52 protein-coding genes, 2 tRNA genes and 1 riboswitch (1 of these 55 only partly in view) are annotated in these 57,671 nt (G+C 49.0%); of the genes, 48 read left to right on the forward strand and 6 right to left on the reverse strand.

Annotated elements, in window-relative coordinates; translation table 11 throughout:
- On the forward strand, window positions 1-1,189 hold the 3' portion of the coding sequence (typA, locus tag DW931_RS00480) for a translational GTPase TypA (protein ID WP_107001535.1). It extends 650 nt beyond the left edge of the window; the window shows 1,189 of its 1,839 coding nt (coding positions 651-1,839); its start codon lies beyond the left edge, outside the window; it ends in the stop codon at window positions 1,187-1,189.
- Here typA and DW931_RS16350 read toward each other — a convergent pair.
- Window positions 1,186-1,320, reverse strand: a complete 135-nt coding sequence (locus tag DW931_RS16350; RefSeq protein WP_267895340.1) for a hypothetical protein — start codon at window positions 1,318-1,320, stop codon at window positions 1,186-1,188. The two genes, typA and DW931_RS16350, sit on opposite strands and share 4 nt — an antisense overlap.
- A gap of 136 nt (window positions 1,321-1,456) precedes the next feature.
- On the opposite strand from DW931_RS16350, the gene DW931_RS00485 reads away from it, so the two are divergent.
- The 15 genes from DW931_RS00485 to DW931_RS00555 all read left to right on the forward strand — a co-directional run bounded on the left by DW931_RS00485 (window position 1,457) and on the right by DW931_RS00555 (window position 16,320).
- Entirely contained in the window at window positions 1,457-2,086 is a 630-nt protein-coding gene (locus tag DW931_RS00485) for a single-stranded DNA-binding protein (protein ID WP_022359532.1), read from the forward strand.
- Window positions 2,087-2,331: 245 nt separating this feature from the next.
- A complete protein-coding gene (locus tag DW931_RS00490) occupies window positions 2,332-2,850 on the forward strand; it encodes a cob(I)yrinic acid a,c-diamide adenosyltransferase (protein ID WP_022359533.1) in 519 nt (172 codons plus the stop codon).
- 29 nt (window positions 2,851-2,879) lie between these two features.
- A riboswitch (Lysine riboswitch) is annotated at window positions 2,880-3,052 on the forward strand.
- A 148-nt stretch (window positions 3,053-3,200) separates the two neighbouring features.
- Window positions 3,201-4,094: a 4-hydroxy-tetrahydrodipicolinate synthase gene (gene dapA, locus DW931_RS00495; protein ID WP_107001534.1), complete on the forward strand. Its 894-nt coding sequence runs from the start codon at window positions 3,201-3,203 to the stop codon at window positions 4,092-4,094.
- Window positions 4,095-4,142: 48 nt separating this feature from the next.
- Window positions 4,143-4,898 (forward strand): 4-hydroxy-tetrahydrodipicolinate reductase, encoded by a 756-nt coding sequence (gene dapB / locus DW931_RS00500; protein WP_107001533.1) that lies wholly within the window; start codon window positions 4,143-4,145, stop codon window positions 4,896-4,898.
- Window positions 4,899-5,219: 321 nt separating this feature from the next.
- Entirely contained in the window at window positions 5,220-5,933 is a 714-nt protein-coding gene (locus DW931_RS00505; RefSeq protein WP_182429105.1) for a hypothetical protein, read from the forward strand.
- Between the two features lie 267 nt (window positions 5,934-6,200).
- Window positions 6,201-8,663 carry a phospholipid carrier-dependent glycosyltransferase gene (locus DW931_RS00510; protein WP_118481725.1) on the forward strand — a complete coding sequence of 821 codons (2,463 nt, stop codon included), beginning with the start codon at window positions 6,201-6,203 and terminating at the stop codon, window positions 8,661-8,663.
- Window positions 8,660-9,019: a hypothetical protein gene (locus DW931_RS00515; protein ID WP_118481726.1), complete on the forward strand. Its 360-nt coding sequence runs from the start codon at window positions 8,660-8,662 to the stop codon at window positions 9,017-9,019. The genes DW931_RS00510 and DW931_RS00515 overlap by 4 nt, the downstream gene beginning before the upstream one ends.
- A 120-nt stretch (window positions 9,020-9,139) precedes the next feature.
- Window positions 9,140-9,574: a hypothetical protein gene (locus DW931_RS00520; protein WP_117795179.1), complete on the forward strand. Its 435-nt coding sequence runs from the start codon at window positions 9,140-9,142 to the stop codon at window positions 9,572-9,574.
- 278 nt (window positions 9,575-9,852) lie between these two features.
- On the forward strand, window positions 9,853-11,283 hold the full coding sequence (gene purB, locus DW931_RS00525) for an adenylosuccinate lyase (protein ID WP_107001528.1): 1,431 nt from the start codon (window positions 9,853-9,855) through the stop codon (window positions 11,281-11,283).
- Window positions 11,276-12,193, forward strand: coding sequence for a LysR family transcriptional regulator (locus DW931_RS00530; protein ID WP_118481727.1), 918 nt, complete (start codon window positions 11,276-11,278; stop codon window positions 12,191-12,193). Before purB ends, DW931_RS00530 begins: the two co-directional genes overlap by 8 nt.
- 210 nt (window positions 12,194-12,403) lie before the next feature.
- Window positions 12,404-13,684 (forward strand): adenylosuccinate synthase, encoded by a 1,281-nt coding sequence (locus tag DW931_RS00535; protein WP_107001526.1) that lies wholly within the window; start codon window positions 12,404-12,406, stop codon window positions 13,682-13,684.
- Window positions 13,685-14,081: 397 nt separating this feature from the next.
- Window positions 14,082-15,356, forward strand: a complete 1,275-nt coding sequence (locus DW931_RS00545) for a PD-(D/E)XK nuclease family protein (protein WP_118626833.1) — start codon at window positions 14,082-14,084, stop codon at window positions 15,354-15,356.
- A gap of 124 nt (window positions 15,357-15,480) precedes the next feature.
- Window positions 15,481-15,852, forward strand: a complete 372-nt coding sequence (locus tag DW931_RS00550; RefSeq protein WP_118481729.1) for an MmcQ/YjbR family DNA-binding protein — start codon at window positions 15,481-15,483, stop codon at window positions 15,850-15,852.
- 10 nt (window positions 15,853-15,862) lie between these two features.
- A complete protein-coding gene (locus tag DW931_RS15800; protein ID WP_182429106.1) occupies window positions 15,863-16,039 on the forward strand; it encodes a hypothetical protein in 177 nt (58 codons plus the stop codon).
- A complete protein-coding gene (locus DW931_RS00555; protein WP_118481730.1) occupies window positions 16,030-16,320 on the forward strand; it encodes a type I restriction-modification enzyme R subunit C-terminal domain-containing protein in 291 nt (96 codons plus the stop codon). The genes DW931_RS15800 and DW931_RS00555 overlap by 10 nt, the downstream gene beginning before the upstream one ends.
- Before the next feature lie 104 nt (window positions 16,321-16,424).
- Here the strand turns inward: DW931_RS00555 and DW931_RS00560 are convergent, their stop codons facing one another.
- Entirely contained in the window at window positions 16,425-16,622 is a 198-nt protein-coding gene (locus tag DW931_RS00560) for a hypothetical protein (RefSeq protein WP_022359311.1), read from the reverse strand.
- Window positions 16,623-16,869: 247 nt separating this feature from the next.
- Between DW931_RS00560 and DW931_RS00565 the strand changes: the two genes are divergently transcribed.
- Window positions 16,870-18,162 (forward strand): N-acetylmuramoyl-L-alanine amidase family protein, encoded by a 1,293-nt coding sequence (locus DW931_RS00565; RefSeq protein WP_118481731.1) that lies wholly within the window; start codon window positions 16,870-16,872, stop codon window positions 18,160-18,162.
- 90 nt (window positions 18,163-18,252) lie between these two features.
- Here DW931_RS00565 and DW931_RS00570 read toward each other — a convergent pair whose 3' ends face one another.
- Complete coding sequence (locus DW931_RS00570) at window positions 18,253-20,313, reverse strand: ABC-F family ATP-binding cassette domain-containing protein (RefSeq protein ID WP_118626834.1); 2,061 nt, start codon at window positions 20,311-20,313, stop codon at window positions 18,253-18,255.
- Window positions 20,314-20,585: 272 nt separating this feature from the next.
- Between DW931_RS00570 and DW931_RS00575 the strand changes: the two genes are divergently transcribed.
- From DW931_RS00575 to DW931_RS00600, 6 genes are all read left to right on the forward strand, one after another.
- Window positions 20,586-21,281, forward strand: coding sequence for a redox-sensing transcriptional repressor Rex (locus tag DW931_RS00575; RefSeq protein WP_117795191.1), 696 nt, complete (start codon window positions 20,586-20,588; stop codon window positions 21,279-21,281).
- The gene (gene acpS, locus DW931_RS00580; protein WP_117795193.1) at window positions 21,278-21,646 is read left to right on the forward strand and encodes a holo-ACP synthase; all 369 of its coding nucleotides are present in this window, start codon (window positions 21,278-21,280) and stop codon (window positions 21,644-21,646) included. The genes DW931_RS00575 and acpS overlap by 4 nt, the downstream gene beginning before the upstream one ends.
- Window positions 21,643-23,157: an NAD(P)H-hydrate dehydratase gene (locus DW931_RS00585; RefSeq protein ID WP_118472918.1), complete on the forward strand. Its 1,515-nt coding sequence runs from the start codon at window positions 21,643-21,645 to the stop codon at window positions 23,155-23,157. Before acpS ends, DW931_RS00585 begins: the two co-directional genes overlap by 4 nt.
- A gap of 22 nt (window positions 23,158-23,179) precedes the next feature.
- Window positions 23,180-24,385 carry an alanine racemase gene (alr, locus tag DW931_RS00590; RefSeq protein ID WP_243015169.1) on the forward strand — a complete coding sequence of 402 codons (1,206 nt, stop codon included), beginning with the start codon at window positions 23,180-23,182 and terminating at the stop codon, window positions 24,383-24,385.
- Window positions 24,386-24,600: 215 nt separating this feature from the next.
- The gene (locus tag DW931_RS00595) at window positions 24,601-24,948 is read left to right on the forward strand and encodes a type II toxin-antitoxin system PemK/MazF family toxin (protein ID WP_022360133.1); all 348 of its coding nucleotides are present in this window, start codon (window positions 24,601-24,603) and stop codon (window positions 24,946-24,948) included.
- Between the two features lie 143 nt (window positions 24,949-25,091).
- Entirely contained in the window at window positions 25,092-25,820 is a 729-nt protein-coding gene (locus DW931_RS00600; RefSeq protein ID WP_022360132.1) for a YebC/PmpR family DNA-binding transcriptional regulator, read from the forward strand.
- Between the two features lie 264 nt (window positions 25,821-26,084).
- On the opposite strand, the gene DW931_RS00605 is transcribed toward DW931_RS00600, so the two are convergent.
- Window positions 26,085-27,548, reverse strand: coding sequence for a nicotinate phosphoribosyltransferase (locus tag DW931_RS00605; protein WP_106999701.1), 1,464 nt, complete (start codon window positions 27,546-27,548; stop codon window positions 26,085-26,087).
- 572 nt (window positions 27,549-28,120) lie between these two features.
- On the opposite strand from DW931_RS00605, the gene ileS reads away from it, so the two are divergent.
- The 13 genes from ileS (at window position 28,121) to DW931_RS00670 (ending at window position 41,632) form a co-directional block, all read left to right on the forward strand.
- Complete coding sequence (gene ileS / locus DW931_RS00610) at window positions 28,121-31,309, forward strand: isoleucine--tRNA ligase (RefSeq protein WP_118467509.1); 3,189 nt, start codon at window positions 28,121-28,123, stop codon at window positions 31,307-31,309.
- A gap of 46 nt (window positions 31,310-31,355) precedes the next feature.
- Window positions 31,356-33,824, forward strand: a complete 2,469-nt coding sequence (locus tag DW931_RS00615; protein WP_118467511.1) for a glycogen/starch/alpha-glucan phosphorylase — start codon at window positions 31,356-31,358, stop codon at window positions 33,822-33,824.
- Between the two features lie 27 nt (window positions 33,825-33,851).
- A complete protein-coding gene (locus DW931_RS00620) occupies window positions 33,852-34,376 on the forward strand; it encodes a hypothetical protein (RefSeq protein ID WP_118467513.1) in 525 nt (174 codons plus the stop codon).
- 214 nt (window positions 34,377-34,590) lie between these two features.
- Complete coding sequence (locus DW931_RS00625; protein ID WP_118467515.1) at window positions 34,591-35,583, forward strand: SpoIID/LytB domain-containing protein; 993 nt, start codon at window positions 34,591-34,593, stop codon at window positions 35,581-35,583.
- Window positions 35,584-35,623: 40 nt separating this feature from the next.
- Window positions 35,624-36,391 carry a M23 family metallopeptidase gene (locus tag DW931_RS00630; RefSeq protein WP_118467517.1) on the forward strand — a complete coding sequence of 256 codons (768 nt, stop codon included), beginning with the start codon at window positions 35,624-35,626 and terminating at the stop codon, window positions 36,389-36,391.
- A 450-nt stretch (window positions 36,392-36,841) separates the two neighbouring features.
- Window positions 36,842-37,432, forward strand: coding sequence for a lactate utilization protein (locus DW931_RS00635; RefSeq protein ID WP_118467519.1), 591 nt, complete (start codon window positions 36,842-36,844; stop codon window positions 37,430-37,432).
- A gap of 204 nt (window positions 37,433-37,636) precedes the next feature.
- Complete coding sequence (locus tag DW931_RS00640) at window positions 37,637-38,032, forward strand: CBS domain-containing protein (RefSeq protein WP_022360124.1); 396 nt, start codon at window positions 37,637-37,639, stop codon at window positions 38,030-38,032.
- Between the two features lie 92 nt (window positions 38,033-38,124).
- Window positions 38,125-38,523 carry a spore coat associated protein CotJA gene (locus DW931_RS00645; RefSeq protein ID WP_233430131.1) on the forward strand — a complete coding sequence of 133 codons (399 nt, stop codon included), beginning with the start codon at window positions 38,125-38,127 and terminating at the stop codon, window positions 38,521-38,523.
- Window positions 38,523-38,777, forward strand: a complete 255-nt coding sequence (locus DW931_RS00650; RefSeq protein ID WP_022360123.1) for a spore coat protein CotJB — start codon at window positions 38,523-38,525, stop codon at window positions 38,775-38,777. Before DW931_RS00645 ends, DW931_RS00650 begins: the two co-directional genes overlap by 1 nt.
- Window positions 38,778-38,780: 3 nt before the next feature.
- Window positions 38,781-39,392 carry a manganese catalase family protein gene (locus tag DW931_RS00655; protein WP_118293749.1) on the forward strand — a complete coding sequence of 204 codons (612 nt, stop codon included), beginning with the start codon at window positions 38,781-38,783 and terminating at the stop codon, window positions 39,390-39,392.
- A 20-nt stretch (window positions 39,393-39,412) separates the two neighbouring features.
- Window positions 39,413-40,024, forward strand: a complete 612-nt coding sequence (locus DW931_RS16025) for a hypothetical protein (RefSeq protein ID WP_207664437.1) — start codon at window positions 39,413-39,415, stop codon at window positions 40,022-40,024.
- Between the two features lie 3 nt (window positions 40,025-40,027).
- Entirely contained in the window at window positions 40,028-40,318 is a 291-nt protein-coding gene (locus DW931_RS00665) for a phage holin family protein (RefSeq protein WP_022359091.1), read from the forward strand.
- A gap of 471 nt (window positions 40,319-40,789) precedes the next feature.
- Entirely contained in the window at window positions 40,790-41,632 is an 843-nt protein-coding gene (locus tag DW931_RS00670) for a M15 family metallopeptidase (RefSeq protein ID WP_118467521.1), read from the forward strand.
- A 216-nt stretch (window positions 41,633-41,848) separates the two neighbouring features.
- Here DW931_RS00670 and DW931_RS00675 read toward each other — a convergent pair.
- Window positions 41,849-41,919 (reverse strand) — tRNA-Gly (locus DW931_RS00675).
- A gap of 318 nt (window positions 41,920-42,237) precedes the next feature.
- On the opposite strand from DW931_RS00675, the gene trkA reads away from it, so the two are divergent.
- The 4 genes from trkA to DW931_RS00695 all read left to right on the forward strand — a co-directional run bounded on the left by trkA (window position 42,238) and on the right by DW931_RS00695 (window position 45,779).
- The gene (trkA, locus tag DW931_RS00680) at window positions 42,238-43,596 is read left to right on the forward strand and encodes a Trk system potassium transporter TrkA (protein ID WP_118472912.1); all 1,359 of its coding nucleotides are present in this window, start codon (window positions 42,238-42,240) and stop codon (window positions 43,594-43,596) included.
- Between the two features lie 9 nt (window positions 43,597-43,605).
- Complete coding sequence (locus DW931_RS00685; RefSeq protein WP_118481732.1) at window positions 43,606-45,045, forward strand: TrkH family potassium uptake protein; 1,440 nt, start codon at window positions 43,606-43,608, stop codon at window positions 45,043-45,045.
- Window positions 45,046-45,060: 15 nt separating this feature from the next.
- Complete coding sequence (locus DW931_RS00690) at window positions 45,061-45,351, forward strand: hypothetical protein (protein ID WP_118626835.1); 291 nt, start codon at window positions 45,061-45,063, stop codon at window positions 45,349-45,351.
- 203 nt (window positions 45,352-45,554) lie between these two features.
- Window positions 45,555-45,779 carry a hypothetical protein gene (locus tag DW931_RS00695; RefSeq protein ID WP_118481733.1) on the forward strand — a complete coding sequence of 75 codons (225 nt, stop codon included), beginning with the start codon at window positions 45,555-45,557 and terminating at the stop codon, window positions 45,777-45,779.
- Window positions 45,780-45,892: 113 nt separating this feature from the next.
- On the opposite strand, the gene DW931_RS00700 is transcribed toward DW931_RS00695, so the two are convergent.
- Window positions 45,893-45,966 (reverse strand) — tRNA-Pro (locus DW931_RS00700).
- A gap of 332 nt (window positions 45,967-46,298) precedes the next feature.
- Here DW931_RS00700 and DW931_RS00705 point away from each other — a divergent pair.
- The 8 genes from DW931_RS00705 (at window position 46,299) to DW931_RS00740 (ending at window position 57,602) form a co-directional block, all read left to right on the forward strand.
- Window positions 46,299-47,075 (forward strand): HAD family hydrolase, encoded by a 777-nt coding sequence (locus DW931_RS00705; protein ID WP_022360199.1) that lies wholly within the window; start codon window positions 46,299-46,301, stop codon window positions 47,073-47,075.
- Between the two features lie 242 nt (window positions 47,076-47,317).
- Entirely contained in the window at window positions 47,318-48,328 is a 1,011-nt protein-coding gene (gene asnA / locus DW931_RS00710) for an aspartate--ammonia ligase (RefSeq protein WP_022360200.1), read from the forward strand.
- 151 nt (window positions 48,329-48,479) lie between these two features.
- Window positions 48,480-49,901: a dihydrolipoyl dehydrogenase gene (gene lpdA, locus DW931_RS00715; protein WP_106999716.1), complete on the forward strand. Its 1,422-nt coding sequence runs from the start codon at window positions 48,480-48,482 to the stop codon at window positions 49,899-49,901.
- Between the two features lie 25 nt (window positions 49,902-49,926).
- The gene (locus DW931_RS00720) at window positions 49,927-51,723 is read left to right on the forward strand and encodes an aminopeptidase P family N-terminal domain-containing protein (protein ID WP_118481734.1); all 1,797 of its coding nucleotides are present in this window, start codon (window positions 49,927-49,929) and stop codon (window positions 51,721-51,723) included.
- Between the two features lie 122 nt (window positions 51,724-51,845).
- Window positions 51,846-53,123, forward strand: coding sequence for a peptidoglycan-binding protein (locus DW931_RS00725; RefSeq protein WP_270252552.1), 1,278 nt, complete (start codon window positions 51,846-51,848; stop codon window positions 53,121-53,123).
- A gap of 124 nt (window positions 53,124-53,247) precedes the next feature.
- On the forward strand, window positions 53,248-54,678 hold the full coding sequence (locus tag DW931_RS00730) for an MATE family efflux transporter (RefSeq protein WP_118481735.1): 1,431 nt from the start codon (window positions 53,248-53,250) through the stop codon (window positions 54,676-54,678).
- Window positions 54,679-54,754: 76 nt separating this feature from the next.
- The gene (locus tag DW931_RS00735; protein WP_347559411.1) at window positions 54,755-55,588 is read left to right on the forward strand and encodes a Bax inhibitor-1/YccA family protein; all 834 of its coding nucleotides are present in this window, start codon (window positions 54,755-54,757) and stop codon (window positions 55,586-55,588) included.
- Between the two features lie 415 nt (window positions 55,589-56,003).
- On the forward strand, window positions 56,004-57,602 hold the full coding sequence (locus DW931_RS00740; RefSeq protein ID WP_243015171.1) for a GH25 family lysozyme: 1,599 nt from the start codon (window positions 56,004-56,006) through the stop codon (window positions 57,600-57,602).
- The last annotated feature ends 69 nt before the right edge of the window (window positions 57,603-57,671 follow it).

The raw sequence follows: 57,671 nt of genomic DNA on the forward strand, positions 1-57,671 counted from the left end.
CAACGAGTATGTAGGACGTATCGGCGTTGGTAAGATCGACAACGGTTACCTGAAAGTAAATCAGGACTGCGTCATCGTCAACCATCATGAGCCGGACAAGTTCCGCAAAGTTAAGATCGGTAAGCTCTATGAGTTTGAGGGTCTGAATAAAGTAGAAGTACAGGAAGCAAAGATCGGTTCGATCGTAGCGATTTCCGGTATCGCAGATATCCACATCGGTGATACCCTGTGTTCACCGGAGAAACCGGAGGCAATTCCGTTCCAGAAGATTTCTGAGCCGACCATTTCCATGGATTTCATGGTAAACGACAGCCCGCTGGCAGGTCAGGAAGGTAAATTCATCACTTCCCGCCACATCCGCGAGCGTCTGATGCGGGAGCTGAATACCGATGTCAGCCTGCGTGTAGAGGAGACAGACTCCGCTGACTGCTTCAAGGTATCTGGCCGTGGCGAGCTGCATCTGTCCGTCCTGATTGAGAATATGCGCCGCGAGGGCTTTGAGTTCGCAGTCAGCAAGGCGGAGGTACTCTACAAATATGACGAGAGAAACCGCAAATTAGAGCCGATGGAGATCGCTTACGTCGACGTACCGGATGACTTTACCGGTGCTGTTATCCAGAAGCTGACCAGCCGTAAAGGCGAGCTGCAGGGCATGAGCCCGATCGGCGGCGGATACACAAGACTGGAGTTCTCGATTCCGTCCAGAGGTCTCATCGGCTACCGCGGCGAGTTCATGACCGATACAAAGGGAAATGGTATCTTAAACACCAGCTTTGACGGCTATGCACCGTTCAAGGGCGAATTAAGTTACCGCAAACAGGGATCCCTGATTGCATTTGAGGCAGGCGAGTCCATCACCTACGGTCTGTTCAATGCCCAGGAGCGCGGAACCCTGTTCATCGGACCGGGCGTTAAAGTTTACTCCGGCATGATTGTCGGACAGAGCGCAAAACCGGAAGACATCGAGTTAAACGTCTGCAAAACCAAAAAGCTGACCAACACCCGTTCTTCCAGCGCCGATGAAGCCCTTCGCCTTGTTCCGCCGAAAATCATGAGCCTGGAGCAGTGCCTCGACTACATCGATACCGATGAACTTCTCGAGATCACCCCGACCAGCTTACGAATCCGTAAAAAGATTCTTGATCCGACTCTGAGAAAGAGAGCGATGATCAGCCGTAAAAATAGCTAAATAATCGTAAAGTGGGAGCAGCCGCGCAAGCCAGCTGCTCCTTTTCGTATATTCAAGCGAGAGATATCCAGGAAACGACGCGCCCCGCCGTTTCCGTCCCTCTGCCGATCCCATTCCCTCTGTCGATTCATGTCCCCCACCCTGTCGAAATTTCCCCCTCACTTCTTCTTCTAAAACGGTCATTCCCCTCATACATATATACAGTAAGAAGCAGGACTCCAAGAACCTGCCGTGAAAAACTGCAAAAAAGAAGAGGAGAGAGATACTATGTCGGAAAAAATGATTGAAAACAACAAGGTTAGCGTGATTGGTGAGGTCGTATCGGAATTTACATTCAGCCACGAAGTATTCGGGGAAGGATTTTATATCGCAGACCTGGCAGTCAGCCGTCTGAGCGATCAGGTGGACGTGATTCCACTCATGATTTCAGAACGGCTTCTGGATGTATCGAAAGACTACCGCGGAATGACGATGGAGGCGATCGGCCAGTTCCGTTCCTACAACCGTCATGAGGGCGCGAAAAACCGTCTGGTGCTGTCTGTGTTTGTCCGTGAGATTCATTTCCTGGAAGAATTTACGGATTACACCAAAACCAACCAGATTTTTCTGGAAGGCTATATCTGCAAGGAGCCGATCTACCGGAAAACACCGCTGGGACGCGAGATTGCCGATATGCTGCTGGCGGTCAACCGTCCGTATGGAAAATCCGATTACATACCGTGTATTGCGTGGGGCAGAAATGCCCGCTATGCGTCCGGATTTGGCGTGGGAAGCCACGTGTGCGTGTGGGGGCGCGTGCAGAGCCGTGAATATACGAAGAAACTGAGCGAGACAGAGTGCGAGAAACGTGTGGCATACGAGGTGTCGGTCAGCAAGCTGGAGTGCGTGGAAGAATAGGATAGGTTTAGGATGTTACAGCAAATTTTGAAGCCGGTTATGCAATCGATAGGACATGATAAATGGCTGGTTTTGCCATAGCTTGCCAAAACAGATAAAATATGCTAGAATAAGGCAGTTTACAGAATTCGTAAAACGATTATTGGATGGATAGAAATAAAACACACAGGCCTGTGTGTAAAAAGACATCAGGAAAGACAGTCTGTGCGCCAGCGCAGCGGGAGGCACAGAAAGAGGAGAGGGAAATGAAAAAGGGGAAAGTTCATATCATCTTCGGCACCGGGATGGGAAAAACAGCGATGGCACTGGGACGTGGTGTCAGTGCAGCCATGCACGGCCGGAAGGTAATTATGATACAATTCTTAAAGGGAGTGCTGAGCCATGAGACAGCAGATGGGTTAAAACAGCTGGAGCCGGCATTTAAAGTATTCCGATTTGAAAAACAGAATGAGTATTATGAAAATCTCTCTGAAGAAGGCAAAAAGGAAGAGCTCTGCAATATTCAGAACGGGTATAATTTTGCAAAAAAAGTACTCTGTACCGGCGAATGCGATATGCTGATTCTGGATGAATTTCTTGGGGTGTTAGATCAGAAACTGGTCGGGGACGATGCTCTGGAAACACTGCTGGCAGCGCGCGAGGAGAATGTCGATCTGATTCTGACCGGAAAAGTATGCCCGGCTGGGGCAGAGGAGCATGCAGACGAGGTGACGCGCCTGGAATGCCTGAAGCCGTCAAACGATCATGCGTGCATGAACGGTTGACAAGTATTCAAAGTAATGCTAAGATAGAAAAAACAAGTAGAGGTTGCGTTGATTATCAGTAAGCGGTCGGATGCGGCAGGTGCAGGAGAAGACAGCTGAAAGGATGATACGCCGAAGGGCTGCGGCGCCTGTATCTGCAGTTCCTGGGTGCAGGATGAAGAATTCTGTAACTGTCATCGACAGATGGGGAGCTACTGGGAGTTTGGATTTGAATTCATAGAGCTGGCCGTCGTGCCAGCTTTTTGTACGCTCAGGACCGACAGGCTGCAAACATTCGTTTGAAGCGGGGACAGAAACGGACTCTGGAATAGAAACTCAGCCATCGTGCAAAAGAATAAGGAGGAAACAAAATGTCTATTTTTGAAGGAGCAGGCGTAGCGCTGGTAACGCCATTTCATGAGGATGGAAGCGTAAATTATGAGAAACTGGAGCAGATCGTAGAAGAACAGATCGCTGGCGGCACAGACTGTATTATCGCCTGCGGTACGACCGGCGAGGCGGCTACATTAAGCCATGAGGAGCACATCGAGGTGATCCGTTTCGTATGCCAGGTCGTAAATAAGAGAATCCCGGTTGTAGCAGGAACCGGTTCCAACTGCACAGAGACAGCGGTATATCTGTCTACCGAAGCGAAAAAGGCAGGCGCAGACGGACTTCTGCTCGTATCCCCGTATTACAATAAATCAACCCAGAAGGGTTTAAAGGTTCATTTCTCAGAGGTCGCAAAGGCAGTTGATCTTCCGATCCTTCTGTACAATGTACCGAGCCGTACCGGCGTCAATATCACCCCGGAGACGATCGTGGCACTGTGCAAGGAATATGAGAACATCGTCGGTGTCAAAGAAGCAAGCGGCAATTTCTCCGCGATCGCACAGATTGCAAGCCTGTCAGGCGGAACAGTAGATATTTACTCCGGCAACGACGACCAGACGGTTCCGATGATGGCACTGGGCGCAAAGGGCGTTATCTCCGTATTATCCAACGTGGCACCGCGTCAGGTACATGATATGTGCGCGGCATTCAAGGCTGGCGATGTAGCGAAGGCAAGACAGATGCAGATAGATGCAATTCCACTGATTGAGGCGCTGTTCTGCGAGGTAAACCCGATTCCGGTTAAGGAAGCGATGAACATGATGGGCGAGGAAGTGGGTCCGTTCCGTAAACCGTTAGTGGATATGGAACCGGCAAACCGCGATCGTCTGAGAAGAGAACTGGTAAATTACGGAATCAGCCTGAAAGAGTGATAAGAACCGTTAAAATTAGGATGAGATAGGGAAATGAGGTTTTAACAGATGGTACGAGCAATTATGCATGGCTGCAACGGCGCCATGGGACAGGTTATTTCCGGAATTGCAGCGAAGGACGAGGAGATCTCTATCGTTGCGGGTATTGATATGAGAACCGAGCAGAAAAATGATTATCCGGTTTTTGCGTCTCTGAACGAATGCAAGGTAGAAGCGGATGTTGTGATTGATTTTTCCAATGCAGCAGCTGTCGATGAACTTCTCGACTGGTGTGCAGAGAAGAAAATGCCGGTTGTTCTGTGTACGACAGGACTTTCCGAGGTACAGCTGGCAAAGGTAGAAGAGACGGCAGAGAAGACAGCTGTTCTTCGCTCTGCAAATATGTCTCTTGGTATCAATATGCTCTTAAAGCTTCTGAAAGAAGCAGCGCAGATTCTGGCTCCGGCTGGATTTGATATTGAGATTCTGGAGAAACACCACAATCAGAAGGTGGATGCTCCGAGCGGTACGGCGATTGCGCTGGCAGATTCGATCAACGAGGCGATGGGCAATACATACCATTACAAATACGATCGTTCCGCTACACGTGAGAAACGTGATGCGAAGGAGATTGGTATTCAGGCGATCCGCGGCGGCACAATCGTAGGCGAACACGATGTCATTTTCGCTGGTCAGGATGAGGTGATTACCTTTAATCATACAGCTTATTCCAAGGCGATTTTCGCAAAGGGTGCGGTACAGGCAGCCAAATTCCTGGCAGGAAAGCCGGAGGGACGGTATGATATGGCGGATGTGATCGGTTAAGAGATTTTATACAGATGTGAAAATGGAACCCCGACTGTGAGTAAGTTTATCCACTCACAGCCGGGGTTTTCATTTCTGGAACTTTTCCCGCCCTTGTGTTTGTGGATGAAAGCTTCTGAAAATCAATTTGTCAAGGCTAGTGTATCATTTTTTTACATCTTGTGTAAAAAAATGACATCTTGTGCAGTGCAAATTGTAGAAAAATAAAACAAATGATAAGATGAATACAACAAGAAAAGCTTGAAATCGTGAAAAAGAAGAAAAACTCCAGAATAAAAATACATGAAAGACAGCTTTTCGATCAATACGAGGAGGTATGCTATGAGAAAACGCAAATGGATGAAGGCGGGTGCCTGTGCACTCAGTGCCGTTTTGATCATGGGCTTGTATGCTGGACCTGCTTTTGCCGAATGGGTAGGTACAGGAGGTGCAAGAGCCTACATCCTAAATGGACAGGTGCAGACAGGCTGGCAGCAGATCGATGGAAAATGGTATTACCTGAATGAACAGGGAGCACCGCAGATCGGCTGGGTAAAAGACGGGGACAAACAGTATTTCTGTACGGCGTCGGGGGAAATGGTCAGCGGTGTTGTCTGGATCAATGGAAAAACCTATTATTTTGGCACACCGGACAGTGGAGAGATGGCAACGGGCGTTGTCAGTATCAACGGAATTCCTTATACGTTTGAAAACGATGGCACATCGTTCGGCGGCCGCAAGCCGAGACCGGCGAGAAGCTTTGAGGTAAAAGTGGCAGAAGACGGAACGATGACCATCTTAGAGACGACCAATGCCGATACACCGAAGCTGAATTCCAGAACATCCAAAGAACGCAGACATTCTGGAGGCGGCGGTGGAAGTGAAACGCCGAGTGTGGTACCGAGTGATGCACCGGCGACGAAAGAACCGACCGAAAATCCGACGCCGAGCGTGAAACCGATCCAGCCGGGAGAGACGGAAGGGGATACAACAACGGAGCCGTCGCAGCCAACAACGGAGCCGTCGCAGCCAACAACGCAGCCAACAGATCCGTGATCAATCTGAAACTAAGAGTATGAAGTGAAAATAATCGGCCAAGTTCAGATTTGGGGCGATTACAATCATCTATAATTTAACCTTGTTTTTGCTCTCCTGCATATAGGATGATGGAAACAGATTCATATACTCCCGAGCTCTTTCCTGCGTATGTGCAGGGAGGATCCCGGGAGTATATAAATTATAGCGATGAGAAAGAAACGGCGTGTCTGAGGGGAGTGCCACCGAAATGGAGCACTTAAAAAAGTCGTTAAAGGAGGTGCCAGAATGAAATCAGCTTACTGTATCGCCATTACGGCGTGCCTGACTGTCATCTGGCTGTATGAGGAAAAGAAAAAGCGGGGGATGGCGGGAAAGCTTTGCTGGAAAGCAGCGGCCGGGTATCTGATTACGCGCTTTGTATTCTTTGCCATTTCTAATCAGGAGGTTCATGGCTTCCTGGAAGTCATGGCAATGGATCTGGTGACAGCCGGACTTTTATATATTTTGTCCGGGAAAAACGGAAGCCGGGAATCAGCGTGGGAATGCCTGTATCTTTATATCTGGAATCCGATCCCGGTATTATCTGTTCTTTCACAGGGCAAAAAGCGGATGCTTTTTATCTGGCTGGCGGTATTGATTCTTTTCATGGGCAGTTCGTGGATAGAGCGCTTCAGAGCGCGCCTTGGAATAGAAAGATTCAAAAAAATTGGAATTCTTCTCACGGTTGCGGGAACTGGCATACTCTGGGCGCGGGATATCACCGGAGAGCGCTTCGGACAGTGCAGTCCGGGAGATGAATTTTATCCGCTGATGCTGATGTTTTTTGCGGTACTGGGTGTGGGAACCTGTGTATATGGAATCGCTTCTTATGTTGGAATAATACATGAAAAATGTCAAATTCCTGAATCGAAAGTCGAGCTGGATGAAGCAAAAGCGGCACGCTGCGTATCAAAACGAATGACGGGGAGTGAAAAAATAGATGCCGGGAAGAGCTTGGGAATAAAATCCTGTGAAAAGAACACAGAGTCGGAAAAGACTGGCGCGCCCTGGTCCGGCCGTGACTGGTGTATGGCAGCAGGATTGACAGTTCTCTTTGCTGTGATGGCATTTGTGAATCTTGGAAACATGAAGGCGCCGCAGACTGCGTATGAATTTGAAAAAAATGATAGCCACGGAAATGAGATGGTGCTTCGGTTTGATGGAAGTGTGACTATCTCAGAAGCACAGGTTTATCTGGGTGGAAAGGAGAAGAGACATTTTGTATGCTCGGTTCCGAATGCCGAGGGAGATGGCTGGGATGCCATCGGGGAAGAGACAGAATTGTTATCTGTATACTGCTGGAATCCAGTGGAAATTCATTACCGCACTTACGAACTAGGGATCGTGTCGATGGATGAGAGTGCAGAGGTTCTGGAAATCGTTCTTCTGGATCCGGATGGAAATCCGATCCTTCCATCCAATGCAGAGGATTATCCAGAGGCATTTGATGAGCAGGAATTGTTTCCGGCGGATACAACCTATGAATACCAAAGTATGTTTGATGAGGTTTACCATGCCAGAACGGCAAATGAGATAGTAGAAGGGCGTACAATTTATGAGACAACGCACCCACCGCTTGGAAAATGGTGGATGAGTCTGGGAATCCGCGTATTTGGAATGACGCCGTTTGGATGGCGGTGTGTATGCGCTCTGTTTGGCATCCTGATGGTGCCGGTCAGCTATGCGTTTATGCGGAAAATCAGCCGGAGTACATGGATTGCCTCATTTGCAGCACTGTTGATAGTCTTTGATTTCATGCACTTTACATTGTCAAGAATCGGAACCATTGATGTGATAGTGGGATTTTTTATCCTGCTTACCTTTTATCTGATGTATCTGGTGCTGGATGACCTGAAAATGGGATGCAGCTGGAAAACGGTGTGTCTGATGATTTTAAATGGCATGGCAGCTGGAGCGGCGATGGCATCGAAGTGGACAGGGGTATATGCCTGCGCGGGGATTGCAGTCCTCTTTTTTACATTTTTGTTCCAGGAATATGGGACAGCTGCGGCACGGACCAGAAAGGGAATGTCTGGACAGGCGGCGATAAGTTACCTGGCGGGGCTGTCTGTCATCTGTATCGCTGCATACATTTTGATTCCGGCAGTGATTTACGTTGCATCCTATCTTTCTTATGGAAATGGTATGGGAAATGGAAATGTTTTCCAGACTATGTGGGAAAATCAGCAGCTTATGCTTCATTACCATGAGAAAACGGTGTTTGAACATCCATATGCCTCTGAATGGTATGAGTGGGCCTGGATTAAACGACCGCTTCTGGATGCATACACGTCGCTTAAGTCTGGTAAAATCAGTGTGGTTTCAACTTTTGGAAACCCGGTAATCTGGTGGTCGGCAATTCCGGCGCTATTTTATACTATATACCTGTGGCAGATTCGACAGGATAAAATAGCGGGATATCTGTGCATTTCCTATGCTTCTATGCTGTTTCCGTGGTTATTTATCCACAGAACCGTGTTTATCTATCAGTATTTTGCGTGCAGTATGATACAGATTTTAATGCTGGGAAATTGTCTGCATTTTTTCTGGGAAAGAGATCCGAAACGAACCAGGAAAGCAGCGTTGCTGTATCTTGCAGCAGTGATCGGCGCGTTCCTTCTTTTCTATCCGGTGCTGTCTGGATATCCGGTAAAACAGGAATTTGCCGAGCAGTGGCTGGAATGGCTGGAGGGTTGGGTGTTGTCATGAAAGAAAAAAAGAGAGACTGGGCGATCAGCGCTGGCTTTCTGGGGGTGCTTTTGACGGCTTATGTGATAAATTATAGATTTGGTTTTCTGGAAATTCTTGATTTTCATATCGAGAAAGTAAAGAAAGCATACCCAGCTTATTTTGGCACCTATGACCAGATGGGTGAATTGACTGCATGGTTGAATAAAATCGAAAATCTGTTCTGTATCGGACGGAATGGACAGCATCGCTACAATAACATGGATTATTCGATGATGACAGCATTTTGTGCAGTGGATCTCCTTCTGGCGGGAAGTACGGATAAGGAGCATATCTGGAGTGTGAATACAGAAAAAGCGTATCATGAGAAAAAATAAACTGCCTGAAAACCACAACTTTCAGTTCGGAAAAGCCCTGCCTGTGAGCCGCATCATCTTTACAGATTTTTTTCTATTTGTTATAGTAAAAATGGAGAGGCACCTGCGGGAGGAATGCAGATGTCAGAGAAACATAGAAATGCACAAAAATCAATGCCGCAAAGCAGAAAGCTGTTTAAATATCAAAAACGGAAGATTCGCCGCTATCTGAAACGCGTCCGCTGGCGGAGGAAGCGGAGGCAGAGGTATTTTCTGTATGGACTTGCACTGGCTGTATCCATGTACCTGGCGAGTATATGGAAGATGCGGGAACGGATCTGGTCGATCCGAGAGATGGATGTGATCGAGTATGAACTGCCGGAGGGGGAAAGAGCAGAGAATGGGGCGGAGGAAGCGCCTGCAGACTGGCAGGAGAAGAGAACAGTTGAACGGGAAAATGCCGGGGAAACATACGGAGCGACAGAAAAAACGGGAACTTCCACGAAAATCCGTCTGCATCTGAAGACCGGAGAGCTGGAAATCGTGCACGAACGGGTGGAATCAGAAGGAGAGTGACTGTTTGCGGCAGGAAAAACGTTTGGCCGGGCATGAATGATGAATGGAAGAGCAGGAACGGTTACTGTGGCAAATTCCGTTATTGGGAATGTATGCGTGAACAGTAACCAAGAACGAAAGAGCTGCAGCCGGAACAGCGAAAAGTGATTGATTTTGAAAAGTGCCTGTATTATAATTTGCAGGTAGGATATTGAGAAAATGTGTCGGTGACGCCTTCAAATGGCTGCGAAAGAGACTATTTTCCATACCCTGAAAAAAGAAAGCGAGGTAAATTAGCCATGTACGACAGATATGTAAGCCCTCTTTCCGAGCGCTATGCAAGCAAGGAGATGCAGTATATTTTCTCTCCGGACAAGAAGTTCCGCACCTGGAGAAGACTTTGGATTGCGCTGGCAGAGACGGAGAAGGAGCTTGGCCTTCCGATTACGCAGGAGCAGATCGATGAATTGAAAGCACATAAGGATGAAATCAATTTTGATGTTGCTAAAGAGCGTGAGAAACTGGTGCGCCACGATGTTATGTCTCATGTGTATGCGTACGGCGTACAGTGCCCGACAGCAAAAGGAATCATCCATCTGGGTGCAACTTCCTGCTACGTAGGAGACAACACCGATATCATCATTATGACAGAAGCCCTGAAGCTGGTACGTAAGAAACTGATCAGTGTTCTGGATGAGCTGGCTAAATTTGCTGATAAATATAAAGCACAGCCGACCCTGGCATTTACCCATTTCCAGCCGGCACAGCCGACCACCGTCGGCAAGCGTGCAACTCTGTGGATGATGGAGCTCAAGCAGGATCTGGATGATCTGGATTATGTGCTTGGATCCTTACGTCTCCTTGGCTCCAAGGGAACAACCGGTACACAGGCAAGCTTCCTGGAGCTCTTTGATGGGGATCATGCAAAGTGCCGCAAGGTAGATCAGATGATCGCGGAGAAGATGGGTTTTGATGGCTGCTATCCGGTATCCGGACAGACCTATTCTCGTAAGCAGGATACACGTGTATTAAATGTTCTTGCCGGTATTGCACAGAGTGCCCATAAATTCTCCAACGATATCCGTCTTCTTCAGCATCTGAAAGAAGTAGAAGAGCCTTTCGAGAAGAATCAGATCGGTTCCTCCGCTATGGCATATAAGAGAAATCCTATGAGAAGCGAGCGTATGGCTTCCCTGGCTAACTACGTGATGGCAGACGTGATGAACCCGATGCTGGTTGCATCTACCCAGTGGTTTGAGCGTACATTGGATGATTCTGCGAACAAGCGTCTGAGTGTTCCGGAAGGCTTCCTTGCAATTGATGGTATTCTGGATCTGTACCTGAATGTCGTTGACGGTCTGGTTGTATATCCGAAGGTTATCGAGAAACACATGATGGCAGAGCTTCCGTTCATGGCAACCGAGAATATCATGATGGATGCAGTAAAGGCAGGCGGTGACCGTCAGGAACTGCATGAGAAGATCCGTACTCTGTCGATGGAAGCTGGAAAGAATGTGAAAGAGAAAGGTCTGGATAACAACCTTCTCGAGCTGATTGCAGCGGATCCGGCGTTTAATCTGTCCTTAGATGACCTGAAAGCAGCGATGAAACCGGAGCGCTACACCGGCCGTGCAAAAGAGCAGGTAGATGAGTTCTTGGCAGAGGTAATCCAGCCGATTCTGGATGCAAATAAAGAAGATCTGGGCGTGAAAGCAGAGATTAATGTCTAAACAGGATTTACATGGAAGTGTGAATCTGGAGTATTACCGGGTATTTTGCAGCGTGTGCGAATGCGGCGGCATCACGGCGGCCGCAGAGGCACTCTGCATTTCCCAGCCGGCGGTCAGCCAGGCGGTCCGACAACTGGAGACCGCGCTTGGCTGCCGCCTTTTTTTGCGGACATCGCGCGGCGTGAAGCTGACGAGCGAGGGAGAATTGCTTCTGTCGTATGTCAGACGGGGAATTGATGCGATACAGGACGGGGAGACGATGTTGCGGCGCATGAAGGACCTGGAAACGGGCGAGATCCGCATTGGCGCGAGCGATATGACACTCCAGTTTTATCTGCTTCCATATCTGGAACAATTTCATGAGCAGTATCCGAATATCAAGGTGACGGTTTCAAACGGTCCGACGCCCGAGACCCTTGAAGCACTCTATCAGGGACACATTGATTTCGGTATTGTCAGCACACCTTTTGAGACCAAGCAGGCGGTAAAGAGTTTTCCGGTTCAGGAGATCCGCAATGTGTTTATAGCCGGACCCAAATACGCAGCCCAGTTAAAGGGCAGAAAACTTTCATATAAAGAGCTGTTGAACTGCCCCTGCATCTTCCTGGAGCGCAATACCAGTACGCGCCGCTTTATGGATGAGTTTCTGGCAAAGCGCGGGGTTCGGCTGGAGCCGGAGTTTGAACTGGCCACCAGTGAGATGATTGTCCAGTTTGTTAAGCGGAATCTGGGAATCGGCTGTCTTATGTCGGATTTTGCATCGGAGGCTCTTGGAAATGGGGATGTTTTTGCGTTGGAATTTGACGAAGAGATGCCATCCCGTGAGTTTTGTCTGGTGGCAGCTGAGAAAGCCTGGATGTCCCCAGCGGCTGCGAAGCTTTTTAAGCAGCTGGCGAAGGTAACCACATGAGAAAAATAGGAGCTGCAAAGTAGCGGTTTTTCAAATTACATTGCCTGGCATATGTGTGAGCATCAATAGTATAAGTGTTAATTATGTAGCTTATAAATAATATTGATTTTACTTATATAGAAAAGTTGTGTATGATTATACAGTAAGAAGGCATGATCGTTTTTCGATCATGCCGAAAAGTATTTATATTCTTCTGAGGGAGGAAAATTCATGGTACGAGCAATAGTAGGAGCTAACTGGGGAGACGAAGGCAAGGGTAAGATTACCGATATGCTTGCTAAGGAATCCGACATCATTATCCGTTTTCAGGGCGGAAGCAACGCAGGTCATACGATTATCAACAATTATGGCCGTTTCGCACTTCACCTTCTGCCGTCCGGTGTATTTTACGGACACACAACCAGCATCATCGGCAATGGTGTGGCATTAAACATCCCGTTTCTGGTAAAAGAGCTGGAAAGCCTGGTATCTCAGGGTGTTCCGATGCCGCATATTCTGGTATCGGACCGTGCACAGATCCTGATGCCGTACCATGTTCTGTTTGATACGTATGAGGAAGAGCGTCTGGGCGGCAAGTCCTTCGGTTCCACCAAGTCCGGTATCGCGCCATTCTACTCTGACAAATACGCGAAGATTGGTTTCCAGGTCAGCGAACTGTTCGAGGACGAGGCAGCTCTGAAAGATAAAGTACAGCGTGTCTGCGAGACAAAGAATGTCCTGTTAGAGCATCTGTACCACAAACCGCTGCTGAACCCGGATGAGGTTCTGGCAGAGCTGATGGAATACAAGAAGATGGTAGAACCGTATGTATGCGATGTATCTGCATATCTGCATGACGCGATCAAAGAGGGCAAAAACATCCTTCTTGAGGGTCAGTTAGGTTCCTTGAAAGATCCGGATCACGGTATTTATCCGATGGTTACTTCTTCTTCGACTCTGGCAGCTTACGGCGCTATCGGCGCAGGTATCCCGCCGTATGAGATCAAAGAGATCACAACCGTTGTAAAGGCATACTCCAGTGCAGTCGGCGCAGGCGCATTTGTCAGCGAGATCTTTGGTGATGAGGCAGACGAACTTCGCCGCCGCGGTGGTGATAAGGGCGAGTTCGGCGCAACCACCGGACGTCCGAGACGTGTGGGCTGGTTCGACGCAGTAGCAAGCCGTTACGGCTGCCGTATTCAGGGTGCAACCGAAGTGGCTCTGACCGTTCTGGATGTTCTGGGATATCTGGACGAGATCCCGATCTGCGTTGGCTACGAGATCGACGGCGAAGTTGTCAAAGACTTCCCGGTAACCTACAAGCTGGAGAAAGCAAAACCGGTTCTGAAGACACTTCCGGGCTGGAAATGTGATATCCGCGGAATCAAGAAATACGAAGATCTCCCGGCAGAGTGCCGCAACTACATCGAGACGATCGAGGCAGAGCTTGGCGTACCGGTAACCATGGTATCCAATGGTCCGGGACGTGATGAGATCATTATGAGAAAGTAACTTTATAGAATCAATTTCAGCGGCGGTCCTGCATGATGAGTGCAGACCGCCGCTATTTTTGTGTAATAGGAAATTCCTTGAAATTCTCCATTACACAAAAAGGCACATTCTTTTTCAAGTTTATTCTGAAATCAGCCAGTCAATTAAATTTTTAGATTTTATGCCATCATAGGAAGAGTCCATTCCGGGATTCAGGGAAAGGACGATTTTTTCGTAATTGTCATTGATTTTTTGAAGAGGGAATAATTCAGGATAAGGTATGATTTGGTGTGAAGAAAATTGGAGGGATGCCTTGGATAGAGTCTGTGAGAACCGTTTTTTTTATGGTATGATAGATAAAAAGAAATCGTTTTATAAATGAAAAATGAGACAAACGGGAATCGCCAGAGAATGAAAAATGGAAACATATAGAGATTTACTATCGCAAATTCATACAAACTGTAAAAACATACCATTTCATAAGAAATTATCAGCCTACAACATTTTTGATGTATTAGAGATACAGAGCCGTGAAGTGATCATGTGCCGTTTTTTGACCAATCTGCTGAACCCGGAGGGAATGCATGGCTGCGGAATCCGGTTTCTGAAATCGTTTATCCGAGATGTGTTGAAAATGGATCCGGTAAGCGATACATTGCTATTGCATACGGAGGTAGTCAAAGAGTACCCGATTGATAAAGAGAGAAGAATTGATATTTTCATACGGAATGCGGAGTATCAGATTCCGATCGAGGTAAAAATCTATGCGGGGGAACAGGAAGGACAGTGTTCGGATTACTTTGAGATGGCACAAAATTCCCGATTGATATATCTAACCCGTTTTGGAACTCCGCCATCTGAGTACAGCCGGAAGAAGAAAGGCGGAGGAAATTTATTACCATTAGGGCAAATCCAGTGTATTTCATGGGCAGAAGATATCTATCGGTGGCTGGAAGGTGAATCGCAAAATTTAAAAGAGTCATTTCGGGCAGTGATGGAGCAATATTTGGATGCGGTACATAGCATAGCGGATGAAAGAGAGAAGAAAGTGGCAGATAAAGTAATTGAGGCATTGTACGAATCGCCGGAAAAATTTCTTGCCGGAATCGAGATTGAAAAATCGATGAAAAAGGCAAAGGTGTGGCTGATTCGCCAGGTGTTTGAAGAATTTCAGCAGCAGATGCAGCCAATTATAGAAAAATATGGTTTGAAATTAGAAAAGGATAGTGGATATTATTCCTATCAGGATTCACAGCATGATAAATTTTATGATTGTTACAGCACCTATCCCGGATTGAATTATGTCGTAAAAAAGGCAAAATTTCAAAAAGCGGGTCTGGAACTCTGGTTTCGGATTGAGGTAGAACATAATTTGTTTGCGGGATTCTGCCTGTTTGATAAAGAAGCCAGCTCCGAGGATGGCTTTTCGAAAGGCTATCAGGTAGATGATATAACCGATGGGCTTAAGCAGGAGGCATCCAGGTATCTCAAAAAGGAAATAATTCTGCCGGAGGACTGGTGGTTTGCCTGGTGTTATCCGAACGGAAAACGCCACTGCGAAGAGGCAGAAGTGCCAGATTTTAAGCAGATGAATTCGTGCGCGGTTTCGCTTGTGGATGAAACGGCGCGGAGGGAGTATGTGAAGCGGGCGTTGGCGGTGTTCGAGAGAGAGCTTTTGGGGTGGCTTTTGTAAAAGGATAAATTGTCGCTGAAACAGAATATCATACTGCACTATAAAAACACATTTACACAAATACAAACATTGCAAATAACAAATATATTCTACCTTGAAACCGAAAGCGAGGCGTTTCACCAAAATGACTAGAGAAGAATTATTTCAATGGGTAAAACAGGAATATGGCACGGAAGCGGAATATCCGTGGAAGGATTCGAACGCAGTGCTGCGTCGGGCGGATAATGATAAATGGTATGGCGTGATTTTGAGTGTTGCAGGGAGTAAGCTGGGGTTGGAGGATGATAATATCATAGATGTTATAAATCTAAAGAGTGATCCGATGCTGATAGGTTCTTTGCGGGGGCAGAAAGGATATTTTCCGGCATACCATATGAACAAGGAGAAGTGGATCAGTGTTTTGCTGGGGGATGCGGGGCTGGATGAGCCGATTAAAAATTTACTTGCGTTAAGCTATGAGCTGACAGCGCCAAAGAAAAAGAAGACTTCCAAATAGGGGGGATCTTATGTCAAACTTTGAATTTTTAAAGAATACAAAAGAATATGCATTATTTGCGCCAGCGGTGATGGAAGCGAAGCGCACCAGCAAGGAATGTTGGTCGGAAACAGGTTATGCTGTATGCGGACTGTTTAGAGCGGAAGTTTGGCCGCAGACCGATGATGTTTACGACGAATGGATTTGAAACGTATTTCTGGGATGACAAGACTTCTCCACAGCGTCCGGTCAGTGGTATTTTCAGAGTTTATTAACGATCAGTCATTGAACCAACGGCAGATCAATTTTGTTCATAAGATTATTAATCATATAGAGCAGAATGGGTATATGGAGAATGTGGCTGTTTTGAAGAAGCCTCCGTTTGATAAGCCAATTAGTTTTTTAAAGTTGTTTGATGTGAGAACGAGAACAGCGCTTATGAAAGCGATTAATGATGTCCGGGAGAATGCGGTTACAGTGGCGGGATGATGAAAAAATGACAGGAGACTGCGGAGGCAGTCAGTATAGAAGAATGAAAGAAGCGAACGACTGCGTATTGTGTTAGAAATAGACAGTCGTTTGCTTTTTGAACGTTATTTTTTCTTTTTAAAATATCGCAGTGCCACCGCATACCCATAGAGCACCGCCGGTATAACGATCGTGCAGAACAGCGATGCCAGCAGCAGATTTTCTGCTAGTGGACTGTCCATCAGGGCGAAGATGATGGAAGAGACGTAGAGGGCGATTAGGATAACAGCACCCGTCAGCGCCAAAATGCGTTTTGATTTCATATATGGTATCCTTTCTAATTTTATAACTCTATAAAAAAGAGTGATTGGAATTTGTAATCATTTTTATATTGTTTCAAAGGCAGATTGGATATTGCCGTCTTTGATGAACTGTCTTTTATTTTATTATTATAAAGGATGTAAGAATTTTTTTCTATACTTTTCATTTGCGGTGCGGTAAAATAAGAAGAGATGTGGCAACTGTTTACAGTTTTTTGCTTAATTATGAACAAGAAAGGGGAGGCACACGATGAATTGGAAGAAAAAATTTATGTGGGCAGCATCCTTTTTAGTATCCCTGTTTGTTTGTGGGACAGCGCTGGCGGCAGGTAACGATGCGTCTGCGGACACCCCGGTGCAGGGCAAGGAAGAAAATCAGGTTTACAGGTTCGGCACCGAAAATAATGCCAATGATATAACGGAGACAGAGGCATCGGCGGCAGAAAGTGGCGCGGCTGGTTTTGAAAATAAAGAAATGTATCTGTATGAGGGCGAGTGGGTCGGAGACGGCGAGGACTGGCAGTACCGCCTGACGGATGGCAGCTTTTTGAAAGCGTCCTGGCTGAAATCGAATGGTCACTGGTATTATCTGGGAAAAAGCAGCTATATGCAGCGGGGACTCCGGAAAATCGGCACAAACCGTTATTATTTCGCCGAGAGCGGCGCGATGATGACGGGCTGGATTTATGAGGAAGAGACGGATCAGTGGTATCATGCAAACGAGGATGGAGCACTGACGACCGGCTGGTATCAGGCAGGAAATGCCTGGTATTGGTTTGATTCCAAATGTGTTATGTTCAGCGGCGGAAACCGGATGGTAAACGGGCATAAATATTATTTCTTTGACAATGGTCAGATGGCGGCGGATCAGTACGTGGAACTCAACTACTACGATGCAAATGGACTGCGCGACCGGACGCATGATGTGCGTTTGATGGGAAAACGGCGTCCGTCGGACAGTGAAAAAGAACAGATTACGAAAGAACTGGCAGGCGTGCCAAGAGAGTGGATCAAACGATTTGCAGAATCAGGCTGGGAGCTGATGTACTACACAGACAAGGCATACTTCTCAGCACCGAAAACAGAGCAGGGTATCTATTTTGTCAATTATGATACAGATGTGCATTACAAGAAAATCAAATTTTCTAAACCGCAGGGACTTGCGATGGCATTCGGCGAGTTCGCTGCGTCGGAACTAAGCGACGAAGAAACCTCACGTGCCCTGACGGATTTCGAGCGATATCTGGCTGGCAGTGGACTGGTGCAGCCGCTTCCATCCTACTTTGACGATAAGTCGGAGATGCAGTTCGGCAGCTTTTTCGCCGCCTGCTGTGACGAAGATGTCCGAGCTGACATCCGAAAAAACAGTCCGGAATTATACAAATATGTCGTAAAGTTAGGATTCTGGCAGGAAGGACAAAAACCGGACGAAGCCGAAGGGGTCGAGATGAACTCTGATCCGGAATTTGCCGGAAGCGGAGCCGGACCGGCTGGGGATGAATCTTTAAAGGCTAAGAGTGGTCCGGCATCGGAAGTGCCGTAAGAAAACGTGGTGGCAGCAGGAATTTGCCGTATGTAAATGCAAAGCCGCGGCAAATTCCGTTACTGGGCGCGTATGCGTGAACAGTAACCACTACTCCGCCAATTCCTCCCACTTCTCATACAATCCCTCTAACTTTGCATTCAGTTCTTCCTTCTCTTTATTCAGTTCCATCAAACGCGGAACATCGGAAAAGACAGTCTCATAGCAGAGAAGCGCATCGATCTCCTGATCGCGGGTTTCAAGGGTGTGGATTTCTTCCTCGACGCGTTTCAATTCATTCTGTTTCTTACGAAGCCGCGTCTGTTCTTCCTTCTGCTGTTTCCAGTCCAATTTGCCGGAGGAAGCGCTGGCTGCCGCCTGAACTGCAGCGGTCACGGCAGAAGCGGACGAAGCAGCAGAGGTACCAGTGCCATTTCCAGAAAGAGCAGTCGAATTTGCGCCTGCCGCAGCGGTCGGATGGCTGGAAGTCCCTGTGTTTCCGGCTCCGGAAGATTTTGCAGAGCGGTTGGTTGCCTGTGCGGCGGAAGCCAGATAGGCTTTCTCCTGCGTCTCCTTCTTTTCCAGATAATAATCGTAGTTTCCAATATAATTAATCAGTGTTCCCATCGTCAGATCGAGAATTCGGGTCGCAGTTTTGTTGATGAAATATCGGTCATGGGAGACGTAGAGAACGGTTCCGGTGTAATGAACCAGCGCGTTTTCCAGAATCTCCTTCGAGGCGATATCCAGATGGTTGGTCGGCTCATCGAGGATCAGGAAGTTCGCCTCCGAGAGCATCAGCTTCGCCAGGGAAACACGTCCGCGTTCGCCGCCGCTTAGATCGCGGATGCGCTTAAAGACATCGTCGCCGGTGAAGAGAAATGCCGCCAGCACATTTCGGATCTGCGTGTTGTTCATATCCGGGTAGGTGTCCTGCAGCTCGTCAAAGAGCGTCTTGTCCATGTGCAGAACCTGGTGTTCCTGATCGTAGTAACCGATATGCACCTTGGAACCTAACCGGATCTCGCCGTTGTCCGGGGTCAGAAGACCGTTGATCATCTTGAGAATTGTGGTCTTGCCGGTTCCGTTGTTGCCGATGATGGCGATGCGCTCGCCGCGTTTTATCTCAAAGTTCAGATCCGTGAAGAGTGTCATGCCGTCGAAACTCTTGGCAAGCTCACGGACGGAGAGAACGTCATTTCCGCTGGTGACGCACGGTTCCAGCGTAATGTGCATCGCGTCGTTGATTTCGGTTGGTTTTTCCAGAAGATTCATCTTGGAAAGCATTTTTTCACGGCTCTCGGCGCGCTTGATGGATTTCTCACGGTTAAAGGATTTGAGTTTGGTGATAACCTCCTCCTGATGGCGGATCTCCTGCTGCTGGTTTAAGTAAGCCTTGAGCACACCGGCGCGGATGATCGCTTTTTTCTCGCTGTAGGCGGTGTAATTGCCCTGGAAAGAGGTGGCGATGCCGCCGTCCAGCTCGACGATCTTGGTCACGACGCGGTCCAGAAAATAGCGGTCGTGGGCGACGATGATGACCGTCCCGGCGTAGTTCATCAGATAGGTTTCCAGCCACGCGATGGATTCCATGTCGAGGTGGTTGGTCGGCTCGTCCAAAAGGATGATGTCCGGTTTGGAGAGCAGGAGCTTACCGAGGGAGACGCGCGTTTTCTGACCGCCTGAAAGTTCGGAAACCGGTTTGGAAAATTCTTCCTCGACAAAGCCGAGTCCCTTTAAGACACCGGTGATTTCACTCTGCCATGCGTAGCCGTTTAAAAGTTCAAATTCATGGTTTAAGCGGCTGTAAGTGTTGAGCATCGTTTCGAGCTTTTCGCCCTCGGCGTGCTTCATCTGGAGTTCCAGCGTGCGGATCTGCTGTTCCATTTCCAGAATCGGACGTTTGACCTCCAGAAGAGAGTCATAAATGGTGGTCTGGCTATGCAGATCCTGGTGCTGTGCCAGGTAACCGAGGGTTTTGCCCTTGGCGATGGTCACGGAGCCCTCGTCTGCTGCGAGTTCTCCGACAATTATTTTTAAAAGAGTCGATTTACCGGCTCCGTTGATGCCGACGATGGCGGCTTTTTCGTGATCTTCTACATGAAACGATACGTGTTTGAGGATTTCCTCTGTACCGAATGCTTTTGAAATATTGCTGCAAGATAAAATCATAGATTCCTCCTGTGGTTGTATCCATGTATTTCGGTTAAAAATATACCGTCAATCTCAAATTATAATATAAATAAAGAAGCAATGCAAGAATGAGAACGGTTAATGGCTGTTTCTGGTCAGAAAATTTTGCGAAATACAATGTAAAATCCCTCATATGAAATAAAAAAATTGACAATTATTTATCATATGACTATAATAAATTTATCAGATTGTCCGATGGTTTGCGTAAACCATATGGACAACGTTAGAGGAAAGAAAGGTGGAAGAAAGCCGTGGAACAGAAAGAGATATCTAAAGCGGTCATTTCTAGGCTACCCAGATACTATCGTTACTTGGGCGAATTGCTCGAGGAGGGAGTAGAGAGAATCTCATCGAATGATTTGAGTATCCGCATGAAGGTGACAGCGTCCCAGATTCGTCAGGATCTGAATAATTTCGGCGGATTTGGTCAGCAGGGATATGGTTATAATGTAAAGTATTTATATTCGGAGATTGCCCGGATTCTGGGAATTGACCGTCAGCATAACCTAATTATTATCGGTGCGGGAAATCTGGGTCAGGCGATCGCGAATTATACGAATTTTGAGCGGCGTGGTTTTTTAATCAAAGGTATGTTTGATGTGAATCCGCGTCTGGTCGGTCTGGTAGTCCGTGGAGTGGAGATCCGCGGTATTGAAGATTTGGAGCAGTTTATCAAGGACAATGAAGTGCAGATCGCAGCGCTGACGATTCCGAAGTCGAAAGCGCCGGAGATTGCGGATCGGCTTGTCAAAGCCGGAATCAAGGCGATCTGGAATTTTGCCCATACAGATTTACAGGTTCCAGATGACGTTGTGGTGGAAAATGTCCATCTGTCGGAGAGCCTGATGCGCCTTTCTTACCGCGTATGCAGCATGCAGGATCAGAAAGCGAGAGAAGAAGCGCAGAGAAAGCAGGAAGAGGCAGCTGGTGCCGGAGAAACAAAATGATCGTCGGAATTGGTACGGATCTGATAGAGATAGAGCGAATCAAAAAAGCCTGTGAAAAAGAGGCTTTTTTGGTGCGTGTATATACAGAAGAAGAGCGTCGGCAGGCTGGGGGGAAGGTGTCCCGGCTCGCCGGCGATTTTGCGGTAAAAGAGGCAGTCTCGAAGGTGTTTGGAACAGGCTTTCGGGGCTTTGGACTGCTGGATATAGAAGTGCTCCGGGACGAGCTTGGAAAACCGTGGGTGCGGCTTCACGGGGGAGCAAAGAAACTTGCGGACAGCCTGAAAATCACCCGGATTCACGTGTCGATCACGAATACAGGCAGTCTTGCATCCGCTTACGCAGTCGGAGAGGGGGAATGGAAATGAGACGTCTGGTGACAGGAAAACAGATGAAAGAGATAGATGGATATGCAATCCGGAAAGTGGGGATACCCTCTCTGGTACTGATGGAGCGAGCGGCGCTGGCGGTTGCAGACGAGATGGAAAAACGGTATGGAAAGCTTTCAGGGCAGAGGCTTCTGGTATTTTGCGGAACGGGCAATAACGGTGCGGACGGCGCGGCGCTGGCTAGGATTCTCTTTCTGCGCGGCGCGCTTCCGACGGTGCTCACGGTCGGTGACAAGGCGCACTGGACGGGGGAGATGACCTGCCAGGTGGCGATTGACCGGAATCTGGGGATCCCGGTGGAGGCGTTTGAAAATTATGTGCCGGGGCATGTGGAGATCATGGTGGATGCGATCTTTGGCGTGGGTCTTTCCAGAGAGGTCGGCGGTGAATTTGCCGAGGCGATCCGTTTTATGCGGGAGCAGGAGCCAAAGGCGGTAGTTGCGGTTGATATTCCGTCCGGCGTCAGCTCAGAGACGGGGGCGGCGCTTGGCGAGGCAGCTGAGGCGGATCTGACCGTTACTTTCGGCTATGAGAAGCTGGGAATGGTGTTCTATCCGGGACGGAAGCTGTGCGGCGAGATTGTGATTGCCGACATCGGGTTTCCGGCGTATACAAAATATGAAGGGCATACCTATTTTGCCTATGATCCGGAGGATCGGAGCCAGATCCCGAAACGGCGGGCAGACGCCAACAAGGGAACGTATGGAAAAATCCTGATCGCAGCCGGTTCGGAGGGGATGTGCGGCGCAGCGTATTTGAGCGCCCTGGCTGCGTACCGGATGGGCGCGGGACTTGTGAAGATCCTGACCGTCCGGGCAAATGTGCCGATTCTGCAAAATCTCCTTCCAGAGGCGATCCTGACGCCGTATGATCCGGAACAGGCACAGACGGATCCGGCAGGTTTTAAGAGCCTGGTGGAACAGGAGTGCGGCTGGGCGAGCGCGATCGTGCTGGGACCGGGACTGGGAAAAGAAGCCCATGTCGCAAGTCTGGTGCAGAATGTGCTGCTTTCCGCCTATGTGCCGATCATTGTGGATGCGGATGGATTAAATGCTGTCGCACAGCATCCGCATTTGTCTGGGTATTTTACGGAAAATGTGATCGTTACTCCGCATTTGGGAGAGATGGCGCGTCTGACGGGACGCTCGATTGAGGATCTGAAACGGGATCTGGTCGAGTCAGCGGTGCGGTATGGCGAAGAAAAAGGCGTGACCTGCGTGCTCAAGGATGCCGTGACGGTGACGGCGGGGCGCGATGGCAATGTGTATATCGGCGACAGCGGCTGCGCCGCGATGGCAAAGGGCGGTTCCGGCGATGTGCTGACCGGTGTGATTGCCGGGCTTCTGGCGCTGGGATTTTCAGAGGATGAAGCGGCGGCGCTCGGCGTGTTTCTGCACGGAAGAGCTGGGGCGGCAGCTGCCTGTAAAAAGGGAGAGCATTCCGTGCTGGCAAGAGATATCGCGGACTGTCTGCTTGAAAAGATAGATTGAAAATAAAAAGGAAGACAAAAAGATGGAAAAAGCATATACAATGGCAGAAGAACCATATACCCGGATTTATGCGCGGATTGACCTGGATGCGATTGTGAAAAATATGGAGGCGATGCGCGAAAATCTTCCGGCAAAAACGAAGATGATCGGCGTGGTTAAGACGGATGGTTACGGTCACGGGGCTGTCCCGGTGGCGAAGACGATCGCGCCGTTTGTCTGGGGCTATGCGGTGGCAACCTTGGAGGAAGGACAGAACCTGCGCCGCCACGGCATTGACAAACCGATTCTGGTGCTTGGCAGCACGCACCCGCGCCATTTCGCGGAATTGATTGAGGGCGATATCCGTCCAGCGATCTTTGAGGAAGATAAGGCAGAGCTGCTCTCAAAACTTGCGGTTTCGATGGGAAAGACGGCGAAAATGCATATTGCGCTCGATACCGGCATGGGACGAATCGGATTTCACCCGGATGAAAATAGCCTGAAAGAGATAGAGCGGATTGCAAAGCTTCCGGGCATTGAGATCGAGGGAATGTTTACACATTTTGCGCGTGCTGACGAGGCGGATAAGGCATTTACCCATTTACAGTATGAGCGGTACCAGAAATTCCATGAAGGTCTGGAAGCTGCAGGCGTTCATATTCCGATGTGCCACTGTGCGAACAGCGCGGCGATCATGGAACTGCCGCGGATGGGACTGGATGCGGCGAGAGCCGGTATCACGGTATATGGTCTGTATCCGTCGGATGAGGTAGAGCGGAACATGAAGATTTACCCGGCGATGGAGATCCGCAGCTTTATTACCTATGTTAAGGAAGTAGAGCCGGGCACGCCGATCAGCTACGGCGGAACCTTTGTGACGGACCGTCCGATGCGGATCGCGACGATTGGCGCCGGATACGGCGATGGCTATCCGAGAAATCTCTCTGGAAAGGGTTATGTCCTGATTCATGGACACCGCGCACCGATTCTGGGACGCGTCTGCATGGATCAGTGCATGATCGATGTGACCGATATCCCGGAGGCTGCTGAGGACACGCGGGTAACGCTGGTCGGACGCGACGGGGACGACGAGATCACGATGGAAGAGCTGGCGGAATGGAGTGGCGGTTTCCACTATGAGATCCCATGCGTGCTTGGAAAACGTGTGCCGCGCGTGTACGTGAGAGGTGGAAAGATCGTCGGGAAAAAGGATTATAATGATGATCGGTATGAGGATTTTATGGAGTAAAGCCGGCGTTTGAACCATTTAGAAAAAGGATTCATAAGATAAAGTAGATAGCTTCGGCAAAGCCGGGAACCTGGACTGCCGGATGCATTTATGGGACGACCCGCGTATAGGCGGTGTAAATCTGTCCATACTAACGGTATAAACGGACTGTGGAGCTGTGAAAGTACAAAGCAGTTATTTATATCTTAAAATAGTTTGGACGGAGTGTGAATCGAGTGGTTATCAGACGAGGAGATATTTATTACGCAGATTTAAGACCGGTCATCGGCTCAGAGCAGGGCGGCGTCCGCCCGGTGCTGGTCATCCAGAATGATATCGGCAACAAGCACAGCCCGACCGTGATCTGCGCGGCGATCACATCAAAGATGAACAAAGCCAAGCTGCCGACGCATGTGGAATTAAATACGCGCCGCTGTGCGATGGTGAGGGATTCGGTCATTTTACTGGAACAACTCCGCACGATCGATAAGCAGCGGCTGAAAGAGAAAATCTGTCATATCGACGGGGCGCTTTTACAGGAAGTGGACCGTGCGCTGAAGGTCAGTCTGGAACTGGATACATAAAATCAGCCGCGAACCCCTTGTCAAGCATACAGAATGGTGTTAAAATAGTTAAGATGCAGCTTTTTAGTGCCGAAATCGGCGTGATATAAAAGCTGATGAGCGAAAAGATACAACAAAGAAGATAGAAAGAGGAGTGTTATTTTATGTCAGGACATTCAAAGTTCGCCAATATTAAGCACAAAAAAGAGAGAAACGACGCAGCAAAGGGAAAAATCTTTACCGTTATCGGCCGTGAGATTGCCGTAGCTGTTAAGGAAGGTGGTTCGGATCCGGCAAACAACAGCCGTCTGCGTGATGTGATTGCAAAAGCAAAAGCGAACAATATGCCGAACGATACCATCGATCGTGGTATCAAGAAAGCAGCCGGAGATGCAAACTCTGTCAATTACGAGAATCTTACATACGAGGGATATGGTCCGAATGGCGTCGCTATCATCGTAGATACCCTGACCGACAACAAGAACCGTACCGCAGCGAATGTCCGCAGCGCATTTACCAAGGGCGGCGGAAACGTAGGTACTCCGGGCAGCGTGTCCTTCATGTTTGATAAAAAAGGTCAGATCATCATCGACAAAGAAGAGTGCGAGATGGATCCGGATGAGCTGATGATGCTTGCACTGGATGCAGGAGCTGAGGATTTCTCCGAGGAGGAGGACAGCTACGAAGTGATCACCGCACCGGAAGATTTCTCTGCAGTCCGCGAGGCGCTGGAGAAGGCTGGTGTTCCGATGATGGAAGCAGACGTTACCATGATTCCGCAGAACTGGGTAGAGCTTACCGATGAGGAATCCATCAAAAAGATGCAGAGAATTCTGGATCTTCTGGATGAGGATGATGACGTACAGGCTACTTACCATAACTGGGATGAGTAATTGATATCATATTTGATATAGATTTAAAAAAATAAAGATACGATTCATATAAAAACTGTCGCTGAAATACAATGGCGGGCTGGACTTTTCAAAGAAGAGGGCTGGCAGCCGGATGTATTTGGCGGCAGTTTTTGTGTAATAGGAATTTCCTTGGAGACACATTCGTTTTTATTTTGCAAATTTTATGGAAGCGTTAAAGAAAAAAATACCATGTCCGGCAGCAATAAACTTGCCTGAACATGGTATTTACTCGTATTTTATCTACTAGTTGCTTGTATAATGATAGCTGTCTAACAGCTGTGCCTTCATATGCCACAGCTCGTTGGAGAGATCCACATGAATCTCATGCGGGTTTACCAGACGGCGGGACTCATCCCACAGCGTCTCCTGTTCTTTCTTGCAGTATTCGCGGATGTCCATAACCTTTGGAGACTCGTAAACGCATTCGCCGTTTTTGAAGATTGGAACGAGAAGTTCGCGCATAGTGTAGGTGCCCGGCGCGAGGTGTGTCTTTTTCCATGTCTCGATCGGATCGAAGAGCAGAAGGGAATTCTTCTCATCGAACTCTTCATCCACGAGACAGATCAGATCTGCGATAATCTTGCCAGTCTCCTTGTCATAGATTCGCTGGATGGTCTTGTTGCCCGGATTGGTAACCTTTTCTGTATTTTCCGAAAGCTTGATCTTCGGGATAAATTTGCCTGTGTGACGGTCCATGATGGCAGCCAGCTTATAAACGCCGCCGAAGGAAGGACAGTCCTTGGAGGTAATGAGGTTTGTGCCGACACCCCAGGACGTGATGGCAGCGCCCTGAATCTTCAGGCTGTCGATCAGGTATTCATCCAGATCGTTGGAGGCGGAGATGACTGCATCCGGGAATCCGGCGTCATCCAGCATCTTGCGGGCTTTCTTGGAAATATATGCAAGGTCGCCGCTGTCGAGGCGGATGCCGTAGAAAGTCAGCGGGATACCGGCGTCGCGCATCTCCTGGAAGACACGGATCGCGTTCGGAACACCGGAACCCAGGGTATCATAGGTATCGGCTAACAGGATGCAGGCACTCGGATAGAGCTTTGCATAAGCGCGGAACGCAGTCAACTCATCCGGGAAACTCATGATCCAGCTGTGTGCGTGGGTTCCCTTGACCGGAACGTCAAATAGTTTTCCGGCCAGTACATTGGAAGTGCCGATACAGCCGGCGATCATGGCTGCGCGGGCGCCATAGGTACCGGCATCAGCACCCTGCGCGCGGCGAAGCCCAAACTCCATGATTCCGTCCCCGCGTGCGGCGAAGACGATACGGGATGTTTTGGTCGCGATCAGGCTCTGGTGGTTGATGATATTTAAGATGGCAGTCTCAACCAGCTGTGCTTCCATGATTGGCGCGATGACCTTGACGAGAGGCTCGCGCGGGAAGACAACGGTGCCTTCTGGGATTGCGTAAATGTCACCCGAAAATTTGAAATTGTGAAGATATTCGAGGAAATCTTCATCAAAAATGCCGAGTCCGCGTAAGTATTCGATGTCGGCATCATCGAAGTGAAGATTTTTCACATAGTCAATGACCTGCTCTAAGCCGGCGCAGATGGAAAACGCATTTCCATCCGGGTTTGTGCGGTAGAACGCATCAAAAATGACGGTTTCGTTGGCATCTTTCTCCCGGAAATAGCCCTGCATCATCGTCAGTTCATACAGGTCGGTCAATAGGGTAAGGTTTCTTGGCTCCATAATATTCTCCTTTGTTGCGAAAGACGGCTGCGGGCACGCCCTTCTTTTTATATATAGTATACTTCATTGTTTATATTTGCAATGAATGTCTGTGTCTGTTTTTTAAAGTAAATACAGACATATTTTATATACTATACCATAAAATCAGGGGAATGGCAAAATAATGATAATTTTATAACATGTGAATCATATCCGAAACATTCCTTGACAACCATCTGGAAAAAAGATACAATGTCCATGTTAGTGATTTGATTACTAATTACGATAGGAAAAGCAATGATGGAGACAGTAGCGCCGCACGGAAAGCGGGAGCGAGGCAGGGACGGTGAGAGCCTGCTGTGAGTAAAGCGGATGCGAAGATCACTCCGGAGCTTCGGGCTGAACCATTTTTGGAAGTCTGAGCGCCGTTTCTGACAGCGCCCGGAAGGAAAATTCAGTAAGTACCGACGGTTTCCTCCGTTATAGGGAGCGCATATAAAGGTATGCAGTAATAGGTGGTTAAAAGCAAGTGGGCCCTTGTCCTGTTACAGGATGGGTCCATTTTTATTTCATATTTTTAGGAGGAATTTATCATGTACAACAAAGTTCCGGCAAACATGAATTTCGTGGAACGTGAAAAGAACATTGAGAAGTTCTGGGAAGATGAGCAGATTTTTAAGAAGAGTATCGACAGCCGTAAGCAGGGACCGACCTATACATTCTATGACGGACCGCCTACCGCAAACGGCAAGCCGCACATCGGACACGTGCTGACCCGTGTTATCAAGGATATGATTCCGAGATACCGCGCGATGAAGGGCTACATGGTTCCGAGAAAGGCTGGATGGGATACCCACGGTCTTCCGGTTGAGCTGGAAGTAGAGAAGATGCTGGGACTGGACGGCAAGGAGCAGATTGAGCAGTATGGTCTGGAACCGTTCATCGAGCACTGTAAAGAGAGTGTCTGGAAATACAAAGGAATGTGGGAAAAATTCTCCAACACCGTTGGTTTCTGGGCAGACATGGAGCATCCGTATGTTACCTACCACAACAGCTTCATTGAGTCTGAGTGGTGGGCATTAAAAGAAATCTGGAACAAGGGACTTCTTTATAAGGGCTTCAAGATCGTACCGTACTGCCCGCGCTGCGGCACCCCGCTGTCCAGCCATGAGGTGGCACAGGGATATAAGGACGTCAAAGAACGTTCTGCGATTGCTAAATTCCCGGTAAAGGGCGAAGATGCATACATTCTTGCATGGACGACCACCCCGTGGACACTTCCGTCCAACGTGGCGCTCTGTGTAAATCCGGACGAGACATATGTAAAGGTAAAAATGAAAGAGGATGGCACGGTTTATTATATGGCGCAGGCGCTGTGTGATACCGTTCTGGGCGAGGGCACTTACGACGTCCTGGAAACCTTTGTCGGAAAAGATCTGGAATATAAAGAGTATGAGCCATTATTTGACTATGCCGTAGCAACCTGTGAAAAACAGCATAAGAAAGCATTCTACATTGTCTGCGATAATTATGTAACACTGACCGATGGTACCGGTGTCGTACACATCGCGCCGGCATTTGGTGAGGATGACTCTAAGGTCGGCAGAAAATATGACCTTCCGTTCGTACAGTTGGTAGACGGCAAGGGCGAGATGACGAAGGAGACTCCGTGGGCTGGTATGTTCTGCAAGAAAGCCGATCCGGAGGTTCTGAAAGCATTAAGAGAAAGCGGACTTCTGTTCTCTGCACCGGTATTTGAGCATAGCTACCCGCACTGCTGGCGCTGCGATACACCACTTATCTACTATGCACGTGAATCCTGGTTCATCAAGATGACCGCAGTCAAGGATGACCTGATCCGCAACAACAATACGATCAACTGGATTCCGGAGAGCATTGGTAAAGGGCGTTTCGGCGACTGGCTTGAAAATGTCCAGGACTGGGGCGTGAGCCGTAACCGTTACTGGGGTACTCCATTAAATATCTGGGAATGCGAGTGCGGCTGCCAGCACGCGATCGGAAGCCAGGCAGAATTAAAATCCATGAGTCCGAACTACACGGACGTTGTGAAAAAATATGCAAAAGAGATGGATCAGGAGGCAAATGGAGAGGTTGAGCTTCACCGCCCATTCATTGATGATGTGACGATCACCTGCCCGAAGTGCGGCAAACAGATGCACCGTGTACCGGAGGTTATCGACTGCTGGTTTGATTCCGGTTCCATGCCATTTGCACAGCATCATTATCCATTTGAAAATAAAGAACTGTTTGAGCAGCAGTTCCCGGCAGATTTCATCTCCGAGGCGGTTGATCAGACGCGTGGATGGTTCTACTCCCTGTTAGCTATCTCGACCCTGATCTTTAATAAGGCACCGTACAAGAATGTTATCGTTCTGGGTCATGTCCAGGATGAGAACGGACAGAAGATGAGTAAGTCCAAGGGCAACGCAGTTGACCCGTTCGATGCACTGCAGACTTACGGCGCTGACGCGATCCGCTGGTATTTCTACATTAACAGTGCACCGTGGCTGCCGAACCGTTTCCACGGAAAAGCTGTTATTGAGGGACAGAGACGTTTCATGGGTACATTCTGGAATACCTATGCATTCTTTGTACTCTATGCGAATATTGATAATTTTGACGCAACCAAATATACGCTGGAATATGATAAACTTCCAGTTATGGACAAATGGCTGCTGTCCAAGTTAAACAGCCTCATCAAAGAGGTGGACGACGATCTGGGCAACTACCGCATCCCGGAGGCTGCAAGAGCGCTTCAGGATTTCGTCGATGATATGAGTAACTGGTATGTCAGAAGAAGCCGTGAGCGTTTCTGGGCGAAGGGCATGGAGCAGGATAAGATCAATGCATACATGACACTCTACACTGCACTGGTAACCGTAGCGAAGGTAGCGGCTCCGATGATTCCGTTCATGACCGAAGATATTTACCAGAATCTGGTTCGCAGTCTGGATAAAGAGGCACCGGAGAGCATCCATCTGTGCGACTTCCCGGTTGCAAATGAGGCGCACATCGACAAGGATCTGGAAGCGAAAATGGAAGAAGTCCTGAAGGTTGTCGTTCTGGGTCGTGCAGCAAGAAATACTGCTAACATCAAGAACCGTCAGCCGATCGGACGTATGTTCGTGAAGGCAGAGACCGCTCTGCCGGAGTTCTATCAGGAAATCATCCAGGATGAGCTGAATGTGAAGAAGGTAGAGTTCACGGATGATGTCCGTGCATTTACCTCCTACAGCTTCAAGCCACAGCTTCGTACCGTTGGACGCAAGTATGGCAAGTATGTAAACGAGATCAAAGAGATTCTTGCAGGTCTGGACGGAAATCAGGCGATGGATACCTTAAATGAAACCGACCTTTTAAGCTTTGAGACGCAGGACGGTACAAAGGTAGAGCTGGCAAAAGAAGATCTTCTGATTGATATGGCACAGGTACCGGGCTTTGTATCTGAGGGCGACAATTTCGTTACCGTTGTTCTGGACACCAATCTGACACCGGAACTCATCGAAGAGGGCTTTGTCCGCGAGATCATCAGTAAGATTCAGACGATGCGTAAGGAAGCCGGTTTTGAGGTAATGAACCATATCAACGTCTTCCAGGACGGAAATGATAAACTTGCAGAAATTTTAAAGAAGCATACAGAGGAAATCAAGAAAGAGGTTCTGGCTGATAATATCCTGATTGGCACCATGAGCGGATACACAAAAGAGTGGGATATCAATGGCGAAAAAGGTATGTTTGGTGTTGAAAAAACGACTGACTGATGTGCTTGACGGGAAACTGTGATACTACGAATATTAGGAGGACAGGATGCGCGAGATCAGCAAAGAAGAGTTTAAAAAGAGTATTATCGAAAATGTAAAGAACCAGTACCGCAGAACGATCGACGAGGCGACACCGCAGCAGATATTCCAGGCTGTGTCCTATGCGATCAAGGATGTGATTATCGACGACTGGATTGCAACCCAGAAGCAGTTTGACGAGACAGGCGCAAAGAAGGTATATTACCTTTCTATGGAGTTTCTGATGGGACGTGCGCTTGGTAACAATATCATCAACCTGGGTGCGAAAAAAGCAGTGAAGGAAGCACTGGAAGAGCTGGGTTTTGACCTCAATGCGATTGAGGATCAGGAGCCGGATCCGGCACTTGGAAACGGCGGTCTGGGGCGTCTGGCAGCATGTTTTCTGGATTCCCTGGCAACGCTTGGTTATCCGGCTTACGGCTGCGGCATCCGTTACCATTACGGTATGTTCAAGCAGAAAATTAAAGACGGCTACCAGGTGGAGGTGCCGGATGAGTGGCTGAAAAACGGTTATCCGTTCGAGCTTCGCCGCCCGGAGTATGCGATCGAGGTTAAATTTGGCGGTTATGTCAAGACCGAGTGGGACGGTGAGCGCAACCATTTTGTACAAGAAGGTTATCAGTCTGTTCTGGCAGTTCCGTATGATATGCCGATTGTCGGCTACGGCAACAACGTAGTCAACACCCTGCGTATCTGGGATGCACAGCCGATCGACACGTTCAGCCTTTCTGCATTTGACAAGGGTGATTACCAGAAGGCGGTCGAGCAGGAGAATCTGGCGAAGAACCTGGTTGAGGTCCTTTATCCGAACGACAACCACTATGCGGGTAAAGAGCTGCGTCTTAAACAGCAGTATTTCTTCATTTCTGCCAGCTTACAGGTTGCTCTGAAGAAATTCAAAGAGACAAACGATGATATTCACAAACTGCCGGAGAAGATCGTATTCCAGATGAACGATACGCATCCGACCGTGGCAGTTGCTGAGCTGATGCGCCTGCTCCTGGATCAGGAAGGCTTAAACTGGGATGAGGCGTGGGGTATCACAACAAAATGTTGTGCATACACCAACCACACTATCATGGCAGAGGCGCTGGAAAAATGGCCGATCGAGCTGTTCTCCCGCCTGCTTCCGCGTGTATACCAGATTGTGGAAGAGATCAACCGCCGTTTTCTGATCGAGGTACAGAATAAGTACTCGAATAACTACGAGAAAGTTAAAAAGATGGCGATCATCTTTGACGGTCAGGTCAAGATGGCGCATCTGGCGATCGTAGCCGGATATTCCGTCAACGGTGTGGCAAAACTTCACACCGAGATTCTGAAAAATCAGGAGCTGAAAGATTTCTACGAGATGATGCCGGAGAAATTTAACAATAAGACAAACGGTATCACCCAGCGTCGTTTCCTGCTGCATGGCAATCCGCTTCTGGCAGACTGGATCACGGAGCAGATTGGCGACGAGTGGATTACCGATCTTCCGCACCTGGCAAAATTAAAAGTATACGTCGATGATCCGAAATTCCAGCAGGAATTTATGAACATCAAGTACCAGAATAAACTGCGCCTGGCAAAATACATCAAGGAGCACAACGGCATCGACATTGATCCGCGTTCCATTTTCGATGTACAGGTAAAACGTCTCCATGAGTACAAGAGACAGCTTTTAAATATCCTTCATGTAATGTACCTGTATAACCAGCTCAAAGACAATCCAAACATGGATATGGTTCCGAGAACCTTTATCTTTGGTGCGAAAGCAGCGGCAGGTTACCAGATTGCCAAGAAGACGATCAAACTGATTAACTCCGTAGCAGATGTTATCAACAATGATAAATCCATCAATGGTAAGCTGAAAGTTGTGTTTATCGAAGATTACCGCGTTTCCAACGCAGAATTGATTTTTGCGGCAGCGGATGTCAGCGAGCAGATTTCCACCGCCAGCAAGGAGGCGTCCGGTACCGGCAACATGAAGTTCATGCTGAACGGTGCGCTGACGCTGGGCACGATGGATGGTGCGAACGTGGAGATCGTCGAGGAGGTAGGCAAGGAGAACGCATTTATCTTCGGTCTGAGCGCTGACGAGGTTATCAATTATGAGAACAACGGCGGTTACAACCCGGAGGAGATCTTCAACACCGACCAGGATATCCGCCGCGTGCTGATGCAGCTCATCAACGGCTACTATTCACCGCAGGATCCGGAGCTGTTCCGCGATATTTACAATTCCCTGTTAAATACAAAGAACAGTGCCAAGGCAGATACCTACTTCATCCTGAAAGATTTCCGTTCCTATGCGGAAGCACAGAAACGCGTCGAGGCAGCTTATCGTGACGAGAACTGGTGGGCGAGAGCAGCCATGCTCAACACAGCAAGCGCTGGTAAATTCTCCTCTGACCGTACCATCGAGGAGTATGTGCGCGACATCTGGCATCTGGAGAAGATCCATGTGGACGATGATGATGTAAAGGCACTGTAAAAGGAGTAAAAAGAGGGAGGACACACTATGAGAGGATACAGAAAAAGACCGGGGACACAAGGATTTTCGGTTCCTCTTGTGGGTGCTTCCCTCTTTTTTATCATTTCGCTGTTTTTGTTTGCTTCTTATAAAAACAGCGCCTATCAGCAGGCGAAAAAGGAAATCTATTCGCTTTATACGGCGAACCGGGCGTTTGATCTGGATGAGGTGTATCAGGACGGTCTGACGGCGATCTATGCGAAAGAGTATGGAAAGACGGCAACCGAGGCTGGATGCGAGGCGCTGGAGCAGACGGGGCTTCCGTATGTCCTTTTATTATCGCAGTTTTCCGCTCCGGTGGAACGCGTGTATGTGACGAGCTGCCAGCTGAGCGAGACGGGGCGGGAGAAGAAGGCGCGGACGTATGACTACACGGTTTCGGTGCGTTTCTGCCTGGAAAAAGGTAATGAGGTGCTGGCACCGGAGAAGACGATGGACTTTCATGGAACTGTGGTGATGAAGAAAAAGGGATGGTTCCGCTGGCTGCTGGATGGTGTGACGCTGGGGGAGTAAAAGAATGATAGAGGGGAAACTGGAAGAGACTGCAAAGGGCGGCGGAGGAGAAGCCGGAGCGTAGACTTGTGATATTTTTTGAGTGCCTGTCATAAGATAAGGAAGGCAGAGAAAAGAAGCAGGTTTGTAAGGCATTGAAACCATAAGTTTACTGGTATGGCAAAACAGAAAATGCGTGAAACCGTACTGGAACAGTCAAAACAGGAGAACCGAAATGAAGAAGAGAACTGCCGCCGTACTGGCGGCTTTTTTGATCCCATATATCACAACACTGGCAGTTTCCGGGCGTGTGCAGGGGGCGGATGGAGGAAAAATCGGAGAAAATTCAGATAGAACATCTGGATGGGGAAGTCAGACGGATGATCGGCAGATCCTTCTGGATCGGGAGGATGGCGACCGCAACAACGGAACCGGGTATGCTGTCCCACTGGAAGAATATCTGATCGGTCTGACTGCAGTGCAGATTCCGGACGGCTATCCGAAGGAGGCGGTCAAGGCGCAGGCAATTCTGGCGCGGACGGCGCTGTACCGGGAGATGGACGGGGCAGATTCGATCGAGGAATCGGCGTTAGATATGGATTATCTGGAGCCGGAGCAGATCGAGAGCCGGTTTGAGGCGGCTGGAATGCCGGAATATTACCAGACGATCTGTGGGGCGGTGCGGGAGAGCGCAGGACAGACGGCGATCTGGGCTGGGGATTATATTGAGCCGCTGTTTCATGCAGTGAGCGCGGGGCGGACGCGCGAAGGGGATGAGGCGCATCCGTATCTGGCGTCGGTTGCGGCAAAGGAGGATGAGGGCGCTGGCGGCTACCTGACGCGGCAGGGCATGACACGGGAAGAACTGAAAAAACGTCTGGAAGAAGGACTGAATGCATTGGGAGAACACCCGGATCTGGAAAATCTGGAAGAAGATCGGATTCTGGAGGAGATTCAGATCGTGAAACGGGACAGCGCCGGTTATGTGGAAACAGTGCAGATTGGGGCGGAGACGTACAGCGGGGACGCGGTGCGCTATGCGTTAGGCGTGCCGTCGCCAGCTTTTTCCCTCGAGGAAGACGGGGACGAAATCCGCTGTGTTACTTATGGGCGCGGGCATGGTTACGGGTTGTCGCAGTACGGGGCGGGACTCATGGCGGAGAATGGGAGTAGCGCGGAAGAAATTTTAAAGCATTATTTTAAAAATATTCAAATCGTTTCTGAATAAAACGATTCACTTCGGCAAGACTAATACCGAGGTGATAAACGTGAAAAATAAAGTAAGACAGTTATTCAGGGACAAACTTGTTCTGGTAATGACAGTGCTTGGTCTGCTGACAATCGTAGCCGCAGCAGGAACCGTAAAAATTCGAAAAGATAATGCGCAGGATGGAAGAAATCCGTATCTGGATGTGCCGCAGACGGAGGGAATCCTGGCGGAAGAGATGCCGCAGAACCGTTTAGAAGAAAACGACGGACAGGCGGAAACACGCGCACAGGTGGCAGGAAGTTCGGATGCCTCGTATTCGGTCAATAACCGGGATGAAGCCGATCAGAAGCCGATGGAGGAGGAAAAAGAGAGCAGTCTGGGAGCCGGAGCAGCTGCCGCACCCGCACTTTCCTACAATGGAACCGATCGCTTAAGCTGGCCGGTCCAGGGCAATGTGATTCTCGATTACAGCATGGATTCGACCGTCTATTTTCCGACGCTCGATCAATACAAATGCAATCCGGCGCTCATTATCCAGGGCGATGTGAGTGAGCCGGTCGCCGCACCCGCCGAGGCGCAGGTAACCGAAGTCGGTTCCAATGAGGAGATCGGCAATTATGTTGTGCTGGATCTGGGAAGCGGCTACACGGCGGTCTGTGGACAGCTCAAAGACGTTCAGGTGGCGCAGAAGCAGTATGTGGCAAAAGATACGATACTCGGATATGTGGCAGAGCCGACCAAATACTATTCGATTGAGGGAAATAACGTATATTTCGAGCTGATGCACGACGGAGAACCGGTGGATGCGCTGGATTATCTGGAATGACAGGCTGAAATGCTGTTTATGATGCGCCTTGCAGTCTGGTTCTGGCTGTGGCAGAAATTGGAAATGAAGGGATAAGTTTGTGTTTTGTGACAGGTGGTTTTGAAACAGAAAGCTGCTGTATGAAAACATGAAGACAGGGAATTTTGTTGACTTGATACTGTTTACGGGTAGGCACTTTTGGAACCGAAAGTGCCGTAAGAAAACGTGGTGGCAGCAGGAATTTGCCGTATTTGAATGCGAAGCCACGGCAAATTCCGTTACTGGGCACGCATGCGTGAACAGTAACTTGATTTGAAGCAAGGCGGGCAGCTAATTTGCTCTGCCTTGTTTTTCTGCCAATATTTGATATACTATAGGTAAAGTACGAATATTTTCAAAGATCAAAGGCTGTCAATGTAGGTTATAAATAAAAGTTACTATAAATTGAACGATTTAATAAGGAGGACAAAGATGGAACAGGAATTGTTGAAGAATAATTTTGAACGTCACGGATTTAAAACGAGTTTCTTTGATACAAAGGAGGCTGCGTTGGACTATCTGAAAGATCAGATTTCCGGGAAAAAAGTTGCGATAGGCGGAAGCGTGACGGCACAGGAGATGGGACTTTATGAAGCACTTTCCGAGAAAAATGAGGTGATCTGGCACTGGAAAAAGGCAGGGCGCGAGACGCTTATGGAAGCGAGAAGTGCCGAGGTGTACATAACCAGCGCCAATGGTGTTTCCAAAACCGGAGAACTGGTCAATATCGATGGAACCGGAAACCGCGTGTCGCAGACCTTATTCGGACCGGAAAAAGTATATTTTGTCATTGGAAACAATAAAGTCTGTCCGGATTTGACATCTGCGATGGAACGTGCAAAACAGATCGCAGCACCGAAGAACGCAGCCCGTCTGCAGGTCCAGACCCCGTGTGCGAAAACGGGCGTTTGCGTAGACTGCAACAGCCCGGCACGGATTTGCCATTCGATCGTGATCCTGGAGCGTCCGAGCAATGGGATGGAAGTAGAGGTTGTGTTTGTGGATGAGGAGATGGGTTATTAGGAGCGGAATATAGTTACTGGTCACGGGTATGAACAGTACCGATTATAGAAAAATTTGATGGAAAAATAAGGATTTCTTTATATCTTTTTTGGACGGATTTGGTATAATCAAGAAGAACGAAGGCAGATTTGAACGAAAATATACAAAATCTACAGATACGTATGGGGGACGTATGGGGAAAGATGAAAGGAGAACAGGTAAACCATGAATATATTATTTTTTCTGACACCGAAAAGCGAAGTCATTTATGTGAATGAGGAGGACACGGTTGGGCAGGCAATGGATACGATGGAAAAGTACAAGTATTCTGCGGTGCCGATCATCACGAAGGCAGGGCGTTACGCAGGAACATTAACCGAGGGCGACTTGCTGTGGGGACTCAAAAATAAGACAGATCTGGTGCAGAAAGGACTAGAAAAAGTGCGGATCACTGAGATTCCACGCCGTTCGGATAATCAGCCGGTACTTGTCAATGCGGATATGGAAGATCTTCTGGGAAAGATCATGAACCAGAATTTCGTGCCGGTGCTGGATGATCAGAAAAATTTTATCGGTATTATTACCAGAAAAGATGTTATCAGTTACCTTTGTAAAAAATAGTACATAATGATCGCTCTGTTTTTCAGCGGCGATCGCATTTATATATTTCCTGCATAAGATAAAGTATAACTGCTTTTGTAGGAGAATGAAATATGAATGGTTATCAGGATAACTCCAGCCGGAAAAATGCCTGCCGTTCGGGAATGCCTCTTATGTCATGCCCGGTGGCAGGCATTTCTGGCAATCGTTGCATAAATACCGCACCGCCAACCTGTCCGCCGGAAATACCTTGTGCTGGTTCGGTGCATCTTGTTTCGGAAAATGGGGCATTTTGCCCGCAGGGTCCAGAAATCCGACCTGCCCGCCCGTATCCGCAGACAGGAGGGAACAGGCCGCCGCAGACATTTCTGGGAGGCGGAAATTATCCGGTCGGCATGGGATATGTACCGATTCAGTCCTGGCAGCAGCCGTATGCGCTGGAAACCGCATTCAGGCGGGGAACTATTTTTCCGGATCTGGATCTGCCGTTTATGATGGGAGGTGCCTGCTGATGAATGAGACTGCCAGAAAATTGATGAAACGGATTGATGATGCCAGCTTTGCAATGGATGATGTGATTCTCTATCTGGACACCCACCCGGATGACAGGAATGCGCTGAATTATTACCGGTATGTGGTGGCACTTCGGAAAGAAGCTGTTAAAGCGTATGAGGCATCGTTTGGACCGCTCACGATCGAGGATGCGGACGATGCATGCACATGGTCCTGGCTTACAGAGCGCTGGCCGTGGGAAGGGGAGGTGTAGCGTATGTGGAGATATGAAAAAAGATTACAATATCCAGTCAATATCAAGACGCCGAATCCGAAGATCGCGCAATATGTAATGAGCCAGTATGGCGGTCCTGACGGCGAAATCGGAGCCTCTATGCGCTACCTGTCCCAGCGGTATACGATGCCTTATAAGATGCAGAAAGGACTTCTGACCGACATCGGAACCGAGGAACTCGCCCATATGGAGATGATTGCCGCCATTGTCCAGCAGCTCACGCGCAACCTTACTCCGGCACAGATCGAGTCATCCGGGTTCGGACCATACTATATCGACCACACCACGGCAATCTGGCCGCAGGCAGCAGGCGGAATCCCGTTCAATGCGTGCGAGTTCCAGTCGAAGGGCGATGCGATCACGGATTTATATGAGGATATGGCAGCAGAGCAGAAAGCCCGCACAACTTACGACAATATTCTCCGCGTGGTCAAAGATCCGGAAGTATGCGATCCGATCCGTTTTCTGCGCGAGCGGGAGATTGTACATTTTCAGCGGTTTGGTGAAGCTTTAAGAAATGTACAGGATCACCTGAGCAGTCGTAATTTCTATACGTTTAACCCAGAGTTTGATAAAGTGAAAGCGAAGGGATAAAACAAAAACCTCCGTAAACAATGTCAAATTCATTCTTTACGGAGGTTTTCAAACCAGCACCGAGTGAGGATAAATCCGAACCCTCAACCTCCGCCAGTGTGATGGCCTTAGAACTGTTCTTACAGTTAAAAGTAAGGAATTATCTTGTCCTCATAAAGATACACCGCATTTACAAAACTGTCAATCAGTCTTTGCCGCTGTTCCCGCTTTGTCACATCAAATTTACGGAAGCGGTAAATGAAAAATGCTATCTGTTCTCTTGTAAGCAGGGGCTTGTGCATTTCCTCCTGCAAAATGCTGACTTCAAGCTGCCTTTTGGTTTCCTCCAACTCGTCCAGTCTTTGCTTGGTGGACGGAGTAAAAATCCCTGCTTGAATGGAGTTGAGAATATTGTTAATACCTTTTTCCGTTTCTGCAAGCTACTTTTTCAAAAGAGGCAGATCGGTGCTTTCTTTCTTCTGCAACTCCATCAGCGTATCAATCAGTCGTTCCATGACTTCATCATTCATAATTGCTTTCATACAGTAATTGAGCGTACATATAAATTAGAGGAGACCGAGGCAGTGATGCAGAAACAGATCCGGGTGGCAAACCATCGGATCGCAGATTTGGAAAAGCAGATGGAGGGATAAGGTATGCAGATTAAAGATTATGTAAAGCCGGAATTACTTGTGGTAGCAGTAGTGCTGTACTTTATTGGGATGTGGCTGAAGCAGAGTGAGACAGTGAAAGACAAATACATCCCACTCATTAATGGGCTGATTGGCGTTGCGATTTGTGCCATCTATGTGTTCGCCACCTGTGCCTGCGGCAGTGGTCAGGATATCGCGCTGGCAGTTTTCACGGCACTTACACAGGGCGTCCTTGTGGCGGGATTGTCTACGTATGTAAACCAGATTTTTAAGCAGTCAGGAAAAGAAGAGTAGAAGGAGGCGATCCGACTATCTCCCGCGGCAGTTCGGGGCATGGCTGCCGTTGCGGCATCGCAACAATAGGGAAAATCGACGAAATCCGATAGAGTGAAAGAAATTTATATGCTATAATGTCAGAGTTACCGCCTCCGAAACTGGTGACAGGAAGGAGGTGCCTGCGGTGGAAATACTATTATCTCTTATTGTTTCCGTCGTGGCGGGTGTGATTAGCCATTTCATCTGCAAATGGTTAGACGGTCACAAATAGTCGGTAACTAGCCTGCGGGTTTAAGCCTTCCCGTCGTGAAATTAGGAATAAAAACCCCCAAGGAGTCGCGATCCTTGGGGGTTTTGTCGTTGCCTGTGATGGACAACTACTATCTCTTAGCCTATCGGCATTATAGCATATGCGAAAATTCTTTGCAAGATACCCCCGGAAAACAAAATGTCATATTTTTCATATCATAAAGAAAAGAGGACAAATCTATGAGAGATATCACATTATGCCATCCGCGTCTCCAGGCGCTGACTGCGCAGCTCGTTGATAAGTGTGTCGGTGCAGGTTTGCCGATTAAAATCGGGGAATCTTTCCGGAGCGTCGCCGAACAGGACGCTTTGTATGCACAAGGGCGGACTCGGCCGGGCAGTATTGTCACGAATGCTAGGGGCAGCAGCTATAGCAGCCAGCACCAATGGGGCATTGCAGCGGATTTCTACCGGGCAGATGGAAAAGGCGCCTATAATGAGTCTGGAGATTATTTTAAGAAAGTCGGAGAGCTTGCCAAAAATCTGGGGCTTGGATGGGGCGGCGATTGGAAAAGCATCGTAGACAAGCCACACGTATATTTGCCGGATTGGGGCAGCGGTACTGGGATTTTGAAACAGAAATATGGGACATTTGAGGCGTTTAAAAAGACCTGGGCGGCGGAGAACAGCACGGTACCAGAACAGTCAAAAACGGTGATCACCGATCTTAAAGAAATTAAGAGCGGCATACGCGGGTTGAGAGTCACTGCGTCCTCACTTATCATACGAACAACTCCAAAAGGTACAGACACAGGCAAGCGCTACACCAAGGATCAGCGTGTGCAGCCAATTAATAAATGCTTTGCCGACGGCGATCCGTGGATCCAGACTGCGGACGGCTGGGTGTCTGGCAAGTATCTTACTGGCTGGGTGTGCCAGGACGGGCGCTGGTGGTATCTGCTGAGTGGGTACACCTACCGGCACGATGCAGTCTGCCAGATTGACGGACAGGCGTATGCGTTTGATTCGGATGGCTGGATGATTACCGCAGATCGGATAGCAGAGGACGGACACATACGATAAAATATGATGAAAAACACAATATAAGCGCATAATAAGGGGCTGTCATTCCTTGAAAATAAAGGAAAAACAGCCCTTTTTTCGTGTGATATTTCCCCGGAAAAGGGGGTTCTTTATACTGAAATATGCTTTCGTGGTAGATGCTCCAAAAACACCAAAAACCCTTGTAAATAAAGGAAAAATCCAGCATTTACAAGGGTTTCCGCATCCATCAAAAAAAGCAGATAACGGGAATCGAACCCGCCTTTCCAGCTTGGGAAGCTAGCGTTCTACCGATGAACCATATCTGCAAATATATATTAAGTATACTGTTTTTTCTGAAAAAGTCAAGAAATTTATCTTGCCAAAAAGGGAGGAAAGTTACTGTACACGGGTAGGCACTTTTGGGATCGAAAGAGACAAATATATTCAAAACACCCACAAAATGCCCTCTTAACACAATTTATATTTCAAAAACTCGCAGAAGGTGTTATAATAATTCCGTATGGATTAGGGCGTGGTTTTCAGGCACCCTTTTTCCGTCATAGGAAAGTGTTAAGGCACATTTTTTATTTTGTATATAAATCTGTATCGGTATGGCGGATAAACAGAAAATAACGGAGGAAACTATGGATATAATCATTATCGGATGCGGCAAGGTTGGTACGACGCTGGCGGAGCAGCTTGTCCGGGAAGATCACAATGTGGTGATGATCGATACGTCTGCGGAGCGGATGCAGCGGGTGTCAGATGATATCGATGCGATCAAGCTGGTGGGAAATGGTGCCAGCATTTCCATGCAGATCGAGGCAGGTGTGCAGACGGCGGACATGCTGATTGCCGTGACAGGGTCGGATGAGATGAACCTTCTCTGCTGCCTGATTGCGAGAAAAGTGGGGCATTGCCACACGATTGCGCGTGTGCGGAATCCGATTTACAGCAACGAGCTTACCTTTATCAAGCAGCAGCTGGGAATTTCCATGATTATTAACCCGGAATATGCGGCGGCGACGGAGATTTCGAGAATTCTGCGCTTTCCGTCAGCGATCAAGATCGATCCATTTGCCAAGGGAAAGGTAGAGCTTCTGAAATTTAAGGTAAAACCGGAGTTTAAGCTGGACGGGCTTTCGGTCATGGATATTGACAGCCAATTCCGCTGCGATGTCCTGATCGGCGGTGTTGAGCGCGGCGATGAGGTGGCGATCCCGGATGGTAAATTTGTGATCAAAAACGGGGATATGGTGTCGATTATCGCCTCCCCGGCAAATTCGGCAGAATTTTTCCGCAAGATCGGCATTCAGACAAACCAGGTCAGAAATACGTTGATTGTCGGAGGCGGTACGATTGCTTATTATCTGGCAAAACTTTTGGCGGCGATGAAGATCCGGGTTAAAATTGTGGAGAAGGATAAAGCGCGCTGCGAGGTTCTGACAGAACTTCTGGACGATGCGTTGATCCTCAACGGCGACGGAACGGACCGGCAGCTTCTTCTGGAAGAGGGGCTGATGACGGCGGAGGCATTTGTCACTCTGACGAATATGGATGAGGAAAATGTATTCCTTGCGCTGTATGCGAAGGAAAATTCCAGCGCGAAGCTGGTGACGAAGGTTAACCGGATCGCCTTTGACGAGCTGATCAGCAAGCTGGATCTGGGAAGTCTGATTTATCCGAAATACATTACGGCGGACTACATTTTACAGTATGTGCGCGCGATGCAGAATACCATCGGTAGCAATGTGGAGACGTTGTACCATATTCTCGACAGCCGGGCGGAAGCGCTGGAGTTTGTGATCCGCGAGGAGTCGGAAGTGACGGGCATTCCGCTGATGAATCTGAATCTCAAGAACAACCTGCTGATCGGATGCATTAACCGCGGCGGTAATATCAAGATCGCGCGTGGACAGGACTGCATCCAGCAGGGCGATACAGTGATCGTCCTGACGAGTCAGAAAGGTCTGCGGGATATCCGTGACATCCTGAGAAAGTAGGCGGCATAGATGAATTATTCGATTGTATTTTATATCATAGGCTGGATCCTGAATTTTGAGGCGGCTTTTATGGTGCTTCCGACGGCAGTGGCGCTGATTTACCGTGAGTCGGAGGTATGGTGTTTTCTGGCAACGATGGCAGTATGCCTGATGGTTGGTATGCTTCTGGTACGCCGGAAACCGAAAAATCAGATCTTTTATGTGGCGGAGAGCTTTGTGGCGGTTTCTCTAAGCTGGGTTTTACTCAGTGTGATGGGAGCAGTGCCGTTTGTATTAAGCGGCTATATTCCAAATCCGATCGATGCCTTGTTTGAGACGGTATCGGGCTTTACGACGACCGGTGCAAGTATTCTGAGCAGTGTGGAGCAGCTGCCGAAATGCTTATTATTCTGGCGGAGTTTTACGCACTGGATCGGCGGTATGGGCGTTCTGGTATTCCTTCTGAGTGTCCTGCCGATGGTGGGCGGTTCCCATATGAATTTGATGAAGGCGGAGAGCCCAGGACCCATCGTGAGCCGTCTCGTTCCGAAGGTTCAGATGACGGCGAAGCTGTTATACCAGATTTATCTGGGAATGACGATTCTTGAGGCTGTGATTCTGATTCTTGGGAAAATGCCGATTTTTGACGCGATCACGATCACGGTCGGAACAGCAGGTACGGGTGGTTTTGCAATCCGGAATGATAGTCTGGCGAGCTACACGGCATTTCAGAAAAATGTCGTGACGGTGTTTATGATTCTGTTCGGAGTGAATTTTAACTTTTACTTCTTCCTGCTGATGCGGAAGATAGGACAGGCCTTTAAAATGCAGGAGGTCCGGGCATATTTTCTAATCATTGCATCGGCGATTGGCATCATTACAGTCAATACGGTATCACTCTGCGGCAATGCACTGCAGGCATTCCAGGATGCGGCATTCCAGGTCGGTTCAGTTATCACGACGACCGGTTATGCCACGGTGGATTTTGATAAATGGCCGCAGCTTTCAAGAACGGTTATGGTACTTTTGATGTTTATCGGCGCCTGCGCGGGCAGTACCGGAGGCGGTATCAAGGTGTCACGTGTTTTGATTTTGCTTAAATCAGTAAAAAAGGAACTGAAACAGTACCTGCACCCGAGTGCAGTGGAGAAGATCAAAATGGATGGAAAGATCGTGGAGCATGAGGTTGTGCGCTCGACGAATGTGTTTATGGTCGCGTATGTGCTCATTTTTACGGTATCTGTTCTGCTGATTTCTCTGGATGAATACGATCTGGTGACGAATTTTACGGCGGTTACGGCTACGTTTAATAATATCGGACCGGGTCTGGCACTGGTCGGACCGACCGGAAACTTTGGATTTTTCAGTAATTTTTCAAAAGTGGTTCTGATTTTTGATATGCTGGCAGGACGTCTGGAGATTTTTCCGGTACTTCTGCTGTTTTCAAGGGAAACCTGGAAACGGTTCTAGGGAAGGAGAGTGCGGATGGATATACTGTTCTTTTTGACGGGATGTCTGGGACTGGCGGAGACAATTGATTTGTTCTGCGGCAAAGATTTCCTGATTTTTATATCGGATTCGATCGATCCGAAGAGATATAACCTGAAAAAAGTGTATGCGGTTGAAAAATGGCTGTTTGCGATTGATACATTGTCGCTGTTTGGCATGGCGTTTCATCTGGGCGGCGGCACGGGCGATCTGGTGCTGGCGGCGGTTGTGCTGGTGACACTGTTCGCGCATGTGTATGTGTTTAAGAGCCGGAACTTCCGGGTGTAAGTAGATAAAAGTGGACGTGATGTGTCTGGCATGCGCCCATTTTTGCTGCCATGATGCAGAGAAAATGGCTGATGGATGACTTGACTGGTTTTGGGACAGATGTTTGAAACGGCTGACGGTGTGGCTTCCGGGGAAGTGGGACACACTTTGCGTTGACAGGCATATGATATAGTATCAATGAAAAATGAAAAGGAGATTATCATATGTGTTGGTCTTGGGGTAATGGTTGTGGACACTGCGGAGGATGCGGCGGCTGTGGAAATAATGGATGGGGCTGGAATAGCTGTGGAAATAACGGAAGAAATTCCTATCGGAGAGGTTTCAATGATGGTTATGCAGTCGGCTACCGGGATGGCTATGATGCCGGAAGAGACAGCCAGTCTGGCTGTGGCTGCGGCAATAATGGTGGCTGTGGCTGCGGAAACTAGAGAGGGCGATTTAATTTGCACGAGGTGTGAACTGAGGGAAAGAAAGCCGGGCGGTGAGAGCTGCCCGGCTTTCTTCTTTTCATTTATTAAGAACGCTAAGAATATGCTAAAAATCGGGGCAACAGGATTTGAACCTGCGACCTCTCGGCCCCCAGCCGAGCGCGCTACCAAGCTACGCCATACCCCGAAAATAAATCATAGCTGCACTTTGCCAAATTTTCAGCTGACATATACCGCCATTTGTTGAAGTATTATATGCGTATCATTATATCAAAATTACATCAAAAATCAACTATGACTTCTAAATTTTCGCTGCCGGATGTTTGTTTTTTGATGTAATTTTGATGGTTGAGTGGAATTTTACGAATCAATGGAATGGATCAATAGAATGAATATTTTCCCAATATTGACTCCAAATTTGAAAAATGGTATGATGAAAACGTGGATAATTAAAAGAAAAGGTCATAGCAGAGTCTTCGGCTGTGACCTTTTGTAGTAACCAACCCCAAGGAGAACATCATGATAAGTTTTGACCTCGACATGACCCTTTTAGACCACCGGACGGATCAGATCACACCGAGTGCGCTGGAGGCGATTGAAAAGCTGCGCCCGAAGTACAAGATTGTGCTGGCAACGGGGCGCGATATGGATAATTATTACAGTACATCGTACCGGGACATCGTCCGTCCGGATGCGATTGTACATATGAACGGGACGAAGATCACAGTGGGAGATAAGCTGCTGTTTGAGCACATCTTTGATCCGGAACTCCTGCGCCGGGTGCTGAGTTTCTGCGATGAAAAGGGATTCGGAATCGGCATGACGGTGGGGGATGAAGATTACTATATCCATCCGGAGATCATTGCGGCTAATGATATCCGCTTCTGGGGAAGCTGCGGGCGGCAGTTCCAGGATCCGTGGAAGATGCTCACGATGCCGGTCCGGACACTGGCGTTTGTCGGCAGCCGTGAACAGGTGAAGGAGATGGAACGGGAATTTCCGACCCTGAAATTGCCGATGTTTGCGAGCGGACATGGCGCGGATGTGGTCGAGAAAGGCAATTCCAAGGCGGACGGACTCCGCAGGCTGGCGGTGTATTTTGGAGAAAAAGAAGATCTCTCCGATACAGTGGCATTTGGCGACAGCATGAATGATATTGAGGTTGTGCAGGAAGCCGGCATCGGCGTGGCGATGGGAAATGCAGTGGATGCGCTTAAAAAAGTAGCCGATTACGTGACGGCACCGATCGGGGAAGATGGAATTTATAAAGCGTGCGAACACCTTCATTTATTTTAAAGAAGTTATTTTCCTATTTTACCTGTTCCCATTTTCCTATATAAATGATATAATAGCTACCAAACGGTTATTGTCCACAGGTGAGTTTCTTTGAGTAGAAATTCCATGCAGTACAATAACAAGAAATGACTTAAAAGGCGCGTGCCTGCAAGCTTTGACTAAAAGGATGAACTGCGGCTGCAGAAATCGGCAGTGCGGCAGGGAACCGGACACGCACCGGGAAAAAAGAGAGGATGTAACAGATGGAACATTTAATTACTCCGGCTGGTTATAAACCGGTATTGGATTTGAGAGAAACACAGGTTGCTATCAAGGAAATCAAGGACTTTTTTCAGAGAGAACTGGCAAAACAGCTCAATCTGACCCGTGTGTCCGCACCGCTTTTTGTACTGCCGGAATCTGGTCTGAACGATAACTTAAACGGCGTAGAGCGCCCGGTATCCTTTGGAATTCTGGAGCAGAAAGATCGGAAGGCTGAGATTGTACATTCTCTCGCCAAATGGAAACGTCAGGCATTAAAAGAGTACGGATTTCAGGAAGGTGAAGGCCTTTACACCGACATGAGCGCGATCCGTCGTGATGAGGATACAGACAACATCCATTCCATTTATGTGGATCAGTGGGACTGGGAGAAGATCATCAGTAAAAAAGATCGTACCCGTGAGACACTGGAATCCATTGTCCGTTCGGTTTACAAGGCACTGAAAGTGACCGAGGACTATATGGCATATGAGTATGAGTACATTGGACGTTATCTTCCGGAAAATATCACATTTGTGACGACCCAGGAACTGGAAGATATGTATCCGGATTGCACACCGAAGGAGCGCGAGTACAAGATTGCGAAGCTGCACGGTGCGGTATTTATCGAGCAGATTGGTGACAAGATGAAATCCGGTGAGAAGCACGATGGTCGTGCTCCGGACTATGATGACTGGAAATTAAACGGCGATATTCTGGTATATTATCCAGTTCTGGATATCGGACTGGAGCTTTCTTCCATGGGTATCCGTGTTGATGAGGATTCCCTGAAAGAGCAGCTGGTAAAGGCGGGATGTGAGGAACGCGCGGAGCTGCCATTCCAGAAAGCAGTTCTGGAGGGAGAGCTTCCGTATACAGTCGGCGGCGGTATCGGTCAGTCCCGTATCTGTATGTTCTTCCTGCGGAAAGCACATATCGGAGAGGTGCAGGCGTCGATCTGGCCGGACGGTGTGCGCGCAGAGGCAGAGGCTCACAACATTCATCTGCTGTAAAAATAAAATTGATGAAAAGCTGCCCGGGAAAGTGATTTTCTGCGGCAGTTTTTTGTGTAATAAGAAATTCATTAGAATTCCCTATTACACAAAAAGGCACATTCTTTTTATGTAATGGGAAGCCCATAGAATGAGAGGATAGGATATTTATATGGCGGATCATATCTATGATTTAATTATTATCGGTGCGGGACCGGCGGGATATACGGCAGCGCTGCGTGCGGCGGCGATGGGGATGGATGCAGTCCTGATCGAGAAAAAAGCGCTGGGCGGCTCATGCGTCAATACCGGCTGTATTCCTGCCAAGGCGCTTCTGCAGGCGACTGCAGTCTACCGGGATATGTTGAAAGCATTCCGGTTTGGTATCGTGGCGGAGAAGGTCAGCTTTGACTGGCGGCAGATGCAGATTTATAAAAATGAGTCCGTGGAATCATTCCGCTCAATGATTCAGGGAATGTTAGAAAAAGCGGAGGTGGAGATGATTCACGGCGATGCGCGCCTGCATGCGGATAATGTGGTGCGTGTGACGACCTCCAAAGGCGCATTGACGCTGAAAGGAAAAAATGTGATTCTGGCAACCGGTTCCAGCCCTGTGATTCCGGATATCCCAGGAATTGATCTGCCGCAGGTTATGACAAGCCGTGATATTCTGCGGATGGATGACTGGAATTTTGACTGTCTGACGGTCATCGGCGGCGGTGTCATCGGTGTGGAGATCGCGACGATCTTCGCGGCGCTCGGTTCCCGCGTGACGCTTTTGGAGCAGGCAAATCGTCTGCTGGAGTCGATGGATCCGATGATTTCCGAGCAGATGGAAGCAAATCTGCGTTCTAAGGGTATTGAAGTCCACTGCAATGTACAGGTCATGGAGATCAAGGATCGCGGTAATGACACGGTGTCGGTCAATTACCGTTGTGAGCGCGGCTGGAAGGAAAGCCCGGCGGACCGCGTGCTGGTGGCAGTCGGCAGACGCCCGAATATGTCGAAGGTTCTGGCGGACGATTGTCAGGTACAGCTGGAAAATGGGCGTCCGCTCATCAAGGGAACCTACCGCACGACGCAGGAAAATGTCTATGCGATCGGCGATACCGTGGCGCGGAAACGTCTTGCCCATGTGGCAGCGTCCCATGCGGCTTATCTGGTCGAAAACCTGGCGGGACGCGGACACCGGATGCAGCTTTCGGTCGTGCCGAACGGTATGTATGTTGTGCTTCCGGTTGTGCCGACTTGTATTTATACGGAGCCGGAGATTGCGGCGGTTGGATTTACGGAAAATGACGCCCGCCTTTATAATATGAAGATCAAGTGCGGTGTGGCATATATGACGGAAAATGGAAAAGCGCTTCTGGCGAGAAACAGCCGCGGCTTTGTGCGCCTGATTTTTGAGGCGTATACCAACACGCTGATCGGGGCGCAGATCATGTGTGCGCGTGCGACGGACATGATCGGAGAGATGGCAACGGCGATCGCCAACGGTCTTACGGCATATCAGCTCTCGACGGCGATGCGCGCGCATCCGACGTACAGTGAGGCGATCACGGAGGCGATCGAAGATGCGTTGAAAAATGGATAATAGAGAAACAACAGGAGGCAGAAAAATGGGACGTGAGGTTCGGGCGAAAATTGAACAGCTTCGCGAGAAGATGGCGGAGCGTGGAATGGACGCATATCTGATTCCAACATCGGATTTCCACGGCTCGGAATACGTGAGCGGGTATTTCAAATGCCGGAAATATATGACAGGCTTTACCGGTTCGGCGGGAACGGCGGTCATTACGATGGAGGACGCAGGTCTCTGGACGGATGGCAGATATTTTGTGCAGGCGGCAGCAGAGCTTTCCGGCAGCGGGGTGGAACTTTACCGCTCCGGTCAGGAGGGCGTGCCGACGACGCTGGAATTTTTGAAAAAACATATGCCGGAACAGGGTGTTCTGGGTTTTGACGGCAGAGTGGTCGATACGGCAGAGGGCGAGCGCATCGCGAAAGCACTGTCCGGGAAAAAGGTACGCATTTCGGAGGGTGAGGATCTGGTTGGAAGCATCTGGGACGACCGCCCGGCGCTTCCGATGAACCCGGTCTGGATTCTGGAAGAGAAGTATGCGGGAAAACCGGCGGAGGAGAAGATTGCAGATCTGCGCGGGGAGATGAAAAAGCGTCAGGCGACGGTGCATCTGCTGACGAGTCTTGATGATATCGCGTGGCTTTTAAATATCCGGGGTGATGACATTGTACATACGCCGGTTGTATTGTCCTACTTGATTGTGACAAAACAGGAATTATTCCTCTTTATTCATGAGAAGACGCTGAACGAAGAAGTACGTGCCTATCTGCATGGACTGGGCGTTCGGATCATGCCATATGAGGCGGTATACCAGATTGCATCCGCATTCCGCTATGAGCGCGTTTTATTGGAAAAGTCGAAGATCAATTACCGTCTGTTCCGGTGCCTGGATGCGAGCGTGAAAGTGATCGAGGCGATGAATCCGACGGCAGCGGCCAAAGCAGTCAAAAATCCAGTGGAACAGGAAAATATGCGCCGTGTGCATGTGCAGGACGGTCTGGTATTGACCCGTTTCCTGCGCTGGGTGAAGGAACATGCAGGCGAAAAAGGACTGGACGAGTGGACCGCAGGGGAATATCTGGATAAGCTGCGCCTGGAACAAAAAAACTGCCTGGATATGAGCTTTACGACGATCTCTGCGTGGGGACCGAACGCGGCGATGTGCCATTATACGGCGTCTGAGACAGAGAAGAGTAGTGTACCGAAGAAGGGGCTGTATCTGGTCGATTCCGGCGGACAGTATTATGAGGGAACGACGGATGTGACGCGTACCATCGCGGTCGGACCGATCACGCAGGAAGAAAAACGCTGCTGTACGCTGGTGGCGTGCTCGATGCTGCGTCTGCTGGATGCGAAGTTTATGTATGGCTGCCGCGGTATCAATCTGGACTATATTGCGCGCGAACTCCTGTGGAAAAACGGCCTGGATTTCAACCATGGAACAGGGCATGGTGTCGGCTATCTGGGCTGTGTGCATGAGCGCCCGAATTCCATCCGATGGAGGCTGCTCACATCGCCCGCTGAAAATGCGGTTCTGGAGGAAGGCATGGTTACCTCTGATGAGCCGGGTCTTTATCTGGAAGGAAAATTTGGCATCCGGACGGAGAATCTGATGCTCTGTGTGAAAGATGTGAAGAATGAATTTGGTCAGTTCATGAAATTTGAAAATCTGACCTGGGTTCCGATTGATCTGGACACGATCGATGTATCGCTGATGGAAGGGCGTGACCGCGAGCTTTTGAACGCGTACCACAAGGGCGTGTTTAAGAAGCTGTCTCCGTATATGACGGAGGAAGAGAAGGTGTGGCTGGCAGAGGCGACGAGAGCGATTTAGAGGAGAAAAATAAGGAAGATACGGCAGCAAAACATTAAAAAATCGGATAAAAACCGGCATAGATAAAAGATGCTGGATATAAACTGTAAATGACCATGTAAAATAAATGCGAGGCTGCGTGTATGCGCTATCATTCGTTCGACCGTGTCCGAATCTGTGAGACAACTGGAATGCAGGACGGCTATCTGCGGATCGATGTGGTAAACAGTGAAAACAATTTTCCAATTAAGGGAGCAGAGGCTTCGATCAGCTATGGAGAATCAGGACAGACGCAGGAAGTGCTTAGAACCAATTTATCCGGGCAGACGGAGGAGATTGCGGTAGCGGCGCCTCCTGCGTTGCTTTCACTGGAAGAACAGAACCGGGAAAAGCCGTATGCGGATTATACGGTGGAAGTGCGGGCAGAGGGCTATGGGCCGGTGAAGGTAAAGGGAACGGAGGTGCTGGCGGGCGTGCTGGCAGTCCAGCCGATCCGGATGATTCCGCTTCCGGCTCAGACCGGAGCGGAGGAGAATATCCAGATTCCGGACCATACCTTATATGGTTCCTATCCGCCCAAGATTGCCGAGGATGAGGTAAAACCAGTGCAGGAGAGCGGAGAGATCGTGCTGAGCCGCGTGGTGGTGCCGCAGACGATCGTCGTGCATGACGGTGCACCGACCAATGCGTCCGCAAAAGATTACTATGTGGCATACCGGGATTATATCAAGAACGTGGCATCGAGCGAGATTTATGCGACCTGGCCGCGCAGCACAATCGTCGCTAATGTGCTGGCAATCATGTCGTTTACGTTGAACCGGGTGTATACGGAGTGGTATCGGAACCAGGGCTACGATTTTACGATTACATCCTCAACGGCATTCGATCACAAATGGATTTACGGGCGCGATATTTTTGAGCCGATCTCAGAGGTGGTGGATGACATTTTTGACAACTATCTGTCCCGCCCCGGTGTGAGGCAGCCGATTCTGACGCAGTACTGCGACGGGCGGCGGGTGTCCTGCCCGGGCTGGATGACCCAGTGGGGATCCTGCAGTCTGGGAGAACAGGGATACAGCGCGATCGAGATATTGCGGCGCTTCTATGGAAATAGTATTTACATCAACACTGCGGAACAGATATCAGGAATCCCGATCTCCTATCCGGGGGAACCGCTTAAGGTGGGTTCCAGCGGCGATAAGGTGCGGCAGCTGCAGCAGCAGCTTGACGCGGTGGCGACTGTGTATACAGCGATCCCGCGGGTTACGCCGGACGGGATCTACGGATCCGGAACGGAGGCGTCCGTACGGGCGTTCCAGTCGGTGTTTGGACTTCCGCAGACGGGCGTGGTCGATTTTGCTACCTGGTACAAGATTTCTCATATCTATGTGGGGATCTCGCGGATTGCGGAGCTGAATTGAGTTGGAAATGGGATTTGCGGGAGAAGAATAACGAAAAGACATATGAATTCCTATAGGTGAAATATCTGTGAGCAGGATGCATACAGGAAACAGAGACAAAGAACATAAGAGGGGGGTGGATTGGATGAAAGATACCAGACGGGAAGAGGGAGTCAGACAACCCGGGGGGACTGGCCGGGCAAATGCGATCACAGAGGGAGTGATCTGGAAACAGCTTCTGCTATTTTTCTTCCCAATTTTATTTGGAACTTTTTTTCAGCAGCTCTATAATACGGCAGATGCGGTGGTAGTAGGCCGTTTTGTCGGAAAGGAAGCGCTGGCGGCGGTCGGCGGAAGCACATCGATGCTTACGAACCTGCTGGTTGGCTTTTTTGTAGGACTTTCTTCGGGTGCGACAGTTATCATCGCCCAGTTTTACGGGGCGGGACGCGGTCAGCGGGTCAGCGAGGCAGTCCACACGGCGATTGCCTTTTCGCTGCTGTGCGGTATCCTTATGACGGTTGGCGGACTCCTTTTTTCCGACACGGCGCTTCGCCTGATGGGGACGCCGGAGGATATCATGGACAATGCAAGCGGGTATCTGCACATTTATTTTGTCGGAATCACGGCGAACCTCTTATATAATATGGGTGCCGGAATCCTGCGGGCAATTGGTGATTCCAAAAGACCGTTCTATTTCCTTGTGATCAGCTGTTTTACAAACATTGCGCTCGATCTGTTGTTTGTAGTAGGACTTCGGATGGGCGTGCGTGGTGCGGCGGTGGCGACGATCCTTTCGCAGGTGGTCAGCGCGTGTCTGGTATTGGGAACGCTGATGCGTGCGGATGGCTCGTACCGGTTTGAGATCCGGAAAACGCGGATCACACCGGTGATTCTGGTGCGGATCATCCGGATTGGGTTTCCGGCTGGACTCCAGTCGGTTATGTATTCCTTTTCCAACCTCGTGATCCAGAGCAGCGTCAATGCACTGGGAACAGATACGGTGGCGGCGTGGGCTGCATATGGAAAGATCGACAGCACTTACTGGATGATCATTAATGCGCTGGGGATCTCCATCACGACCTTTGTCGGACAAAATTACGGCGCGGGGCGGCTGGACCGTGTGAAACGCAGCGTGTACGTCTGCCTGGGAATTTCCTGTATTATCACGGTGGGGCTGAGCACGATCCTGTATCTGACGGGCGGCTATATTTATCTGTTGTTCACAACGGATGCAGAGGTAATCGCGATCGGCATGAAGATTCTTCACTTCCTGGTGCCGGCATTTGTGACATACCTCTGTATTGAGATTTATTCCGGCGCACTGCGCGGTGTGGGAGACTGCTGGATTCCGATGATTATGACGGCGCTGGGCGTGTGCGTCCTGCGGGTTGTCTGGATCCTGATCGCTGTTCCGATCCGCCCGGATATCCTGACAGTGGTATTCAGCTATCCGCTGACCTGGACGATCACAACGGTTCTCTTTAATATTTATTATTATTTTTTCAGTGCGCTGAAAAAATGGAATGTGCCGCTTCCGTGGAAGAAAAAGAGGCGGGAGCTTCATAACCTGTAAATAGTTATGCATGGTTTCGAAAATGATTGACAAAACGGGGTGGTACTGGATTTTTTTCAGAAAGTGTGATATTCTTATGTTACAAAAGATAGGTGACAGTGTTTCTTCCTGGATGGATGCCGCGCAAGCGGCAGATAAAACGGAGATTCGAAACAGAGGGCAGAGGCACTTGCCGCTGGTCAGAAAGAGAGGCAGAATTATGGGCTATGAACCAATGAATGAGTCCTGGCAGATGGCGGGGGAACGCCATGAGACACTGGGACAGTATGTGGCGAAGACATATTTATGGATGTTTGCAGGGCTTCTTGTGACATTTGGCATCGCATTAGCCGGATACGTGACGGGAGCGATTTTGTATGTATTTCAGGTTCCGTATGCGACCCTCGCATTGACGGGACTGGAGCTTTTGACGGTGATCTGGCTGAGTGCCCGGATTCACAAGTTATCGGTGGGAGCGGCGAGAGGGCTGTTTCTATTCTATGCAGCTTTAAACGGCGTTGTTTTCTCGATGTATTTCCTGATCTTCGGTGTTGTGGAGATGGTGTTTGTATTTGCGGCGACCGCGCTGTTCTTCGGAATGATGGCGGGCGTCAGCCTGATCTTCAAGCTGGACTTGAGCGGAATCCGTCCATTGCTCGTTGGCGGACTGCTGTTTCTGATTCTCTTTGGTCTGCTTTCAATGTTTTTAAATCTAGGCAGCTTTGAGACAGTGCTCTGCTATGCCGGTATCGTGGTATTCTTAGGCTTTACCGCTTATGATACAACCAAGATCCGGGATAATTACCAGATTTTCTCCGCGGATCCGGAGCTGCTTCAGAAAGCATCGGTATTCTCAGCGCTGCAGCTGTATCTCGATTTTATCAACCTGTTTCTGTACATTATCCGCCTGATGAACCGGAATCGGAAATAGGAAAAAATCTTTCAGTAGAACAGAAGTTCCTTTGCAGGAATAAAGAAAAGTGGAATTTTGCGGAAAACTGAATATGCAAAAATGAAATGCCGGAACGGGGGAAAGCTTTGTTCCGGCATTATTGTGTTTTTCTGCTTGAAAATCCTGTTTTTGGCATGGACGGCTTCATTCTTTTAGCAGAAAGGGAAGCATTCTGTAATAAATTTGACAGATTTTATTTAAAGTTTCTCTATTGAAGTGGATGGGGAGTATCTGTTAAACTAGGTTATAATAGGAAATGTTCTGCTGTTGGTTACACAGTGTGTGGATGAACCATATTTGTTTCGCATATGCCCCCGCCGGATCAGGCGGGGAAATGTATATAAATGGTGAACAGACAACAGGTATAAAAGGATAATCAAGGAGGTTTTTTGGCATGAATCGGAATAGAATGAACAAAAAAAGGATGGGGCGCGCGCGTGTGCTTTCACGGGCAGCGGCTGGCATGCTGGCAGCAGCGCTGTGTTTTCAGCCGATGACAGCGCTGGCAGGACCGGCGGGAGATTCTTCTCTTACATCGTCATCCTCGAATGCGGGGCCGGGCGGCGGTTCGGGCAGCTCCAATTCGGGAAGTACAGGCAGCTCTGGCGGTTCGACTTCTGTTTCCAATGGGGGTGTGAGCGCGGTCACATCGGGGCTTGGCGTGTACCGGGTGACGGAGAATGAGGGGATCGGTGCGATTGCGCGCGGCGTGGATGTGTCCTACTGGCAGCAGAATGTAAATTGGAGCCAGGTGGCATCGGATAATGTACAGTTTGCGATGCTGGCAACCCGGTTCCGCGGTAATGTGGATCCGTTTTTCGCTATGAACGCGGCAAATGCGAGCCAGGCAGGGCTGCGGCTGGGCGCGTACATTTATTCGTATGCGACTTCGGTCGAAATGGCGCAGCAGGAGGCGGATTTTGTCCTGAATCTTATCAAGGATTATCCTATCTCCTTCCCGGTTGTCTTTGATGCCGAGGATGCTAATACGCTGGGAACCCTGACGCAGTCTCAGGTCAGCGATGTGATCAACGCGTTCTGTAAGCGGATTCAGGATGCAGGATATTATCCGATGGTCTATGCAAATGAATACTGGATTGCCAATAAGATCGATATGTCGAAGATTTCGTATGATATATGGGTGGCAAAATACCAGCAGAAGTATACATATTCAAAGACCTCGATGTGGCAGGCGTCCAACACCGGTTCGGTCAAGGGCGTGAACGGCAATGTGGATATTGATTATCTGTATAAAGATTATACGCAGATCATTCCGGGCAATACCTGGCGGACGATCGCGGGGAACCGTTACTATTATCAGAACCATGTGATGCAGAAAGCGGCGTGGATCAACGATGGTCAGAATTGGTACTATATGAATGCGGCGGGCAATCCGTCTAAAGGATGGCTGGAGCTTTCGGGCAAAAAGTATTATTTGGAGGCGGACGGTCATATGATTACCGGCTGGAAGACGCTGGACGGCGGCTGGCGTTACTTTGACGCATCCGGCGAACAGGCGACGGGCTGGCGTGCGGTCGATGGAAGCTGGTATTTCATGGCGGACAATGGTCTGATGCAGACCGGCTGGCTGGAGACGGGCGGCAAGAAATATTATCTGAACGCATCCGGCGCGATGCAGGCGGGCTGGCAGAACCTGGGCGGAAGCTGGTATTACTTTGACGGCTCCGGCGCCATGACGACGGGCTGGCAGGCAGTCGGCGGAAAGTGGTATTACATGAATGAGTCCGGCGTGATGCGGACCGGCTGGCTGGATCTTGGCGGTAAGAAATATTACCTGGATGCCAGCGGCGCGATGTACGCAGGTATTACGTTCGAGATGGATGGAAATACCTGGCAGGCAGCGGCAGACGGAAGCTGCACGGTAGTTCTGCCGGAGGAGAATGCGGCGGGAAATGGCGGTTCGACGGATGGACAGACTCCGATAACCGGAAGCCAGTCACCGGTGCAGCCGTCCGGTCCGGCAGGGGTATAATATAAATATGATTTGAACCAGTACCCAGATATTGGAGCTGATTCAGTTAAAAAAATGAAAAAGTAAACA

This window comes from Clostridium sp. AM43-3BH, from assembly GCF_003479985.1.
GTDB classification, from domain to species: domain Bacteria; phylum Bacillota; class Clostridia; order Lachnospirales; family Lachnospiraceae; genus Otoolea; species Otoolea fessa.

Excerpts from the sequence above, each read along its gene's own strand:
- DW931_RS16350 (WP_267895340.1), bottom strand. The coding sequence starts at position 1,320 with ATGAATCGACAGAGGGAATGGGATCGGCAGAGGGACGGAAACGGCGGG.
- DW931_RS00485 (WP_022359532.1), top strand. The coding sequence starts at position 1,457 with ATGTCGGAAAAAATGATTGAAAACAACAAGGTTAGCGTGATTGGTGAG.
- DW931_RS00490 (WP_022359533.1), top strand. The coding sequence starts at position 2,332 with ATGAAAAAGGGGAAAGTTCATATCATCTTCGGCACCGGGATGGGAAAA.
- dapA (WP_107001534.1), top strand. The coding sequence starts at position 3,201 with ATGTCTATTTTTGAAGGAGCAGGCGTAGCGCTGGTAACGCCATTTCAT.
- dapB (WP_107001533.1), top strand. The coding sequence starts at position 4,143 with ATGGTACGAGCAATTATGCATGGCTGCAACGGCGCCATGGGACAGGTT.
- DW931_RS00505 (WP_182429105.1), top strand. The coding sequence starts at position 5,220 with ATGAGAAAACGCAAATGGATGAAGGCGGGTGCCTGTGCACTCAGTGCC.
- DW931_RS00510 (WP_118481725.1), top strand. The coding sequence starts at position 6,201 with ATGAAATCAGCTTACTGTATCGCCATTACGGCGTGCCTGACTGTCATC.
- DW931_RS00515 (WP_118481726.1), top strand. The coding sequence starts at position 8,660 with ATGAAAGAAAAAAAGAGAGACTGGGCGATCAGCGCTGGCTTTCTGGGG.
- DW931_RS00520 (WP_117795179.1), top strand. The coding sequence starts at position 9,140 with ATGTCAGAGAAACATAGAAATGCACAAAAATCAATGCCGCAAAGCAGA.
- purB (WP_107001528.1), top strand. The coding sequence starts at position 9,853 with ATGTACGACAGATATGTAAGCCCTCTTTCCGAGCGCTATGCAAGCAAG.
- DW931_RS00530 (WP_118481727.1), top strand. The coding sequence starts at position 11,276 with ATGTCTAAACAGGATTTACATGGAAGTGTGAATCTGGAGTATTACCGG.
- DW931_RS00535 (WP_107001526.1), top strand. The coding sequence starts at position 12,404 with ATGGTACGAGCAATAGTAGGAGCTAACTGGGGAGACGAAGGCAAGGGT.
- DW931_RS00545 (WP_118626833.1), top strand. The coding sequence starts at position 14,082 with ATGGAAACATATAGAGATTTACTATCGCAAATTCATACAAACTGTAAA.
- DW931_RS00550 (WP_118481729.1), top strand. The coding sequence starts at position 15,481 with ATGACTAGAGAAGAATTATTTCAATGGGTAAAACAGGAATATGGCACG.
- DW931_RS15800 (WP_182429106.1), top strand. The coding sequence starts at position 15,863 with ATGTCAAACTTTGAATTTTTAAAGAATACAAAAGAATATGCATTATTT.
- DW931_RS00555 (WP_118481730.1), top strand. The coding sequence starts at position 16,030 with ATGGATTTGAAACGTATTTCTGGGATGACAAGACTTCTCCACAGCGTC.
- DW931_RS00560 (WP_022359311.1), bottom strand. The coding sequence starts at position 16,622 with ATGAAATCAAAACGCATTTTGGCGCTGACGGGTGCTGTTATCCTAATC.
- DW931_RS00565 (WP_118481731.1), top strand. The coding sequence starts at position 16,870 with ATGAATTGGAAGAAAAAATTTATGTGGGCAGCATCCTTTTTAGTATCC.
- DW931_RS00570 (WP_118626834.1), bottom strand. The coding sequence starts at position 20,313 with ATGATTTTATCTTGCAGCAATATTTCAAAAGCATTCGGTACAGAGGAA.
- acpS (WP_117795193.1), top strand. The coding sequence starts at position 21,278 with ATGATCGTCGGAATTGGTACGGATCTGATAGAGATAGAGCGAATCAAA.
- DW931_RS00585 (WP_118472918.1), top strand. The coding sequence starts at position 21,643 with ATGAGACGTCTGGTGACAGGAAAACAGATGAAAGAGATAGATGGATAT.
- alr (WP_243015169.1), top strand. The coding sequence starts at position 23,180 with ATGGAAAAAGCATATACAATGGCAGAAGAACCATATACCCGGATTTAT.
- DW931_RS00600 (WP_022360132.1), top strand. The coding sequence starts at position 25,092 with ATGTCAGGACATTCAAAGTTCGCCAATATTAAGCACAAAAAAGAGAGA.
- DW931_RS00605 (WP_106999701.1), bottom strand. The coding sequence starts at position 27,548 with ATGGAGCCAAGAAACCTTACCCTATTGACCGACCTGTATGAACTGACG.
- ileS (WP_118467509.1), top strand. The coding sequence starts at position 28,121 with ATGTACAACAAAGTTCCGGCAAACATGAATTTCGTGGAACGTGAAAAG.
- DW931_RS00615 (WP_118467511.1), top strand. The coding sequence starts at position 31,356 with ATGCGCGAGATCAGCAAAGAAGAGTTTAAAAAGAGTATTATCGAAAAT.
- DW931_RS00620 (WP_118467513.1), top strand. The coding sequence starts at position 33,852 with ATGAGAGGATACAGAAAAAGACCGGGGACACAAGGATTTTCGGTTCCT.
- DW931_RS00625 (WP_118467515.1), top strand. The coding sequence starts at position 34,591 with ATGAAGAAGAGAACTGCCGCCGTACTGGCGGCTTTTTTGATCCCATAT.
- DW931_RS00635 (WP_118467519.1), top strand. The coding sequence starts at position 36,842 with ATGGAACAGGAATTGTTGAAGAATAATTTTGAACGTCACGGATTTAAA.
- DW931_RS00640 (WP_022360124.1), top strand. The coding sequence starts at position 37,637 with ATGAATATATTATTTTTTCTGACACCGAAAAGCGAAGTCATTTATGTG.
- DW931_RS00645 (WP_233430131.1), top strand. The coding sequence starts at position 38,125 with ATGAATGGTTATCAGGATAACTCCAGCCGGAAAAATGCCTGCCGTTCG.
- DW931_RS00650 (WP_022360123.1), top strand. The coding sequence starts at position 38,523 with ATGAATGAGACTGCCAGAAAATTGATGAAACGGATTGATGATGCCAGC.
- DW931_RS00655 (WP_118293749.1), top strand. The coding sequence starts at position 38,781 with ATGTGGAGATATGAAAAAAGATTACAATATCCAGTCAATATCAAGACG.
- DW931_RS16025 (WP_207664437.1), top strand. The coding sequence starts at position 39,413 with ATGTCAAATTCATTCTTTACGGAGGTTTTCAAACCAGCACCGAGTGAG.
- DW931_RS00665 (WP_022359091.1), top strand. The coding sequence starts at position 40,028 with ATGCAGATTAAAGATTATGTAAAGCCGGAATTACTTGTGGTAGCAGTA.
- DW931_RS00670 (WP_118467521.1), top strand. The coding sequence starts at position 40,790 with ATGAGAGATATCACATTATGCCATCCGCGTCTCCAGGCGCTGACTGCG.
- trkA (WP_118472912.1), top strand. The coding sequence starts at position 42,238 with ATGGATATAATCATTATCGGATGCGGCAAGGTTGGTACGACGCTGGCG.
- DW931_RS00685 (WP_118481732.1), top strand. The coding sequence starts at position 43,606 with ATGAATTATTCGATTGTATTTTATATCATAGGCTGGATCCTGAATTTT.
- DW931_RS00690 (WP_118626835.1), top strand. The coding sequence starts at position 45,061 with ATGGATATACTGTTCTTTTTGACGGGATGTCTGGGACTGGCGGAGACA.
- DW931_RS00695 (WP_118481733.1), top strand. The coding sequence starts at position 45,555 with ATGTGTTGGTCTTGGGGTAATGGTTGTGGACACTGCGGAGGATGCGGC.
- DW931_RS00705 (WP_022360199.1), top strand. The coding sequence starts at position 46,299 with ATGATAAGTTTTGACCTCGACATGACCCTTTTAGACCACCGGACGGAT.
- asnA (WP_022360200.1), top strand. The coding sequence starts at position 47,318 with ATGGAACATTTAATTACTCCGGCTGGTTATAAACCGGTATTGGATTTG.
- lpdA (WP_106999716.1), top strand. The coding sequence starts at position 48,480 with ATGGCGGATCATATCTATGATTTAATTATTATCGGTGCGGGACCGGCG.
- DW931_RS00720 (WP_118481734.1), top strand. The coding sequence starts at position 49,927 with ATGGGACGTGAGGTTCGGGCGAAAATTGAACAGCTTCGCGAGAAGATG.
- DW931_RS00725 (WP_270252552.1), top strand. The coding sequence starts at position 51,846 with ATGCGCTATCATTCGTTCGACCGTGTCCGAATCTGTGAGACAACTGGA.
- DW931_RS00730 (WP_118481735.1), top strand. The coding sequence starts at position 53,248 with ATGAAAGATACCAGACGGGAAGAGGGAGTCAGACAACCCGGGGGGACT.
- DW931_RS00735 (WP_347559411.1), top strand. The coding sequence starts at position 54,755 with ATGTTACAAAAGATAGGTGACAGTGTTTCTTCCTGGATGGATGCCGCG.
- DW931_RS00740 (WP_243015171.1), top strand. The coding sequence starts at position 56,004 with ATGAATCGGAATAGAATGAACAAAAAAAGGATGGGGCGCGCGCGTGTG.